Below are 53608 nucleotides of genomic sequence, written 5' to 3'. Positions count from 1 at the left end.
CTTAGGGCGAATGCCAGGCCAATGTCCGGGGAAAAGAGACAGTGCCTTTAATTCCTATCCAGTGTCTCCCTCACAGTTTTTGTGAGGGAGTTTTTTTGGAATGTTGCATCAATAACTCTGAAACAGGAGGGTAAATGCGGATTTTCATAAAAGCATGGGTAATTGCTTCGACCTTTTACACGATATTTGACGTGGCAAGGCGTTTATGCAACCTCTATCCAGATGAAACAAATCTCATCATGGTAGCGGGAATATTTTTCAATATTGCAATAAACAACCTCCTCCTTGACATGTTTTTTAGGGACGAGTAATCCAGATTACTTTACGGCAGAGCGAATGTTCCTGCCCTTTTAATAAGGTGACAGCCATGAATAATCATGCCATTAGCAGTTCTGATTTTCCGACCATTGATGAGATTAAATATGTAAGTTTAGTCGAGAGAAAAATCAGCTGTGTGGTATACACAGGTATGATACCTCTCATATTCCTTGTTAATCCCAAACGAATTGACCTGCGCGCCATACCGATAGCCTCGGGTTATGGCATGATTTTCTTTCGCCCTGGCGCTGAGGGGGAGGTGCAAAAAATCAGCAATATATTCGACGACTTTGACCGCAATTACGCTAACTTTCAGGCGGCAGGTTGGCACGGGGTCGACGAGAAGTCATCCAGTGATAAATCGAACGATACGAGTACTCTGCAGAAGTGTGCTGGCTTTTCTGTCCCCACTGGTATCGATCCTCATGAAGGCATTGAATACGCACTGATGCAAAAGAAGCTGAAGAACGTGGCACTCTTCGAGCACTTCATTCCTGTCGAATTCATCACAGACCCGTTAGGTCTGGAAATGAAATATATCGATTACAAGGAGGGAATGGGCCGAATTTATTATCTTCCTGGCTTTGAGATTAGCGCCCTTGAGCTCAAAAAAGAGCTCAGTAAAGCCATAGCCCCTTATGATGAGCATCACATCAGACTGGTCGGCCGCCTGCTGGGCTATCAGCATACTGATATTGAGCAGTTTCTTGCACTTTTGCGTAAAAGAGATGACTTTTACGCCTGATAGCTCTTCAGATTAAGCGGCAGGCTTCCCCGGTTTACCGGCAATAGCATTGAGATGACAGGCATTATGAAAAGTGAATTTCCAGAATGCCTGTATTTTGAAAATGCTGACTCTTGCGTTTAACCGGTATCTGATTGACAGTAGAAGAGCAACGGAACCTTTACTTTAACCGCTCATCCGGCATGCGCCATTTAAGCAGGCGCTGCAGTGCAGTCTCACCTTACATCAACTCGCACACACTTTTAAGCCGTCGCTCAGTTTTTCATAAAGAGGGGTCACATTCTTTCTCAATTTTGACGGAACTTCTGAAATTATAAATTAAAAATAATCATTGCCATAAATTTAACAAGCCACCTGAAAAGATGGCCTTCAATGAATAACGTTCTTAATTAATGTCCATCTTACTAACTTCTTGCCACAAATGATCTTTAGATGTATTCATCTCCTTCATGATCAAAGCCATTCTGTGCCTTTCTGAATTAACTGGTTTATAAATATAACCTTCATCTCCATTTATTCTTTCAATGACATTATTTTTTAACATCAAATCAACTATCAATATAATTGCTTTCTTTTCTTTCTGATTTTTGAACCCTTTAATGAAAGATCTTTCCTTTCTTCCACGACCATACTGGAAATAAACCCTCCTTATGCAAGAGAGTAAAGCCATTTGGTGCGTCCCGAAGCCTAATGATTTTATTTTGGATGTAGTGTTAACAGAGCTAAACTGACTAACCCTACAACTAACAAAGTAACCAGGAAGCGCAGAAGCGTCTGATACTCCTGAGACGATATTTATTTCACAATTGTCAATTAGCAAACTTCCCTTCGGCTCAACAAAGCAATCGCTAATATCTACAGATTCGATTATACAGGAATTAATATTTAAATTACCTAGCGGAATATTACTTAAGTCTACCTTCTCAATGAAGCAATCTTTAATCTGAATATTTCTGAAGTCAACTGCTTCATTACTATCCCCCTCAAAAAGAAATGCACAAAGCAAATCAGCAGCCGCTTGAGAGTTGGTTTTTGACCAATATGATATCTTGCTAACGATTTTGTTTGGCTCACTTATATTAATTTTATAAAAGAATAGCCGTTGACCAAACTCTCTTAAGGGATTTATCCAGTTAGATTTTTTTATTATTTCATCAGATTCATAATGTGAAACCATGTATTCAGCTCTTAACCCATCGAGCATATACATATCTATAAATTGATAATCAGAACTATCGTTTCCAACACGTCCGAAAGATGGTAGGCGAGAAAGCATAATTGCCGATTCATCAGTAACCGTTCTTCCCGTAATGCTATTGAATATAACGCTCAGCTCATTATTACTTATTGGCCCAAAGTCATTATTTTTAGTCCTGGTAAGATTTGCCAACTCAATTAAAACCTGTTTAATTATCGTCGAATCTAAAATAGCCTTGTTGATATTTGCCTCTCTATGACAAATAAAATCCAACAAACTATCCCAAAATTCATATTCATTGTCGTCGGAGAGTAAAGATAACTTCTCTGATATACTTGCAATCATTTGAAATATCAAAGGTTTCCAAGGAGCCCACGGTGGAATGACTAAACCCGGGCATCCAATGTTTTGCATATATTCCTTCATTTCATCTTCGCTGAATTGATCTTTGCATTTAATGTATATCGTATCCCTCTCATTTAACCCTAGAAAAGAAAACATCTCAGAATCACTATTGAAATAGTTCTCTCTTCCCGTTATAAGTAATCCACCTTGAACATTTGTTATTAAGTCCCTTACTCCCGTTAAAGCATCTTGCTTAGCTTTACTAAGCTTGCTTGGTTCGTTGCTCCAGTTTTGAGAACCAATTTCATCAAAACCATCGAGCATAAATATAGATTTTTTGAATGTTAAAAGCTTTACAGAATTGTTTACAATTTCCGGCGGGAAAGATAGATCTTCAAAATGCCTTCTTACAATTTCGTTCGCTCTCTTAAGGCTCCAGTTTTCTCTTAAGTTGATAACAAAACAATAAGAGGGATCAACTTTTTTAGAGTAAATATCAAAAATTTCGCTCAGACACCTGCTTTTCCCTGAACCAAAACTCCCTGTCAATATTACCTTAGATCCTTTGTCCAAAAGTGATTTTATATCGCTTATTTTAAGTTCCTTTTCTGTTTTCGCCTCCACATATCTAACAGGAACATATGGATTATTATCTAATTCCCCTGTCCAAGGATCAATTGCGCTACCAATATTCTTTTGTTTTCGAGTGAAAACATAGTTTTTGTAGTCCAAAAACTTTCTTTCGAACTCATCTAAAGTTAACAGTTCTATTTTAGCGTCTAAAGCAGTCCCTTTCATCAAATCTGTTGGTTCTTTCTCTAATATCAACAGACATTTGACAAATGCTCCTTCAGAAGATTTCCTTAACCTTAAAGCAGTGAGTTTATTGATATCTGCCCTTACTTTTTCGAGCGTATGATTTTTTGTAACCTCAATACAAACATAAAGATCCTCCTCAATTTTAGTAAAGCAGTCGAATTGCATCCCGCTTATATTTATTGAGCTTGACTCCCTGTTGTAAATTAGTCTTGAGAATTGTTTCACTCTATTTTCTAAATCTGACCAATTCATTTTATCACCTTTTAGAAACACTTCACTTTAAAATAGATTAAAACACACAGTAGATAATTATTAGGGAATTTAGAAAGGCATTTCATTCATGCCCAACGAAAGCATCAATGTTATTATCAATAATACATAACAGCTCTCACTCTAACGAAATACAGATTAAAGTGTATTTATTTTTGTTTGTTCAACCAAAGAAAACAAATCTTGGGCACACTGTTTTGCTGCCTCTTCATTCGATATCATGTATTCTTCATGAAGCACATTTTTGAAACGAATTTTTATAACACCGTACGTAACCCAAGGGATTGGGTAATTATCATTAAAGCGTCTATCTGGGCCACCATTTTTGTTCGCGTATCGCCACGTATTACCCTCAACTTTGCTGTCCGCTGGAACGTCTTCAATTTCAGCAAATCTCGTACAAGTGTATTCTAATTCTACGTCAGAAATTGAAACTACTGCGAATCGGGATTCATTCTCTATTAGCAGAAAACCAGGAAATATATAAATGTCTCCCCCGTTGCGGTTTTCCATGTGAGGGACCATTTTGAACTTATCATGGTCGGAAACCGGAAGGCAGTTTGGCCGCCCCATGCTGAATCGCACTTCTTCACGTGAAACTTCTTTACCCGCTTGGGTGCGCTGCTTTAACTTATCGGTGTCTCTGTATGAGAGAATGTCCCAAATCTTAGCGCTTCGTAAAGCCGAACCGAATGAATGGCTGAACGCGCGGTAACGCGCAAGTATTTTTTCATCACCTCCCCAGTCAAACATGACGCCCGTGCTTTCCAGCTCAGCCTTTCCGTTCTCAATATTTTCTGAAGTGAGGCGTACTTTATCTCGAAGTATGGACAGCTTTTTGCGAAAGAGGCTTCGCAGAATGATTATGCTGTAGAGTCTGGTCTGCTTTTCTAGCTTCTCTTTTTGTTCTCTTAATATAATCAGTGCACTGGATATCTCTTGCCGTGTTCTTTCTGCCTGATTGATCATATCCGCAAGGTCTGCCATTCCTATTTCACTAATGGTTTCAATGTCTGCGCTGACTACAGGGATAGTTGAAAGGTCAATATCTTCTAAAGAAGGCGATGGAGTATATTTGGATTCTAAAGGCAAGGTCGTATGGATTGAAGTGGGCCGAGAACCTGTTTTTTTTCCACCAATTTTATGGCTGTATGATATCCCAGCACCTGGGATACCGACCGTCACTCTTGCTCCGTTCCCCCCCCCAAAGTTGAGTGTTGCACCTGGAACGCCTGCAGACCAGCTTGTACCAGCCGACGAAACGTTGAGATATAGACCCGGTACGATTTTAAGGCGCCTCTTGAAACGTAATCCCATACCCCCTCCTTAACATTAGGAATAATCCTAACATATATTTTTGCTAAAGAAAGGAAGCTGAACTACTAGAAATGAGAGTTGATATTCAATTACATTCTGAACGGCTCTAGATAAATGGCGATTTGCAAGTATAAGCAAATCGCAATTAACAGCTTGAAAATTAGCCAAACCATGGCTTTTATATCATGCACTTGACATTGTGCCACCATCACGTCGCGGCACTTTGCTCACCCTGCACTGCCGCCTTTTGGCAAGCCGCTGAGCCAGTTTTAGGTCCCACTGTGCTTGTCTGAATATTTTCCCTTACGAGCACCAGATGAGCTGTGTCACTTTGGCCATGAGGAGTTCCTTTTCGACTTGATTAGCGCCTTCAAGTGCGACACGTGATTCAGGGCTCTCTCGTTACTGGCTGGCACGTACAGTTTTTCTACCTGAGGGCGAGGTGGCGGAACCAAATCACCAGACCGGATGCGTGTAGCCATCTTACGCAATTCACTGCGACATTTCAGGCGTAGCTCCTGCTCTGTCAGCCCTTGAGCGCGCATCGCGCTGTACAGGCCGGTAACCATCCAGAAGCAGGCGCTGTTCTTCCACGGGTAGGCTTCGGGTGTTTTGTACAGTCCGCGGCGGGCGCGGTATTTCATCACCATGTCGTAGAGTTCGTCTTCGTCCGGCAACCCCGCAGTGCTGTATTCGCCCTTGCGGCACCACTTGATAAACTCACCCGGTGAGGGCCAGAAGGGTGAGCAGCTGGCGCACGAATGACAGCTGCTGTTTCGCTGTGGCCTCATTTCCCAGTTGTGTCGGATTTCATTCAGTAATTCATATAGATAGTAATTAGCATTACAATCAATATTTATTGCTGAACAAGTTTTAAATCTGGGCTACGACGACCGGTGCTGGTTCCTCCGCCTTCGATTACAGAAACTTTGAACAAAAGATTCGCCAACTCATCAATGGGAATAGATAGAAGGTTACTCAACTGATTTAAATCAATATTATCTGATTTCAGAACAGATAAAAGTTTATCGATAATTAGCGAACGTTCCCGAGCAATACCGTTAATCTCTGATTTACGCAATCCTTTCTTCGTGGCTTCTACCATAAGAGTCCGGTATTGCCATTCAGTTAACATCCCAATATTTTTCATTCTTACAATAAGCGCAACAGCGGATACGCGCCAATTTTCCTTGATAGATATAATCCCATCAAGTGTCGGAAACGGTATCTTTATAGCGAGAACTGTCCGTCTTGGCATAAGAAATGCTGATGCAAAGCTATCCGCTTCATCCTCCAAATTTTTACCCTGTGGGGAACCATGGCGATGTAAAATTAAATGTCCAAGTTCATGAGCCGCATCAAAACGACTACGCTCACCACTTTTTTGAGTATTCAGAAAAATATAGGGAGTATCATTTTTCCAAAAAGAGAAAGCATCAACATCAAGCGTATTTTCTGATAGTGAGAATACTCGAACACCGTTTGCTTCAAGTAAATGGATTAGATTGTCTATACTTTTAACCCCTAAGCCCCATCTTTCACGTACAGTTTCTGCGGCTGCCTCAGGTTCATAACCTCTTAAATTGGGGAGATTACATTCTGGTAGGTTAAACGACTCTTCAAAAAACGAGTTAACCAATACCCCCAAGCTGCCAGCTGCTTCTGCCGCATGCTGATCAGCTGCCTTCATGCTTTTTAATGAACGAAAGGATACCGTTGATGGATCGACGAATTCAACATCGCTTCCACACAAAAAACCAATCGGATAACCTAAAGTATCTGCCAGTAACTCAATGGTTTGCTGCGTTGGAGTAAACAAGCCATCAGCCTTTTCGTACTCGGCAACTGACTTAGATGACAACCCTGAGGCCGAAGCTAAAGAGCTATATGTCATCTTTCTTCTTAACCTGGCGACTTTAAGTCTGTCCGGATTCAGTTGCATGTTTTGCATAAAAATCATTTCCGCGAAACGACAATGTCAATCTCTTCATTAAACTCTTTCTCTGGCGTCTCAATGGCAGCGCTGAATGGTACAGCAGGCAAAATGATCCTTTCGCTCCAGGAGGAAATTTTATTATGCCCGTTAAAACCGCTCATAGCGCTTGGTTTAGAAAGTTCACAACGAACCTCTTGAACACCAAAATCGAAATAATAAAGGAAAACAAATGTCTTTGTTGAATCTATTGAAATACGAGTAGAACATTCCGGTTCTTCACTTTCTTGCTCTTCATCATCGTCAAACAAGCCAAGATTGCGAGAAATAACATTCTCAGTGGCGCTTCCTTTTGCATTTTTAGTCTTAGGAAAACCTTCAATGATACCGGTATCCTTATTACCACTTGTAGCGATGATACTGAGTCCTAACTCAGAGTTAATGGTATACTCCAGGCCACTGTCAAAAGTGTAGTTCCACCCTTTTAACCCTGATGAAAGCACGCTTTCACGGAAAGCAGCAACTACCTCTTCCCAGGCTCGCGTCATCGCACATGTTCGAGGATGTAAAGGCGAGCTGCGGCGACTTTCATAAATGGCGCGAGAGATTGCGAAAGTGAAATCTTCAACCGATAATCCCATCGATTTCAGCTTGGCTACCGAGTTTTGATCTTCATAAATTTTTTGCAATAACATATCACCTCCTTATTCACTTCCGATAATTACACCTCAAATGAGGGGGTAAAACAAGAAGTGGAAAGCAAAAAAATTGCTCATTACATGAGCATAAGTGAAATTACTATTAAAAATCAATGAGTAAATTGTAATGCTGGAGAGCAACTGCAATCTTCACTTAGCCCGTGCTTCAAACAAGCGGCAAAAAGATTTCATTGGCAACCAGTACGGCGAAAGAGTTTCCTGTTCCTATAGAGCGACGACTTCTGGCGTGATTAGAACCCCATAAAGGCAAAAGGTGGTCATTTCCGCCAGGAGCCGGGTGACGGGGAACATGGAGTGGTTGTTGTGTTTGAGGGACGGTGGCGTATCTAGCGTCAATCAACCCGACAGTGCTTCTTAGTTGTGACCTCATTGCCCGGCTGCGTCTGATGACATCCTACTTTCCAGTTCTCTTAGGCATTTGGTTCAAGGCCTGAAAATCATGCCTTACCGCTGGACCTGAAGTAGCGATCGGGTTGCTGATACTGAAAACTGCTTTGTACCAGAAGCAGCTATTGCATAGAGGTATGCGAGCGTCGCTTTTCTAGGCTGTCTACTGGGCGTGCTCTGGTAGCTTATTAAGCTTAATGCCTGCCTCTGCTGCAATCTGAATCAGGTCTGAGGATGAACGAACCAGATACATAATTAACCATACGTGTGAGACTAAGAGCGTTATAAATCATGCTATTAATAAAACGGTCACATCAACTTTCCTGACGGCCAACTTGCAATTCAGTGCCAGAAGATCGATTTTTGCCGGACACCGCCTGATATTTCAGCCATTCTTCTGCAGGAACCTTTAGTTTAAGAAAAAATTGAGGTAGCGTTATAGAGCAGTGAGCGATTGACTAACCCAACTTGCTGCTTTATGAGCATATGGAGATCAGATTGAGCTACAGCGCTGATGAATTTTCTTTCATTCTGGCCGTTATTGGAAAGGCAGTCGCGGATACGCTTGAATCTGAAGGGCATCTGGCGTTGCCGCAGTTGATGGAGAAACTTCGTCTTATAGAACAACAGGCTGAGGATGAGGCTGTACGTGGGGCCTGTCAGGAAGCTCTGAATATACTGATGCAAAAACTGCACTGAGTTATTCCCGAAAAAAGCGCGGCGGGATTGAAACGTGTATCGTGACAATCTGTTGGCCAGAAATGGCGCAGCAATAGCAAGCCCCGGGTTTACCACTGCTGCCAGAAAAATGACCTGAAGAAAGCGGTTCAACGCACCTGCGCAGAGCCCAGCCTTTTGACCGCGAGTGATACTGCGGCTTCATGCGCCTCGCTCTGAGCCTCTCCAGCTAGCTGTTTGATTTTTTCAATCATGCTGTGACGAGATAGGTCTTTTCCTTCATTGATCAACGCCAGTAAAGCTTCACCAAGAAGAATATTACTGTAATGCACTACTTCGGGTGATTCCATAAATAACCATTTTTTGGTGCGACGCGGAATCTCGCCGGGTAATACTGGCATACATAAAGCTCAGTACCGTTGGCATCTGATAAAAGCAATATAGAAGCCTGTTTCAAGTATGCTTAAGCTGACCCTATACCTTTATTGCAGGAATGTACAGCTATTAAAAATGCGCAGTCGAGACTGACAAATCCGATGGCTTCGCTTGATCGGTTTTGTCTAACCGTAAAGCGATTTCTGACGACTGATGCATAACAATTTTACAATTAAACGGACCGGAAAACAGAAAACATAAATATTTTTTCTGCCTGAGATGAAACCCGAAGGCGACAAATTCTTCACCTGCGATGGTGCTAATATTCCTGTAGGCGTACAGCCACCTGCGTGTTCAGGCAGTCAAAAAAATCAAGAAAATTGCTGCTTGAACCACGCGGCATATCAATGTAAATGTCTGTTTTAAAAAAATATGTCATAAAAACAGTCTAGTGAAACCTCTCTGTTCAGGTGTTAACTATGGATATTCTTTTTAGCGAGTCTCCTCCTGAGCATCCAGCAGTTCATTATCTCATTGGCGGCCATCTTCTATGTTGTCCTTATACCTTATGTCCGGCATACTGAATATAGCGCCTGTCGGCGCGGTACATCTTCCTTTATGAGAGTTGTTCTGCACCCGCGTCGTCTGGCCTCAGATAAATTACCGTTTTCAAGAGCTTTATCTAAAACAATTTAAGCGAAACATACTTTTTGCAGCCTTTGAGCTTAATTAATTTTATTCTCTGCAATCAGACATTTCCCCGTCTGATGCAGGTAGGATTTATGCGTTGGCTTACAGTGGACTCATGGCAACATGACGCCCTGTTATTTTCCTCCACTTCTGACTTCCTATAATCACATAGCCTGTATCAGGTATTGCGTTAACGTCACGCTGTAGCGCTCTGTTCCGCTTACATCACCGTCCTTTTAGCAGGCGCTGAGCCAGTTTCAGGCCCCAGAGTGCATGTTCGAAATGTTTGTCTTCCAGACGCCAGAATGCGCTGAATTCAGCAATCTGGGTGGAGTAACTCCCTGTCGCCTTGATCTGAACTGAATAAATCGGCATCAATAATCGTGTCATATGCCTCGTGAGCCAGCATGCTGATTGCATGCAGTCGATTTTCATATCCCTCGGGTGCCGCCGCCTGCTTTTCAGCCAGGGTGATAATGGCCAGCATCAGCTGACGGGCCTGCTCTGAGTGCGACGGCGCCGGGATGAGCTGTGTCATTTTGGCCATGCGGAACTCCTTTTCGACCTGATTAGCGCTTTCATGCGCGCAACGTGGCCCTGCGCCGTCTCGGTGCTGGCCGGCACGTAAAGCTTTTCCAGTTGCACACGCGGTGCCGGGATTGGCTCGCCAGACCGGATGCGCGCGGCCATTTTCCGTAGCTCGCCACGACACTTCACACGCAGTTCCTGCTCTGTCAGTCCCTGCGCGCGCATTGTGCTGTACAGGCCTGTGACCATCCAGTAATTCGCGTTAGTCTGCCAGGGATATTTTTCAGGAGTTTCATACAGGCCCCGTCGGGCGCAATATTTCATCACCATGTCGTAGAGCTCGTCTTCATCCGGCAAGCCGACAGCACTGTAATCGTCTCGTTTGCACCACTGGATAAACTCACCCGGTGAGGGCCAGAACGGTGAGCCGCTGGCGCGAGCGCGTTTCATCCCCGCCGACAGCTGCTGCTTCGAAGTGATGCCGTTCTCCACAAACGCCGCAATCCACTGCCGTTTCGCTGCGGCTTCGTCACGCGGGTTTTTCAGGGCCATGCTGACTGACGCAGGGAACAGCTGCCTGAGGTTGCTGAACAGAACATCCACCAGCTGTTCAACGGTTTTGTGCACGCCCCCCTCTGCTGATCGAGATGCGCATCCAGCAACGTATGGACGTGCGCTCGAATCCCGGTTGTATGTGGCTGACAAGGAATTGTTCACAGGAAATTATTCTCCCATTCGCTGAGGTCGTTCCAGTGAGGGGCTGGTGGACTCACCTGCCCGGCTCCGCGGAGTACGGCCTGTTTGTTCTGGTAGCTGAGCTTCTGGCTGGCCGTGATAAACCAGTTCCTGGGCCGCTCATGTGAAAACTCGATGTCGAGTTTCTGCAGCTCGTAGAGCAAATCGACGCTCGAGTAGAGCTTCTGCCACGATGCAAAGTCTGCGTGGTTCAGTTTCACAACGTTGCCTTCGAAAGCGTAGCGAGAAAGCCCTGTTTTCGTCGCGCACGTCGCGTTAGCGGCGGGTGTTATGTTTTTAGATTCTATGACTGGTTCTAATGACTGATTCTGTGACCCGTTTTTGGGTACATTCAAACACCCGTTTTTGGGTACATTCAAACACCCGTTTTTGGGTACATTCCCGTTTTTGGGAACATTCCCGTTTTTGGGAACATTACCGTTTTTGGGTTCATTACCTCTGACTGAATTACCCCGTTTTCGGGTAAATTCAAAATCGAGATTTAGCTGCAGAACCCGGACCCGTTTTGTGGGACCTTTACGCTCACCAGTGTCTGTGATCAGGCCTTCGCTGATCATTTGATTGATCCATTTACCGATCGTTTTCTTGTCGAGGCCTGTGTCGTTAACCAGCCTCATCGTGCTTGGATAACAGCGGTGAAATTCGTCGGCCCGGTCTGCCAGGGAAAGGAGAAGAAGTTTTTGTGAAGCCTTAAGGTCAAGGCTCCAGACCCATTCTGTTGCTGCACGGCTCATTTACTCTGTTCCTCCAAAGTAATCGAATCCCGCATGGACATTCAGGTAACTGAGATCGACGTTATGGAACACGCCGTTACTGGTGTGCTCATTGGCAGCACTCCAGACAAGCAGTAGTGATGTGGTCGTAACGCAGCGCGTTACGTTATGCGTCAGCAGCACAGAACGTTGTCCACTGACAGATACGTCAAAACCGGCGCTACCATCCGCCGGTTTCTCCAGCAGCGCAGCGATTTCATTCACCTTAGGATGCGGCTTTAGTGAGGTACGCATCTTGATCCAATTGTCTGACATAACGACATCTCTTCGGGCCAATAATAACTAGACCAATACTGATGCGAGAGGCATCATTGATATGAATGGATGGCAGGATCTGTGCGGGGTGCAGGAGGAAATACATCATCTAACTCTACTTGAGCACCAAACTCTTTCAATGCACTAACCAACATCCTGCACATCTCCAAATCAGGTTTTCGGCGCTTATTTTCATAGTGCCCAATGGCGCCCTGACTGCACCCAACTTTTTGGGCAAGAAGGGTTTGCGACACATTGATAGTTTTTCTGATTTTCCTGAGGTGACACATTGAGAATCTCCTACAGTAAGAAGAGAGACCATATAATACAAATCGTACTTATACCGAGCAAGAGGATAATACATTTTGTGTGTTGTGACTATTAATACGCTTCGTAATAATCTGCGTATGAACTTTACATGGAATCAACTGGCGAAAGCCAGGATGAAGCAGATAGGCCTGACTCAGGAAAGGCTTGCTGAGGCTCTGGGTAAAACCCAAGGCGCGATCGGCCATTGGCTAAATGGACGCCGCGAGCCAAGCATTGAAGATATAGCTGCGATGATGAAAGTCTTGGGACTAAAGGAACTGGTTCTTAGCTCCAATGGGATGGTGATTTTCCCAGATGAATCGCTTATAAACGTATCAGATCGTTCTCCTCTCGGGGAGGTAAAGAGCTTTCCGGTTATAAGCTGGGTAAGTGCAGGTAATTGGTCGGACGCTTGCGAACCCTATAACTTAGATGAAGTTCAGGAATGGACACAAACCACAGCTAAAGCAAGCCCAAATAGCTTTTGGCTAACCGTCAAAGGCGATTCAATGACTGCCACGACAGGGTTGAGCATACCTGAAGGGATGAAGATACTGGTAGATCCTGCTGTAGAAGTAACAAATGGAAGGCTGGTCGTTGCTAAGCTTGACTCTGAAAATGAAGCTACCTTCAAAAAGTACGTCGTTGACGCTGGACAGCAGTATCTCAAACCTCTCAATCCCAGCTATCACATGATTCCCATTGATGATAAGTGCCGAATCATAGGTGTGGTTATCGAAGCGAAGCTCGAGGGATTATGACCTCTGCGGTGGGGGTACCCCATACAAAAACCGCACCGTATCTTCGCTAAGCTTTGCCTTCTCCATCTCCTTTGTCGCATCCTATTCTCTACCTGCAACCAATACGTTTAGTACTCACTTTCATTTTTAGCACGATTTGTATTGACCACGGTTAATACAATTTGTATTTTTAACTTGTACATGACGATTTGCAACGCAATCAAGCTCTTTAACAATGAGCGGGAAGCTCTACGGCAGGTGCCGAGAACGCACCAAACCTCAGGTTACTGAGTGCATTGTTGCGACTGTGTAGCCAGTAACGTAACGGGGGGATGTATGGCAAATATCAGCTACGGCAGATCTGTTAAACCTGTGGTGAAAGACAACGCCAGAACACGCCGACATGTGCGCCGCATGGTTGAGGCGATTGAGTGTCGCAAGATTGAAGAGATGCTGGCTGCAGAGCTGGGATGGGAGCCGCCGGTACGGACTGCTGAATTCAGCCGGGCAGAAAACCATTGCAGGCGAGTAGTAAGCGATCGCGTCAGTATGGCTGTGGAGACGGAAACGGAGTACCACAAGCAAATTCAGGCGGCCGCGGCGAAGTACGTTGAACACCGGATGAAGAGTAAATACCTGAAGGTCGCTAACGAAGCCGGACGCCAGATTCGTGCAGTACAGAGGCCACACAAAAAAAGCATACCGCTTATCTAATCTCTTCCATTCCAGCTTTTGCGTCGACAGGTCAGATGAAGCTGGTACAGATTGCTGACTTCAACCTGTCTTTCACAGCGGGAACAGACAGCGCCATGGAGAGGTGAACTGAAACTGGCGAGCTCCACATACAGGGCACCGAAACTTAACGCGGCCCATGAGGAGACTCCTTTTAAATTTTTAGTTAGTGATAGCTGACCCTGGCCCCTTCTCAGCGCCGTTTTTTTCATGCCCGACCTGTCAATAGCCTGTCTACTGAGCGGTTTTTTTTGTGCCCACACCCATATCGTGCTGTATTTTGAGCAAAAAGTGAACACTGGTATCTTTCGGTTATGAAAGCTTTATGGTGGTTTAGCCAGCTTATCTGACATTCTGGATTTCCCTTTCCCCTGGAACGAATTCATGCCCGTGTAACGCGGACTTTTTTGTGTTGGTAAATTAAAGCCAGCCTAATCAATTACTTAATTTTTTAATAATAAAGACCGGCTGCTATTATGAATATATTAGTCAGATAAATCGTGTGTCATGGGTGGGATTTTAATAACCTCGCTATCTACCACGTTGCCCGTCTCCTCTCCTCGAGTAGCGGGCTTTTTTGTGCTGGAAAATCTATTTTTGCAATCATGACGAGTAAAATAACTACGCCTTCTTTTTTAACAGCGCAGCGGCACCAGCCTATGCTTATAGAGCACATCTGCTGTGTGTGATGGCTTTCCCCCATTGGAAACTGTGTCTAGTTGCCCGCTGATTGCGGGCTTTTTTATAAAAAAACGGATCGGCGAAGTAAATCAACCGCTTACGCTTGCATAGTGAAGCGTGGTTGTTACTATGAGTAGACCAGCCAGATAAATCGTGTGTCATGGGTGGGATTCTAAAAACCTCGCTATCTACCACGTTGCCCGTCATCTCTCCTCGAGTGACGGGCTTTTTTGTGCCTGACGATCTCCCTCCTCAAGATAAATCACTATCAATAGCGGCCAGAAGTACCTTAAAAGTAAATACCTGAAGGTCGCTAACGAAGCCGGACGTCAGATTCGAGCAGTACAGAGGCCATGCAAAAAAAGCGTACCGCTTATCTAATCTCTTTCATTCCAGCTTTTGCGTCGGCAGGCCAGATGAAGCTGATACAGGTTGCTGGCTTTAACCTGTTTTCCACAGCGGGAGCAGACAGCGCCATGAGGTGTCTTTTTGTCTTTACCGTTAGAGGTGAACTGAAACTGGCGAGCTCCACATTCAGGGCACCGAAACTTAACCCGGCCCATGAGGAGACTCCGTTTAAATTTTTAGTTAGTGATGGCTAACCCTGGCACCTTTCTCAGATTTAGCCAGAAAATAGTTGAAACAGCCGCATATGCGGCTTTTTTTTCGTCCAGAACCGGAGAACACCATGCGTAAAAACACTCCCTCAAAAGTCCTGACCCAGAAAGAAATGCAGTGCCTCGCCCTTGTTCATGTGCAGGCGTATGTGGGTGCCTGCCACTGTCAGAGCCGCAGCGATGTGCTTCTGGCATTGGCGCACTGGCAGAACGTGGGCGATGAGGTCGCTGATTTCATCAGAACGACACGCATCGTCGTCGTCAATGAATATGGCGCCCATGAGTTTTGAAACGTCGTTACGTTAACCCCGCCCGACAGGGCATTCATCTGACCCGGAGGTCACTATGCAAAACCGTGAAGTTGCAGAAAACGTCATCGACACACTTTTCGATGTGGCTGAAAAACTGTATGCATCAATGGACATGACTGATGCCTGCTCACATGAAGGAAAAATCAGCAAAGAAGAGGCTGACGCTTATCGTACGGCCCTGATGAATTTACTGGAAGAGATGGATCATGCCATCGTCAGCCCGATTTTCAGTATTCATCCTGACCTGCGTCCCACCTGCTGCTGCACCGACTCTGAAGAGGATGAGGCAGACCTGCAACCGTGAAGCTTTCAATGACAATCCTGAATCCAACCGCCCGCTGTGGCGGTTTTTTTATGTCTGAAGGAGGTCTCTGTGGTGATTCAGATCGATGATGGTCGGTACACCTTTACCGCCAGCGTATTAAACCGAAGCCGGCAGTTTGTCAGCTTCAGCGAGGGTATTGCCTGGGTGTTTGTGCAGAAGCTGGCCGCTGCCTGCGCCGCTGAGATGAGGCATCCTTAATGTCCAAGCCTCATGTACCCGACAGGATAACCCGGCGCGCACAGCAGCAGATCAGAGAGTGGCGCGCAGGGCATATTCACGCGAGACGAACCAGGCGTGACGGGTACCTGACACTGCGCGTTACCCCGCACTGGCGCCTGCTTTCACGAGACAACGGTCAGCACTGGAAATTACTCAGCCATGCCGACTACAACAACCAGATTTAATCTCCCAGCCTGACAGAGGAACATTTCCCATGATGCAGTCACACATCAGGGGCGATGCCGCTTTTGCTCGCCCTTTTAACGCCATCCGCAATATCGAGTTTGCACCGGAAAATATCGTCACCGGCGCCAGCTTTTCATCCCAGCCGCCGCCGGCCCTTCCACCCCAGCCACCGCTGCCGCTGTTACAGATTGCCTTTGACCATGTTGTCGAAATTTTGCTTCAGGAGGGACAGCCATGATCTGTTTCTCCCGCACAGGACTACGCCAGGAACAGCGGGACGCTGAGGCTGCAGAGGATGAAATGGAGGCGCTGCGGGAGGAGCTTGCATCGCTTTTTCCCGAAAAGCTCCATCAGTTTGCCTCCCCTTACCTGCCGTCAGGCATTGTCTGCACGTTTTACAGCAAAGACGCTGAGGAGGCTTACGCCCGGCTGGTGGACAGACTGATCAATGCTGAGCTGAACGCCATCCGCCATCTGAAAGCCATGAGGTGGATGCCCTGACATGCCGCCTGCTCACGCCGGCCGAAGCGTTCAGGGCCGGCGTGGGTGATACAAAAAGGAGAAAAAAATAAAATCCCCTGCTTACGCCCAGCGCGTCAGTCAGTATTCCCTTATTGCTTCTGACGCAGCGCGGGTTGAAAGAGACGGTAACTACGCGCTTGCCGCAAAAATGTGGAAGAAAGCGGCCGGTTGCGCCTGCCGGGCAGTCAATCAGAACTGGGCAGAAAAACGTGCCGGTTTCTGTCAGACCATGGATGAACGACTCCTGGCGATTGCTTCAGGACATGAGGTTTCGTCTTGTGCAAAAGAAGACGGCGATGAACAGCATCCCTGATGCAGGCGCCCCTCAGTCATCATGGATGACGACGCCACGTTACCGGTTTTGCCGGCCGCACCGGGCATACTCATCCGCCTGGCTGGCAGCCCGTAAGTCATTCCCCTCTCCCTGCGCGACGACTGCTGGTCATAACAGACGCTCTCTGACGTCAGCCTCGTCCTGCGTCCGTCCCCGCGCAGGGTTCTGATTGAATTTGCCCGGAACGCCTCATGAACAATCATTCTGACCACCCCAGAAATCGCCCGGTATTACGGACGCTTGTCTGGATTTTTACGATTTCTGCGATCGCCGGGGCCGGACTAACAGCAGGCTCGCTTGCCCTGTCCGCCCTGGTGATCGTTGTGGCTTATCTTGCCGGCATTCCCGGCTAACGCATTTTCAGGAGACACCATGAAAATCATCTGTCAGCAGGACAGTAAACAGGCCTCTCTGATCCTGACGGCCTCATTGTTCCGCCTCCCGCGCCTGGTCCGGGTGGTCAGTGCCGCACTCAGCGTTGTGCCCGGTGCGGTGGTGGAAACGACGGGGATATTCCGTCTGCGCACGACGATTACGGGCCCGGCCTCCTTCATGAACGAGGCGCTGGCGGCAGCCCTCTCTGCGCTGTACCCCTCTTCACGATATACCGCATCCCGCTGAAGAAGAGAGTCAACGCCAGGCTCAGCCAGGAGCTGAAGATGTTTCCGGCTGCGCCTGGCCGATCATGAACAGCCTGAGCAGGCTTAATCCCAGGAGAAAAATAATGGAACTTCGTGATGATTCACTTATTGACATGAAATTCATGGTGCGCGACTCTGGCTTTACCGATCGCTACTTCTACAAACAAATCCAGCAGGGCAGGCTGCCGCCGCCCCGAAAATTTGGCCGCGCGTCCCGGTGGGAATACCAGGAATACCAGCGCTGGAAGGCCTCATTTCCCCGAAAATCAGACGCATGAGTGTACTGCTTTTTTATTGTGGGCATAACTGTGGGCATAATCCGTTTTATGAACCCAAAAAAGGCTTATCTGTCAGAAAACTGGATAACAGATATGATGTCTGCAGGGGTAACGCTCATACTCAGAGAGCACTCGAGCATGCGAGTTCAGGGCGTTCAGCAGCCAGAACAGCGACACGTCAGCGACTGCAAAATCGGCCATCCTGTCGTTGCTTTCCCGACGCATAGACATCAGACGCTGACGGCGAGAGCGCAACTGGCGGTTTAGCAGTGCCAGGCGCTCACACAGATTGCGACTTGCCGAGAACAGCGCCATCGGTGGGATAAAGTCCGGATCCTGATGCCAGCCTCCCTGCCCGTCCTGTAACAGGCGGGTAATGGCGCAAGTATCCCAGGCATCGTTGTCTTCATGTCCGAAACGGAATGCCAGATTTAAGCGGGCCACCGCCATCGACTCATCTTCCTGACCGAAGCGATCGGCGATCGTTTCCCAGGCTTCCCGATAGCGCAGCGGGCGCTCTGCAGGTACCGCGTTTGTCTGCACATTCACGATCCCGGCCTGCATCACCGGTAACGCCACATACACTGTCACCGGAGTATTGCCAGCAGAAGCCGGCACCTCGATTTCACGTGGCTCCGGAGGCAGGTCACTGAATCGAGTATCAACCAGCGTGTCATCTGGCAACCAGAGACGAAGTAATTGCGCCTGCACGCGGCCGGAGGCCAGCATCGCGTCATCCAGTTCAACCCGACCAACGCCCCAGGGGAAAGCATTTCCGCGGGCGGCAATACCGGCCCGGGAAAATGCATCCCATTCAGACTGCTGCTGGAACTGCTGAGGGGCCAGAAGCGCCCCTTCATTCCATAAAGGACGATGAATTTTCATCCCTGATTTCCCCTCGCCTTAGGATTTCGCTTTCGGCATCTGGGAAACCAGCGACAGGTTGACGTCCATCCCTTCCACCTGAAAATGCGGCACGGCGTAGAGCTTCACGCGGAAGAAGCCTGGATTATCTTCAATGTCTTCCACCACCACTTTGGCATCACGCAGCGGATGCGACGCCTGCAGCTCGTCGCCCGGGTCGGTCATCTCGGTGACCAGTCCACGCACCCAGGTATTAAGTTCCAGCTCCAGCAGACGACGATCTTTGGTGGTGCCGATGTTTTCACGCTGGATAAGCTTCAGATAGTGCGCGATACGCGACAGCAGAAAGATGTAGGGCAGACGCGCGTTGATACGGCTGTTGGCGGTGGCATCGGCGGTGTCGTAGATCGCAGGCTTCTGGGTAGAGTTTGCCGAGAAGAAGCAGGCGTAGTCGCGATTTTTGTAATAGGAAAGCGGGATAAAGCCGAGGTTGGCGAACTCAAACTCGCGGGTTTCCGGGATCATTACCTCTGACGGGATCTTCACCTGATTGCCGGTGCCGAGATCGTAGAGATGAATCGGCAGATCCTGCACCGCGCCGCCCGCCTGTGGGCCGCGGATCTGCACGCACCAGCCGTTGTTGATAAAGCTGCGCACCATATTAGCGGCGAACGCAAACGAGGCGTTGGTCCACAGGTATTTATCGTGATCCGGGCCTTTTACCTCTTCGACGTAGTTGAAGCTGCGCACCGGCACAGTGTCCGGACCATAAGGCAGTCGGCCCAGCACGCGCGGCATCACCAGGCCGATATAGCGCGAATCGTCAGTTTCACGGAACGATTTCCATTTAATGTATTCGGCGCGGTCGAAGTAATTGCCGATATCCTTGATGGCCGCTACCTCCTCCATCGACGCCTTCAGGAAAAAACGCGGGCCAGCGGAGCCGATAAATGGCATATGCGCCGCGGCGGACACCTTAGAGATATTGCGCAGCAGCGCCACGTCCTGCGCGGATGCGTCAAATTCATATGCGGAGATCAGCGCCCCAATGGGTCGCCGCCAGGGGTGTCATACTCGGCGACATAGGTCTGCAGATAGAGACCGCTCTGGATGATTTCCGGGCTGTCTTCAAAGTCGCAGCGCAGATCCTCTTTGGAGAGATCGAGCAGTTCGATTTTTACGTTCTGACGAAAATCGGTTTTATCCACCAGCGACTTGACGCCGCGCCACAGCGACTCCACCGCCTGAAAAGCTTCATGATGCATCACCGCATCAAGCTGACGGCTAATTTGATGGTCAAGCGCAGCGATATGGTGGTCAATCAGGGTTTTATCGAGCTTCTCGACTTTTGCGCCCGCCTTGGTCAAACACTCCAGAAAGACCTGCATGCCAGCGGTCAGCCGCTCGTCGGCGGTCGCGTCCGACATCGCCTGCGCATCCTGCCAGATGTCCAGCGCGCTCAGTTCGGCAACCGGGCGCAAATTTATTTTTCTAAACAGGGAGGCGTAGACGCCATCAGTTTCGCGGCTCTCCAGCACCAGGCTTTCGTTTCCAGTTCTGTTATCATTTTGAACGGTCATAAGCATTCCTTTTAATCCATTAAAACGTTGCTGACGTTAAGCCTTTGGTGCCAGCGCCGATAATTCGCTGCGCAATTCCGCGCTCAGCGCCGGGTCGAGCAAAATTTTTTCCAGCTCTTTACGGAAAGCCTGGTTATCCAGTAAATTCGCCTTTAAGTCGCGCAGAAGATTACGCATTGCCAGCATGGCCTTAAGCTGGGGAATTTGACGCGCCACCTGCCCCGGCGTGAAATCGTTCATATCACGGAAAGTCAGGCTGATATTTTCCTCGCTACCGTCACCGGTAAGCGTATTCTTTATGGTGAGATCGACTTTTGGGGAATATTCAGAAAGGACGCTGTTAAAATTATTTTTATTAACGTTTATTTTTCTTCGCTCTGATAAGGGCGCGGTTTCCTGGCCATGGCTAAAATCGCCAGCAACCAGTAATTTCAGCGGTAGCTCCGTTTTTTTAGTTGCTCCGCCAGTGTGGAGATCCAGCTTAAGGTTAATACGTGCTTTAGGTACTTCACTCTGGAAACTGTCAGCCATTACTCTGTCCCTCGTTTAATCGCTGCGTAATATTTCAGGCGAAATAATAAGGCAATAAAATACCAGGAATCAAATAATGATTAGCTCATTCACCAGTCGAAAAATTCTTAATTATTTTATGATGTAAGTTAATAAATAGTTATTTCTACAGGCAGTTTAACCTGCTGCTTTTTAGATAACACCTGGAGCTATTCACCAAAAAAAAGAGCGGGAATAAAAATCCGCTCTTTAATTTATCACGCATTGATATAAATCAAAATCGATACCCAAAAAGAGATACCTGCCGTTTTAGCCGCGCATCGTTAATTCAGCGCCCAATTCAGAGGGAATGAATGCGATCGTTTCATAATCACTTGCTCGCCATATTCATTTGGTATGGCGTGTTAATTTTTCCTTTCGAAATCTTATTGGACAAAACCTGTAATCCGCTGAAAGGCTGACTCACGCTGTTGGCTTATTAACACCCTTTTCGGTTCGTTCTTTTTTAGCTGGCTGATGCATAAAGCATGTTAATGAGCGCACGGCCTTATGCGCCTCGCTGGCCGTTGCGGTAAGCCGAAGGTGAAACGCCATGGATCTGCCTGAAGCGGTTGCTGAAATGACTGGGCGAATGAAACCCGCAGCTAAAAGCGATAGTGGTCAGTGAAAGCGAGGCATCCGCCAGCATCTGCTGCGCGCGCTGCATGCGACGCCGCATCACATACTGGTGCGGCGCTTCGCCCGTCGAATGGCGAAACATGCGCGCGAAGTGAAACTCGCTGAGCGACGCTTCATCGCTCAGCTGCGCCAGCGTCAGCGGCCGATCGAGATGCGCGTCGATAAAGGCCAGCAGGCGGCGCAGCACCGCAGGCGCCAGTCCGCCCCGCGCCTGAGGCGCGCGCCAGCCCACGTCGCTGTAGCGCTGCAGCAGATGGGTCAGCAGCAGGGTTGAGGCGCTGCTCAGCATCAGCTGATTAGCGGGCTGCTGCCAGTCGCAGCTGAGCAGAAAATGGCGATAGAGCTGAGTAATACGATCGTCGCTGGCGAAGACTTTTTCGTGCAGCTGAAGGTGCGCCGGGCTGCGATCCCACGTCTCTTCCGCCAGCTGGCGCAGATGTGCTTCGGAGCAGTAGAGATGGACGAATGAGAGATCGGAACGCAGATCCCAGGTGGACTCGACGCCAGCAGGCATCAGGCAGAAGCGATCCGGGCCGCCGCCGTTACGCCAGCCATAGGGGGTTTTATGCCAGGTATCGTAGCCGTCGGCGATATAGAGGCTAAGGGTGTGATGGTTGCTGAGATTGGTCACCCGATCGCCGCTGTTAAACCAGTGTGCCAGCTGCGTGCCGTCGCTGAGCCGGGCGTGGTGACGCAGCTGGGCTTTATGGCGTTGCAGCATTTCGAAAGTCTGGTAAGTCGGGGCGTTCACGGGCGTTCTCCTGCTAACAGGCCTCCAGTGTATGAAGAGTGGGCTGAAGAGAACAGCCTTATCCATCGTGACGGATAAAAAAGCGCAAGAATTTGCAAGTGCGCCGCAAGCAGTTGCAAGCCGCCTGCCGCTTTTCCGGTAATACTGCGGCCTGAACTCAAGGAGGCGCGCAATGAATCTCGCTTTATACCTTTCCGTGGTGCTGATCTGGGGCACCACCTGGATCGCCATTTACGCCCAGCAGGCGGCGAGCGGCGGCAGCATTGGCGCGGCGGTGTTCTGGCGTTTTATTATGGCATCGCTGGTGATGCTGGTTGCGCTTAAGGCCATGAGGCGTTTGCGAGCGCTGACGGCGCGCGATCATCTCTTTTGCCTGCTGCAGGGCTGCTGCGTATTCGGCTTTAATTTTCTCTGTTTTTATCACGCCGCGGCCTGGATCAACAGCGGGCTGGAGTCGGTAATCTTTTCGATGGCGGTGCTCTATAACGCGCTTAACGGCTGGCTCTTCTTCCGGCAGCGCCCTTCCCTGCGGCTGCTGCCGGCCGCCGTGCTTGGCGCTGGTGGAATGGTGGCCCTTTTCTGGCGCGATCTGCACGGCAGCGAAGCGTCTGTCCAGCTGTTATGGGGTATTGGGCTGAGCGCGCTGGGCACGCTGGGGTTTTCGCTGGGCAATATGATCAGCCTGCGCCACCAGCGTTTACAGCGCGATGTATTAACGACCAACAGCTATGCGATGCTCTACGGCGCGCTGGCAATGGCGCTGCTTACGCTGCTGCAGGGCGAATCGCTGCGGCCCGTCTGGAGCGGGCAATGGCTGGGCGCGGTGGCATATCTGGCGATGTTCGGATCGGTAATCGGCTTCGGCGCCTACTTCACCCTGGTTGGCCGCATCGGTGCCAGTCAGGCCGCCTATAGCACGCTGCTGTTTCCGCTGGTGGCGCTGGGGCTGTCAACGTTGTATGAGGGTTATCAGTGGCATGCGGAAGGCCTGATGGGAATAATCATGATTCTGGCGGGCAATCTGGTGATGTTTGTGCGCCTGCCAGCCTGGCGCAGGCGCGTTCCGGGCTAAAGCAAAGAGCGGGCATCATGCCCGCTTTGCTGAGCGTCATGCCCGTCGCTGCACAGGGGTAAGCTGATGAGGGCGATTGATCGCTTTGCGCGCTATCCAGTAGAGAAGCACGCGCTCATCGTCACTGTCCCGGTCGGCCATGGAGAGCAGTTTTAACGCCAGTGTCGATTTGGTCACAGGCTGCTGCTCATCGCTGAGTTCAATCACTGCCTGACCGATGATGCAGCGGACTTCGTCCTCGCAACTAAGGGATTCATATGCTCGGTCTTTCATATTTCCTCCTGTAAAGTGAGCTTTAAGCCTGGCAAATATTCTGCCGCTTTGCTTGCAAAAGCCGCGCAGAGACACATTTGGTTACGCCGAGTAACTCATTATTATTCAGTTGCTGAATTGCACACAGGTTAGCGAAGCGGATTCGCTGCCGTTCATACCCTCAGAGCGGCATTTCATGACGCGTTTCCTCCCGTTCATGCCTTTTCTCGTCACGCGCGCGTAGCCCCGTTCTAATCTGGCGCTAGTGTCCAGAACCCCGGACGGGAGAGAAAAATCATGAATCAGACATCATCCTACCAACGCACCCGCTGGCTTACCCTGGTCGGCACGGTAATCACCCAGTTCGCGCTGGGTTCGGTCTATACCTGGAGCCTGTTCAACGGGCAGCTGTCATCAAAACTCGACGCGACGGTCAGTCAGGTCGCCTTCTCATTCGGGCTGCTGAGCCTTGGACTGGCGGTCGCTTCGTCGCTGGCGGGCAAGCTGCAGGAGCGATTCGGCGTACGGCGCGTCGCTATCGGTGCGGGCCTGCTGATGGCGGCCGGCTTCTGGCTGACAGCCCATGCCGACAATCTGATGATGCTGTACCTCAGCGCTGGCGTGATGGTCGGGCTGGCGGACGGCGCGGGCTATCTGATGACCCTGTCGAACTGCGTGAAGTGGTTCCCCGAGCGCAAAGGCGTGATCTCCGCCTGCGCCATCGGCGCGTATGGTCTGGGCAGCCTGGGCTTCAAATTTATCTGCGGCGCGCTACTGGGTGCTGTTGGTCTGGAACAGACCTTCATTATCTGGGGGCTGGCGGCAATGGGCATGATTATTCTCGGCGCGCTGCTGATGCGTGACGCGCCGGTTCAGCGCGCGGCAGGGCAAACCGCGCAGCAGGCGCGCGACTATACGCTGGCGCAGGCGGTGCGTCTGCCACAGTACTGGATGCTGGCGCTGATGTTTTTGACCGCCTGCATGAGCGGTCTCTATGTAATCGGCGTAGCGAAAGATATCGGCGAAGGGCTGGTGCATCTCAGCGCACAAACCGCAGCCAGCGCGGTGACGGTCATCGCCATCGCCAACCTGAGCGGCCGTCTGGTGCTCGGCGTGCTCTCCGACAAGATGGCGCGTATCCGGGTCATCTCACTGGCGCAGATAGTTTCGCTGGCGGGCATGGCTATTTTGCTGTTTACCCGCATGAATGAGACCACCTTTTTTATTTCGCTCGCCTGCGTCGCCTTCAGCTTCGGCGGCACCATTACCGTCTTCCCGTCGCTGGTCAGCGATTTCTTCGGCCTCAATAACCTGACAAAAAACTACGGGCTGCTTTATCTGGGCTTCGGCATCGGCAGCGTGCTCGGCTCGCTGATCGCCTCCCTGTTTGGCGGCTTTACCGTAACCTTTAGCCTGATTATGACGCTGCTGGTGATGTCGCTGCTGCTGTCGCTGACGATCCGCCTGCCTCAGCGCGAGCCGCTGGCAGATCAGGTGCTGCAGCGGAGTTGAGCCGCAGTGCGGGCGTCATGGCGCGGCGAAAACCGCCGTTATGGCGCCCGCGCCTTTACGCATTAAGTGATGACCTGCGCGTTATCCCGGAAACAGCGGCTCCGCAATGCCCGCCACCTCCACCTCTACCGTCAGAATATCCCCTGACTGCGGATAGCGCGCCAGCTCCTCTGCGGTGCGGTCCTCGCGCGAGCTGGTGATATAGAGCGTTTTCAGGTCAGGACCACCAAAGGCAACCATGGTCGGCCAGCGCACCGGCAGCGCAATCTCATCGACGATTTGCGCGCTGACAGGGTCGATACGCACGATGCGCCCGCCGTCGAACTGCGCCGACCAGTAAAAGCCTTCGCTGTCGACCGCCGCGCCGTCTGGCAAACCGCCTGCGGCGTCGAACTGGCGGAAAATTTCCCGCGCGCCCGGCTCGCCGTTTGCATCGAGCGGATAGCGATAGAGCACCTCGTTCGGCGTATCGCTGTGGTACATCCAGCGGCGGTCGGGCGAAAAGGCAACGCCGTTGGAGATCCTGATATCCCGCGCTTTCACCTCCAGCTCCAGCGAGGGGGTGACGCGGCACAGCAGCGCGCCGTTCTTATCCTGCGGCTCCCACAGGCTGCCGCACCAGAAATTACCCCAGGGATCGACCCGCCCGTCGTTAAAGCGGCTTTTCGCCGCCTCGCCCGGGTTATCGGCAATTTTACGCTGCGGTCTGCCCTGCTCATCCAGCAGCCAGACACCGCTGCGCAGCGCCGCAATCAGCCCGCCCTGCTCGCGCAGGCCGATACAGCCGACCTCTTCCTGCTGCGGAAAGCTCTCCAGCGCGCCACTGCGCGGATCGAAGCGGTGAATGGCGGGTGCCAGGATATCCACGCACCACAGTACCTGCTCACGCGCTGACCAGGTAGGGCATTCGGCCAGCTCAGCCTGCAACGCCAGAACATTTTTTACTTCAGGCTTCATCATCGCTCCTTTTTATTTTGTATCAGCATACTTTAGCCTGAACTGGCGCCAGCGCGTAAAAACGCGCGCTTGCTTTTCGGAATTATCTTGCCGATAATCGTTTTTATTCAGCCTGTTCTGATGGGCTTATTTAATGCTTTTCTGGTGAACCGCGGCGCTGAAATATTCCGTAATATCTCTCTAAATAACTCTACATTCACTGCATCATCACTCCACTATTCCAGCGTAATGTCATACCTGTCGGAAAAGAGGAGAACTTTCTGTGAAAAAAATCGTTAAAGTTGCCACCGTTTTTGCCGTTATCTCTATGCTGAGCGGGTGCATTATCGACAGAGGTCATGGCGGCGGCTGGCATCACGGCGGCGGGCATGGCTGGCATCATCACCGCTAAGGGCAAAGATTTCACACAGCATAAAATAAAAAAAGGGCGGGATATTACCCGCCCAGTTTACGATTAATAAATTTTAGCTTTTCAGCGCGTAGTTACACTGGAACCAGCTGGTTTTCAGTCCTGGAATATGACTCTCCTTCGGCGTTAGCGCTTCTACTTTATCAAATCCTTTCTTGCTGCAATAATTCGCCAGATCCAGCTCCATCGCATCTCTGTTCAATTTTTGCGGATCGTAACGATACTGTACGGTATTTGCGCTGGGATCTTCATCTATGCGTTCAAAGCCCCCGGGTTTGCTGACGCTACAGGCGGTCAGCAATAATAGCGCGGCTGCGCCAACGATAATGGATTTCATTTTTTCATTCTTCCTTTCATTACTGCTGCAGTTTACGTTGCCGCGCTGACGCCAGCTATCGGAAAACTGCTTAACCTGAAGCTACAAAAACAAGGTTTTGCCGATTGTTTTGATACAACCAAACGGCTATGCCAATCAACAGAAGGGTGAGATGATGCTTTCAGACAAAACAGCGTCTGCACCACACCAGGTCATTCCCAGGAAAACAGGCAGTTTGATTTTATTAAGCCCGTGCTAAGCGGGCTTTTTTTCGCCCGTCAGCCAGTGAGAGCCACCATTCTACGCAACAGATTCGCGGCCTGTTTGTCCGGCAATGCGAGGATGGCGCTGTAGAGATCAATGGACATCGCGCACATAGAGGAGCGATCGACCGCGGTATCGGCGGGCATATTGAGCTGCTGCAGCTTGTCGCCCCACTTCTTATAGAGCGCCGCCACGATGCGCTGCAAATCCTGCTGCGCCTGAGGCTGATCCACCGGCAAATCGGCGCCGCGACTCGACAGCAGGAGCTGCTCCATTGCCGCCGCGTCCTGCGCGTTAAGCGCCGGCGACAGCGTTTTCGCCAGATTGACCCCGCCGCTCACCTGCGGATAAAGAAAGCGGAAACAGAGCTGTGGATCGCGCTGGCCCAGCGCCTGCATTGCCTTAACCGACGCGCGGATATAGTTAACCACCGCCGCATCCGGCGCACGCATCAGCCGCTGATTAATCAGGTCGGCCAGCCAGCCGCGCAGCTCGCCCGTCGCCTGCTGAGGCGGTTCGCCTGAACGCAGCTTGAGCTGTAGCTCCTGCACCAGCAGCTGCCACAGTGCTGGCTCCTGCGTTTGCAGTACGCGGTAGCCCGGCGTTTGCGCCAGATAATCCACCGCCGCCTGACGCTGGGCAGCGTGCTGCTGCTGCGGCTTTAGCCAGCTGAACCAGAGCAGATTCGCCAGCAGCAGCGGCAGCAGGAAAAGCACAACGCCCTGCCAGGCGCGCAGCCGGGTGGTTTTGATCAGAACGACAATGATTAGCGCCAGCAGCGCGAAGGCGGCCAGCGTGACGATCCACAGCGAGGTCATGCGAGGTTGCTCAATCCTTACGAACGTCGATTAATACCGGGCAGTGGGCGCGCTCGATCACCGCCGCGCTCACCGAGCCCTTCAGCAGGCGGTTAAAAGAGGAGAGATGGCGACGCCCCATAATGATCATCTGCGCGTTAAGCTGCTGCGACTGGGCGACGATGGTGTCCGCTGCTTCGCCCGCGACGATCAGCCCGCGCGCGTCGATCCCGGCGCGCAGCAGCGGCGCCAGCGCATGGCGCACCACCAGCTCGGCAGTGTTCTGCTCATCCTGCGCGGCGGCAAAATCTTCTGGATCTTCACCAGCGGCGATGTCGATCGGCTGGTTGCAGGAGGCGTAGGCGGGATCGACGCAGCAGAGCACCACAACCTGCGCCTTGTGCGCCAGCGCTTCCTCTATCGTCGTGGCGATCACCTTCTGGGCAACTGGCGAATTATCAACGGCCATCAGCAATGTTTTCATCAATGTTTATCCTTCAACAGCGGCAGTTTTGCCAATTTCGCGTATCAGCGCCTCTTTGCATCTGAGCATCTCTTCGCGGAACACCGCTTCGTTTTTCTGAAAACGCGACGTGGGCACCAGCAGAGAGACAGAGAAACGGCCGAACAGCGTATCCAGCGCCACCGCCATGGTGGAGATACCTTCAAGGGTTTCACCGCGATCGTAGGAGATGCCGGTTTTACGCACCTCATGAATCAGCGTCATCAGCTGCGGCAGCGTTTTGACGGTTTTATCCGTGAGCTCGCGCCAGGCTTCGCCCACTATCAGGCGCACGTCGTCGTCGCACTCCAGCGCCAGCAGCGCGCGGCCGCCAGAGGTGCTATAGAGCGGCAGGTTCAGCCCCATGCGCGGCACCACGCGCAGTTCGCGCGACGCCACCACATGGTGAATGATCGTCAGCTGCGTGCCGCTGGCACGCGACAGCGAAACCGTTTCATTGGTCGCCGCGCAGAGCGCTTCCAGCTTGGGTCGCATCAGATCGACGACGTCGGTATGCACGCTGGAGATCAGTTTCAGCAGCGCCGGGCCAAGCCGCAACCCGCCTGCGCCGCTGCTGCGCACCAGCTGGGCGTTGTCGAGGGCAGCGACAATGCGCTGCACCGTGGAGCGCGGCAGATCCACCGCCTGCGCGATTTCGCCCAGGCTCATACCGCCGGGATGCTCTCCCAGCGCGTTAAGAATTTTTGCCGCGCGGGCGATCACCTGGATACCGCCCGATTTTTCATCCTCGCGGCTGGATGGAAGTTTTGCCATGAGTCGTCCTTTTCAGCTGCCCTACTCTACCGCGAAAAAGGCACAATTTACAGCATGTACCACATTGCAATACAGCATATCGAAATGTAAGATCGCAGCCTGTATCACATCGCAATACACTGCATCATAATAATGAGAAACCTGCTATGAACGCTCAGCCTGCCGCTGCGCCGACGCCGCACCCTTTTACGCTTCGCCTGGCGCTGGGCCTGGTCGGCGTGCTTATTGCCGCGCTGACCTCGGGCCTTAACGACCGCGTCACCGATATCGCGCTGGCGGATATTCGCGCCGCCATCGGCGTCAGCTATGACCAGGGCAGCTGGATCGTCTCGGCCTACCAGGCTGCCGAAGTGGCGGCGATGATGATCGCGCCCTGGTTTGCCGTTACCTTCTCGCTGCGCCGCTTTTCGCTGACGGTATCGACCGGCTTTATGCTGTGCGGCATTCTGCTGCCGCTGGCGCCTTCGCCCGGCAGCTTTATCGCCCTGCGCGTGCTGCAGGGGCTATTCGGCGGCGCGCTGCCGCCGATGCTGATGACGGTGGCGCTGCGCTTCCTGCCGCCGCCGCTTAAGCTCTACGGGCTGGGCGGCTACGCGCTCACGGCCACCTTCGGGCCCAATATGGCCGCCTCGCTGGCGGCGTTCTGGACCGACGACGTCAGCTGGATGTTTGTCTTCTGGCAGGTAGTGCCGCTGATGCTGATCGCCATGCTGCTGTTTGGCTGGGGCCTGCCGCAGGATCCGCTGCGCCTCGAGCGCGTTAAGCAGATCGACCTGTTCGGCATGCTCACCGGATGCAGCGGCATGGCGCTGCTGGTGCTGGCCCTCACCCAGGGCGAACGGCTGGACTGGTTCGCGTCGCCGCTGATCGCCGCCATGCTGCTGGCCGCCGCACCGCTGCTGCTGGTGTTTCTGATCAACGAATGGTTTCATCCACTGCCGCTGTTTCGGCTGCAGATGCTGTCGCGCCGCAATCTGACGCACGGCCTGCTGGCGCTGGCGACCGTGCTGATCGTCTCGCTCTCCGGCTCAGCGCTGCCCTCCGCCTATTTCGCTCAGGTAGAGGGCTTCCGCACCCTGCAGTTCGCGCCGCTGGCGTTAACCGTCGGCCTGCCGCAGCTGCTGATCGCGCCGCTGGTCGCCGCGCTGCTGAATATCCGCTGGATCGACTGCCGCTGGGTGCTGGCGGCGGGCGTCGCCCTGCTGATGACGGCCTGTTTGCTCGGTGCGCAGATCACCAGCGACTGGGCGCGCCAGAACTTCTGGACGCTGCAAATGTTGCAGGCGTTCGGACAGCCGATGGTGATCCTGCCGATTCTGATGAGCGCCACCAGCGTGGTGGCGCCGCCGGAAGGCCCTTTCGCCTCGGCGATGTTTAATACCGTGCGCGGCTTCTCCAGCGTCGCGGCCTCGGTGCTGGTGGAGGTTTTCCTTAGCCACCGCGAGAAGATCCACTCCAACATTTTGCTGGACCAGGCCGCCAGTCGCCCCTGGCTGATGAGCGCGCCGAGCAGTGCCGACGCCAGCGCCAGCCATCCGCTGCTGATGGATGGCAGCGTCAGCAGCAGCGAAAACCTGAGCGGCTTCACTACGCTGGTGCGCCATCAGGCCACCGTGCTCGGTCTGAGCGACAGCTGGCTGCTGCTGATCGCCTTCGCCGCGCTGCTATTACTGCTGACGGCCTGGCTGCCAAAGCGCGTCTGGCCGCCGCAAACCCTGATTCAACCTGCCTCTTCGACCTCGAGAAAATAAGATTATGCGTGCTTTAGTAATGAGAAAAACCGTGCTGCTGAGCCTGTTGTTGCTGGTGTTGCTGGCCATCGCGTTTTTTATCTGGTCAGCCATGACCGGCAACGATCACCGCACCAACGACGCTTACGTCAACGCCGACTACACGCTGGTGGCGCCGAAAGTGTCAGGCTATATCGCCGAGGTGAAGGTGCAGGATAACCAGCAGGTGAAAGCGGGCGACGTGCTGGCGACGCTGGACGACCGCGATTATCGCGTGGCGCTGGAGAGCGCCGAGGCGGATCTGCAGGTCAGCGAGGCGAAACTACTCAGCAGCCAGGCACAGCTGGAGCAGCAGCAGTCGGCCATCGAGCAGTCAAAAGCGACCCTGGCGGCCAGCCAGGCGACCGCGCAGTATGCCGGTCAGAACGCCGATCGCTATAACCGCCTGTATAAAAGCGGCATTGTTGCCGCCGACGACCAGCAGAAGGCCAGCTCGACCCAACGCTCCGCCGCGGCGGCGGTGCGTCAGAGCCAGGCGGCGGTGGTTTCCGCAACAAAAGAGATCGGCGTGCTGCAGGCGGCGGTGCGTCAGGCGCGGGCGGACGTGGCTGCGGCGCAGGCCAGCGTGGACCAGGCGCGCCTGAACCTCTCCTATACGCGCATCGTTGCGCCGGTGGATGGTATGGTGGGCCAGCGCACGGCGCGCGTCGGTGCCTACGCCACCGCCGGGACACGGCTGCTGGCGGTGGTGCCGCTGCAGCAGACGTATGTGACAGCGAACTATCTTGAGACGCAGCTCAGCGACGTGCATCCCGGACAGCGGGTGCAGATCGCCGTTGATGCGCTACCAGGCAAGCGTTTCACCGGCCATGTCGACAGCATCGCCCCCGCAACCGGCGCGACGTTTTCAGCGATTTCACCCGATAATGCGACAGGTAACTATACTAAGGTCGTCCAGCGTCTTCCGGTTAAAATCGTGCTGGATACGGACCAGCCTGACCTGTCGCAGCTGCGGGTTGGTATGTCGGCGATCCCGGAGATTGAAGTAGAGTAAAATGTGATGAAGCTCTCACACTGGTGCTATTTATTTTAGGATCAATTACGCGTAAATTAGCGCTCGATCCTGTTCTGAGCTACTCAGAACGACCTGAGAAAATGCCTGAGGCGATGATAACCTGATGCGTTTTTCTCATTCTGTTCGCGTTGCGCTGGCCTGGGATCGCTATCGTGTAACCGCTCAGAGGAGTTGTTTGTGAAATACGCCTTGATGGGAATCTCTTTCTTTGCGCTGCTTTGGCTTGGCACATTTGTGCTGATGCTGTAGCGCCAGTCAGGGGGCGACAGCGCTGTCGCCCCGCTTCGTTTTACTCTGCTTCTTCTGTCGCTTTTACGCTGCCCGGCAAGATGCCGTCGGCGCGAAACATCCCTTTAATGCCCCGCACCGCCTGCCGAATGCGATCGCTGTTCTCAATGAGCGCAAAACGCACATGGGTATCGCCATAGTCGCCGAAGCCGATGCCTGGCGACACGCATACCTTCGCCTCCTGCAGCAGCTTTTTGGCGAACTCCAGCGAGCCGAGCGCGGCGTAGCGATCGGGGATTTTCGCCCAGACATACATCGAGGCTTTGGGGTTATCTACCATCCAGCCCGCCTCATGCAGCCCTTTTACCAGCACGTCGCGGCGACGCTTGTACTGTTCGGCGATATCGCGCACGCACTGCTGATCGCCCTCCAGCGCGGCGATGGCGGCTACCTGCAGCGGCGTAAAGGTGCCATAGTCATGGTAGCTTTTGATGCGCGCCAGCGCGGCGACCAGCTCTTTATTGCCCACCATAAAACCGATGCGCCAGCCCGCCATGTTGTAGCTTTTCGACAGCGTGAAAAACTCCACCGCCACGTCGCGCGCGCCGGGCACCTGCATAATCGAAGGCGCTTTCCAGCCGTCGTAGACGATATCGGCATAGGCGAGATCGTGCACCACCAGCACGTTATACTGTTTCGCCAGCGCGATAACTCGCTCAAAGAAGTCCAGCTCGACGCACTGCGCGGTGGGGTTCGACGGAAAGCCGAGGATCATCATTTTCGGCTTCGGATAGCTTTCGCGGATCGCCCGCTCCAGCTCCGCGAAGAAATCGACGCCCGCCACCAGCGGCACTGAACGCACCTGCGCGCCGGCGATCACCGCGCCGTAGATATGAATGGGATAGCTGGGGTTCGGCACCAGCACCGTATCGCCGTGGTCGAGCGTCGCCAGCATCAGGTGCGCCAGCCCCTCTTTCGATCCGATAGTGACGATAGCTTCAGATTCAGGATCGATCTCGACCTGATAGCGCTCGGCGTACCAGCGTGAAATGGCGCGGCGCAGGCGCGGAATGCCGCGCGAGGTGGAGTAGCCGTGCGTGTCCTCACGCTGCGCCACCTGACACAGTTTTTCCACGATATGCGGGGGCGTAGGGCCGTCAGGATTCCCCATCGAGAGGTCGATGATATCTTCGCCGCGCCGACGCGCAGCCATCTTCAACTCAGCGGTAATGTTAAACACATAGGGGGGAAGGCGATCGATACGCGAGAAACGACGGGGTGTGCTGTTGTCAGCCATAGTGTCCTCTTGAATACGTAAGCGCCCGGACCGTCCGAGCGACGCAGGTCACTGCCGTGACCGAAAAAAGACCTTAACGCGGCGATCGCGCGCTTGTCGAGAGGAGAATAAAATTTTTTTAATCCGCGGGATTCAGGCGACCAAAAACCCAATCGTTCACCCATTCGCCATTTAGCAGATAATTATCCCGCAAAGTCCCCTCCAGCACATAGCCATTCTTCTCCAGAATGCGCCGCGACGCCACATTTCCTTCTACCACCATCGCCTTGAGCTTGTGGAAACCCGCGCTCAGCAGAAAGTCGCTCAGTCCAGCCAGCGCTTCGCTGCCGTAGCCCTGGCCGCAGAAGCGGTGCAGCAGCATATAGCCGACCTCCGCCTGGCGATAAGGCTGCCATTCCGGGCTGCAGCCGAACAGGCCGATCGGCTCGCCGCTATCGCGCAGGCGCGCCACCACGCAAAGCATATGAAAACTGCTGACCTGCCAGGGCGCGAGGCGTTCATTGAAGCGCTGGCGCAAATCCGCCTCGTCAGGAATTTCGCTGACCCAGGTCATGGTGGCCGCGTCTTCATGCACGGCGCGAAACAGCAGCCAGTCTTCAGGCTTAAGGGTGGTGAGGGTAAGACGCGGCGTGATTAACTGCATGAAAGTGCTCCCGGTGCAGATAGCCACAAAGGCTGTCTGAATAAAAACCACTATCGGCTCACCCGCCAGCGGCGAATGAAAAATCTTCCCTGTTTTACTACTCAGGTTTCCCCTTTTTACCATTTCAGCCGTGAAAATTGATCCACAACATGAAGGGAGCGCTCACTCTTTTTGCAGACTGGCGCATCGCGATCACATTTTTTATCATAGCCCTCTCTCTGTTATGACCTGAAGGCTGGCTGTGATCTCTCACTTTGATATGCTGTTGGCGGTGTTTGACCGCGCTGCCCTGATGCTGATCTGCCTCTTCTTCCTGACCCGCACCCCGCTTTTCCGCCAGCTGCTGCAAAAAGATGAACATGCACCGCTGGAGAAAGCCGCCGTCATCGCCATTTTCTCGCTGTTTGCGCTTTTCAGCACCTGGTCGGGCATTCACGTTGACGGCTCGCTGCTAAACGTGCGGGTGATTGCGGTGATGGCCGGCGGCATCCTGTTTGGCCCCTGGGTCGGCATCACTACCGGCGTTATCGCCGGGCTGCACCGTTTTCTGATCGATATTCACGGCGTTACCTCGGTGCCCTGCCTGATCACCAGCATTATTGCAGGCTGCGTGGCTGGCGCCATCAACCGCCGCGTGCCCAAAGCACAGCGCTGGCGCGTCGGCATTATCGGCGGCATGCTGTGCGAAAGCCTCACTATGCTGCTGATCGTGCTGTGGGCGAAGCCGATGTCGCTTGGCCTGGCGATTGTGTCGGAGATTGCGCTGCCGATGATCCTCGGCGCGTCGAGCATCGGCCTGATTGTGCTGCTGGTGCAGAGCGTCGAGGGTGAAAAAGAGGCGATTGCGGCGCGACAGGCCAAGCTGGCGCTGGAGATCGCCAATAAAACCCTGCCGCTGTTCCGCGACGTCAACAGCGACTCGCTGCGCCGCATCTGCACCATTATCTGTGACGATATCAATGCCGACGCCGTCGCCATTACCAACAAGACCCATATTCTCGCCTACGTCGGCTACGGCGAGCAGAACTACCAGAATGGCGACGATGGCATTAGCCCCACTACCGCGCAGGCGATGACCACCGGGAAAATTATTATCAAAAATAATGATGAAGCGCATCGCACCCGTGATATTCACTCGATGATCGTTATTCCGCTGCGCGAGCAAGGCAAAGTGACCGGCACCCTGAAGATTTACTACCGCCGCGCGCACCGCATCACCGGCTCGCTAAAAGAGATGGCGATCGGCCTGTCGCAGCTGATCTCGACGCAGTTGGAGGTGTCGCGCGCCGAGCAGCTGCGCGAAATGGCGAATAAAGCGGAACTGCGCGCTCTGCAGAGCAAAATTAATCCCCATTTTTTGTTTAATGCGCTGAACGCCATCAACTCCTCTATCCGGCTTAATCCCGATACCGCGCGCCAGCTGGTGATTAATCTTTCCCGCTATCTGCGCTACAACCTTGAACTTAACGACGACGAGACCATCGATATCAAACGTGAGCTGTGGCAGGTAAAAGATTATATCGCCATCGAGCAGGCGCGCTTTGGCGACAAGCTGTCGATGATCTACGACATTGACGACGATCTTCACTTTTCGCTGCCCAGTCTGCTGATCCAGCCGCTGGTGGAGAATGCCATCGTACACGGCATTCAACCCTGTCGCGGCAAAGGCGTGGTGACGCTGAGCGTTAAGGCGTGCGGCGATCGGGTGCGTATCGCCGTGCGCGACACCGGGCCGGGCATCAGCGATGAGGTCATGCGCCGCGTGGCGAATAATGAGATGCCAGGCAATAAAATTGGCCTGCTGAATGTGCACCACCGCGTCAAACTGCTGACCGGCCAGGGGCTCGACATTACCCGGCTGCAGCCCGGCACCGAAATCGCCTTTACCCTGAGCAAGAGCGGAGAGTGGCTAACCGCGTCGCCGCCTGCCGTCGTGGAGAGCGTGCCATGAAAGCCATTATTGTCGAAGATGAATTTCTGGCGCAGCAGGAGCTGAGCTGGATGATCCAGCAGCACAGCAAGATTGAGATCGAGGCCTGTTTCGATGACGGCCTGGAGGTGCTGAAATATTTGCAGCAGCATCGGGTCGACGTCATTTTTCTCGATATCAACATCCCGTCGCTGGACGGCATGCTGCTGGCGCAGAATATTCACCAGTTCGCACAGCGGCCCCTGATTGTGTTTATCACCGCCTGGAAAGATCATGCGGTTGAGGCTTTTGAGCTGGAAGCCTTTGACTACATCCTCAAGCCCTATCATGAAGCGCGCATCGTCACCATGCTTAACAAGCTGGAGGCGGCCGGTCAGCAGCAGAGCGTTGCCCAGATACCGGTTGACCACAGCCCGCAGACGGTCAACCTGGTGAAGGATGAGCGCATCATCGTGACCGATATTGATGATATCTATTACGTGGAGGCGCATGAGAAGCTGACGTTCGTCTATACGCGGCGCGAGGCCTATGTGATGTCGATGAGCATCAGCGAATTTTGCGCCCGTTTGCCGGAGCAGCGCTTTTTCCGCTGTCATCGCTCTTACTGCGTCAACCTGAGCAAAATCTCTGAGATAGAACCCTGGTTTAATAACACCTACCTGCTGAAGCTGCGCGATCTGGCGTTTCAGGTGCCGGTCAGCCGCAGCAAAGTAAAACGCTTTCGCGAGCTGATGCACCTGTAGGCCACTCTCCGCGCCAGCATAAAAAAACGGCCCGGGGGCCGTTTTTGAAAGGATCTACAGAATACGCCCCAGCGTCTGTCGCAGATGCGCGCCTGCGCCCAGCAGGCCAGGCTGATCGTGGGTGATCATATAGACCGGGATGCGGGAGACGTAGTCGCGGAAGCGCCCTTTATCCTCAAAGGCGGCGCGGAAGCCAGAGGCCTTAAAGAACTCCAGGAAGCGCGGCACGATGCCGCCAGCGATATAGACGCCGCCGAAGGTGCCGAGATTCAGCGCCAGATTGCCGCCGAAACGTCCCATAATCACGCAGAACAGCGACAGTGCGCGACGGCAGTCGGTGCAGCTATCAGCAAGCGCGCGTTCGGAGACATCCTTCGGCTTGAGGTTTTCCGGCACGCGGTTGTCCGCCTTCACGATAGCGCGGTAGAGGTTCACCAGACCGGCGCCGGACAGCACGCGCTCGGCGGAAACGTGGCCCAGCTCGGCGCGCAGCACTTCCAGAATCAAATCTTCCTCATCGCTGTTGGCGGCGAAGTCGACGTGGCCGCCCTCGCCCGGCAGGCTCACCCAGCGACGGTCAACGTGCACCAGATGGCTGACGCCCAGTCCGGTGCCGGCGCCGTAAATCGCGATGGGCTTATCCTTCACCGGCTCCCCGCCGCCGAACTGAATGACATGCTCAGCCGTCAGCATCGGGATCGCCATGGAAACGGCGGTGAAATCGTTGATGATTTCAAGATGATCGAAGCCAAGGCTGGCTTTCATTTTGCTGGTGGAAAAAGCCCAGTCATGGTTGGTCATTTCGACCCAGTCTTCCGTGATAGGGCAAGCAATGGCGATGCAGCCGTCTTTAACGTTCTGTAGCTGCTCGCCAAGATAGTGGCGGATGACGGCTTCGAGGCTGTCATAATCTGAAGTCGAGAATGTTTGGGCCTGGGAGATGCTGCCGGTTTCCACCTCACACAGGGCGAGTCGGGCATTGGTGCCGCCGACGTCGCCGACCAGGGCATAAGTTGTCATTCTTTTGTTGCTCCGCTTGGGGTCCCTAAGATGCAGGACACTATAAAAGTCTGCCGGTAAAACAACAACGCTCGCCGCGACAAAAGAGGAGCGTTGAAGGTGGTGAGCACAGCCTACCCGTCCGGCAAGCCGCTTGACAGCGGCAACACTCCGAATCTTACCCTCCGTTGCGTTGCGCGAGGCAAGCCGTCACCTTATGCAGCAGCGGCGGCAGATCGTCCTTAGGCATCACGACCTCGACCAGCGTCAGGTAGTCGGGCGCCTGCAGACGCGTCATGACCTCATCCAGCTGCACGCATTCGGTGACGCGCCAGCTCTGCGCCTGCCCGTGCAGACAAAGCGCCTGCGGCAGCGCGGTCCAGTTCCACTGCGCGATATCATTATAACGCTGCGTTGCGCCGTGGATGGCGCGCTCCACCGTATAGCCCTCGTTGTTCAGCAGGAAAATAACTGGCGTTTGCCCGTCGCGCAGCATCGATCCCAGCTCCTGAATCGTCAGCTGCGCCGAGCCGTCGCCGGTAATCAGGATCACCCGCTGCGCAGGCGCGGCAGTCTGCGCGCCGAAGGCTGCCGGAAGAGTATAGCCAATGGAGCCCCAGAGCGGCTGCACCACCAGCTGCGCGCCGGGCGGCAAGCGCAGCGCCGCCGCGCCGAAAGCGGCGGTGCCCTGATCGGCGAGAATGATGTCGCCCGGCTGGAGAAAGCGCTGCATCGCCTGCCAGAAAGCGCTCTGGCTGATTTCGGCGCCAGCGTCCGCCGTCTCGACCGGCTGCATCTGCGGCGCCAGCGCCCAGCCCTCGCTATAGCGCGCAAACAGCGCCTCCAGCTCATTTAGCGCATCCGCCATGTTAAGCGGCGCAAAGCGTTCTCCGGCAACGCTGGCGGCGAACGGCTGTAGATCGATCAGCTGCGTGGCGGCGAAATTTTGGCTAAAGCCCGCCGTCAGGGTGTCGGTGAAGCGCACGCCGACGCAGAGTGTGACATCGGTCTGCTCAATCAGCTCGCAGATACCGGGCTCGCTGCCCGCTGCGGCGTAAGTGCCGACGTAGCCCGGCTGGCGCTCGTCCAGCACGCCTTTGCCCATCAGCAGCGTGGCGCAGGGAATGGCGCGCAGCCGACGCAGCCGCGCCAGCGCCGCCTGCTGCCGCCAGCGCGCGGCGAGAAAATCAGCCAGCAGCGCCACGCGCCGTGCCGGCTGCAGCAGCCGTTCGGCGGCGGCGCGAAACGCCAGGCGCGCTTGCTCGCTGGAGCCCGGCGCGGCGTCGAGCGGCGCGGCGGGCGGTGCCACCTCAGCCTCCGCGACATCGACCGCCATCATCAGGTAGCCCGGACGCTGTTCGCGCATCGCCGTGGCTAACACCCGATCAATTTCCGCCGTGGCGTTGCCCGCGCTGAGCTGCGCTGTTGCTGCGCTGACCTCGCCCGCCATGCGCAGAAAGTGACGGAAGTCGCCGTCGCCCAGCGTATGGTGCACGCAGTCGCCGCGCTTTTGCGCCCCGCTGGCGGGCGCGCCCACGATATGGATCACCGGCAAATACTCGGCGAAACTGCCGGCCGTGCCGTTGATGGCGCTCAGTTCGCCGACGCCGAAGGTGGTCAACAACGCCGCCGCGCCGCGACAGCGCGCATAGCCGTCCGCCGCATAGGCCGCGTTGAGTTCGTTGGCGCAGCCGACCCAGCCGATATCCCGATGGGCGATCACGCGATCGAGAAACTGCAGGTTATAGTCGCCCGGCACGCCAAACAGATGGCCAACGCCGATCTCCTGAAGGCGCGCCAGCAGATAATCTCCTACGGTAAAGCGTTGCATATGCCACTCCTTTCACCCGTGTCTGGTTTGAGTATCCGCTATGCTGCGAAAGCGGCGAGAAAGCAGCGCAATCAGCTGAACAAAAAAGTGGCAACCGGGCGTTACGATGGGGGATTATTCTGTAAGTATGCGATCTGCGCTCCATTGTGACTGTGTGTAAACGTATACACTGCTATCCTTGCGCTTGAAAATTCTTCCCTTTGACAGGAAAGCCGTATGACCTACCTTCCGCACCCCGGTCGTTATCAGCAGATGGAATATCGCCGCAGCGGCCGCAGTGGGCTCAAGCTGCCCGCAATTTCGCTTGGCCTGTGGCATAACTTTGGCGACAACACGCGCGTTGATAACAGCCGCGAGCTGCTGCGCCACGCGTTTGATCGCGGCATTACCCATTTTGATCTGGCAAACAACTACGGCCCGCCGCCGGGCTCGGCGGAAGAGAACTTTGGCCGCATCCTGCGCGAGGACTTTCGCCCCTTTCGCGACGAGCTGGTGATCTCCACTAAAGCGGGCTACACCATGTGGGACGGTCCGTACGGCGACTGGGGCTCGCGCAAATACCTTATCTCCAGCCTCGATCAGAGCCTCAAGCGTATGGGGCTGGAGTATGTGGACATCTTCTATCACCACCGTCCGGATCCAGAAACGCCGCTGGAAGAGACCATGCGCGCGCTGGATCAGGTGGTGCGCCAGGGTAAAGCGCTCTATGCCGCACTCTCCAACTATCCGGCGGATCGCGCGGCGGAAGCGATCGCCATCCTGCGCGACCTAGGCACGCCCTGCCTGATCCATCAGCCGCGCTATTCAATGTTTGAACGCGGCCCGGAAAACGGCCTGCTGGAAACGCTGGGCGACAACGGCGTCGGCTGCATCGCCTTCTCTCCGCTGGCGGGCGGCGTACTGACCGACCGCTATCTGCAGGGCATTCCCGACGATTCGCGCGTGGCAAGCGGCAGCAAGTTCCTGCGTGAAGATCAGCTGACCGACGAGAAGATGGAGAAAGTGCGCAGGCTGAATGAGATTGCGCAGCAGCGCGGCCAGAAGCTGGCGCAGATGGCGCTGGCGTGGACGCTGCGCGACGCGCGCGTGACCTCCGTGCTGATTGGCGCAAGCAAAACCGCGCAAATTGACGACGCGGTGGAGATGCTGGCCAATCGCCACTTTACCATCGCCGAGCTCTCCGCTATTGAAGGCGTGCTGATTTAATCTTTGCCCGCCCGGCCGGCGCGCCGGGCATTTCTGCGAACAGAATTGTCCCAATCCCCTTTTTCTTCCGATTTTCCTCACAATTGTCAGCGACACTCAACCTGCCACACAAGCAATGCGCGGGCATCACGCCTGCACCGCAGCGGCGCTGTCGCTGATAAGGAGAATAAGATGAAATTTGCTGTTTTTGCTGCTTTGCTGACCTGCCTGTCGCCTCTGGCGATCCATAGCGCTCAGGCTGACGGCGCCTCTATTCGCCTGGCGCCGGGCGTAACGCTACATCTGGGAGACCAGGATCGCCGCGGCTACTACTGGGACGGCGGCCGCTGGCGCGAGCCGCGCTGGTGGCACAACCGCTATCAGTACAACAACCATCGCTGGTGGCGTCATGAAGAGTGGCGCCGTCATCAGCAGTGGGAGCGCGAACGACGCTGGCATGAGCGCGAACGTCGCCACCACTGGCGCGAGGCGCAGCGCTATCACGACCGCCACGATCGTCACCATCACTGATGACGCGGCGCTATGGCTAAAGGCCGCTGCGCGAAACGGCGCGCAAAGCGGCCTTTACTCCGCGAACAGTCGACGTCCGATTTGCCGCGCCGTTTCCAGGTGCGCCTCTGGCGAATCGGCGTCAGGCAGCAGGATCAGCTCCGACGTCTTCACCGCTGCGCCAACATAGTCGAAAATGCCCTCGTCAATCTGCGTGCGCATCGCGGCATAGTAGCCGCGCCGCGCATAGGTGCGCAGATTCGCCCCGCCTATTCCCAGCAGGTGCACCTTCAGGCGGCCCATTTTTTTATCGATTTTGCCGTCGGGCGTCTCCTGATATGCCCAGCCGTGGGTAAAGACGCGATCGATCCAGCCTTTCAGCACGCCGGGAAATGACCACCAGTAAACGGGATACACCAGCACCAGCGCGTCAGCGCCGTCGATGCGTTTTTGCTCGGCCAGCACATCGGCGGGCGGTGCGGCCTCACTGCGAAACAGCGCCAGATCGGCGGCGGCGTAGCGCGGGTCGAAGCCCTCTGCTATCAGGTCGGCGATTTCAAACGTGTGTGGCGCGCCAATCGCGCGGGTTAACGTGCGCGCGACGGCGTGGGTAAAAGAATCTTGATCGGGATGGACGACCACTACCAGTGCATGCATATCCTGACTCCTGTAAGAGGAGAGAAAAAGGCTGCCTATCGAGAGTAGATGAGTCAGGGCGGGCTGTTAAGGCGGTGGCACGGGAGGTTAAAAATGAAGCGGGCCCGGGAGAGATCGGGCCCTTTTCCGCAGCCCTTACAGGCCGAAGATTTCGCCACCCAGCAAACAGGCGTTGAGCGCCACCACCAGTACCACGATGGCGCGACCGGCGTTCTGCATCAGGCGCGAATTGACCATCTCGCCCATAATCTCGCGATTGCCGGTAAAGGAGAGCAGCGGCACCAGCGCCAGCGCAATGCCGAAGCTCAGCAGCACCTGGCTCATAACCAGAATGCGCGTCGGATCCAGGCCCGCCATAATCACGATAAATGAAGGCAGCATAGTGACCAGACGGCGTACCCAGAGCGGAATATGAAAGCGGATAAAGCCCTGCATCACCACCTGGCCAGCCAGAGTGCCCACTACGGTAGAGGAGAGGCCGGCTGCGACCAGGCTCAGGCCGAATACCGTCGCCGCCGCATGGCCAAGCAGCGGCGTCAGCGTCAGGTAGGCCTGATCCAGCTCGGCAATGCCGCTGTGACCGCTGAAGTGGAACGCGGCGGCGGCGGTCGCCATCATCGCCAGATTGACAAAGCCGGCGATGGTCATGGCGATGGCCACATCCAGCTTGGTAGAGGAGTAGCGCTGGCTTTTGTTGCCGCTTTCGCCGCCCTGCGTCAGCGCCGAGTGAAGATAAATGACGTGCGGCATAATGGTCGCGCCCAGCACGCCCGCTGCCAGGAAAACCGCCTCGGAGGTCGGCAGCGACGGCAGCGCCATGCCGGTCACCAGTTCGCTGACCTTCGGCTGTGAAAAGAAAAGCTCGACGATATAGGCCGCCGCCACGAACAGCAGCAGGCTGCCGATCACCAGCTCCAGCGGCTTCTGGCCGCGGCTTTGCAGCATCAGGATCAGAAAGGTCGCCACGCCGGTCAACACCGCGCCCTGCAGCAGCGAAATGCCGAGCAGCAGCTTAAAGCCGAGCGCCGCGCCGATAAATTCCGCCAGATCGGTCGCCATGGCGATGATTTCCGCCTGCACCCAGTAGAACCAGACCGCCGGACGCGGAAAGCGATCGCGAATATGCTCAGCCAGATTTTTACCGGTGGCGATACCGAGCTTGGCGGACATCAGCTGTATGACCATCGCCATGATATTGGCCCAGACCACCACCCACAGCAGCTTATAGCCATAGGCTGCGCCCGCCTGAATATTGGTGGCGAAGTTGCCTGGATCGATATAGCCGATGGCGGCGATAAAGGCCGGGCCCAGCAGCGCGAGCTTGATTTTTCGGACTCCGCGAGCGGCGCGCTCGGCGGTACGGCTCTCAAACATATTTCTCTACCTGTCTGAACGCGTGTTGACCATGGCAGCTTATGGCCTGATCGCGGCAAGTGAAATGTGGTTATCGTTATCGGTGTGATAGATGATGCTATAAAGTATAGCCATTGCTATACCTTGCGGTAAAGCGAGCCTTGCTAAAAAATGTGCAATGTCTCCCACTCTACGCCTCGAACATATTATAGACAATGAATTTGTGGATATTTGAGGTGAACATTTTGTGAACAGGCTGTGACTGGTGAGAGTTTTCTGAGAAAAGGGGTGATAGCGAATCCTTATAATGTGGATTTGATCTCGTTTTTAAGTAACGCGTTACATAGAATACGCAGCAAATTACAACCCTCCTCAAATCTGGAGCAAGCATGTCCCATATTTTGCACTTCCTTTTAGCACTGGTGGTGGTAGGCGTGCTGGCGTTACTCGTCAGCCACGACCGTAAAAGTATTCGTATTCGCTACATTGTCCAGCTTCTGGTCATTGAAGTGCTGCTGGCGTGGTTCTTCCTCAACTCCGAGGCGGGCCTCGGATTTGTAAAGGGCTTTGCCGGTCTGTTCGATCATCTGCTTAAGTATGCGGGCGAAGGCACTAACTTTGTATTCGGCAACATGAATGACAAAGGCCTCGCCTTCTTCTTCCTGAACGTGCTCTGCCCGATTGTCTTTATCTCTGCGCTGATCGGCATTCTGCAGCATTTCCGCATTCTGCCTTGGGTGATCCGCGGCATCGGCACCGTGCTCTCTAAAATTAACGGCATGGGCAAACTGGAATCCTTTAACGCCGTCAGCTCTCTGATTCTGGGACAGTCAGAAAACTTTATCGCCTATAAGGATATCCTCGGCAAAATGTCGCAGCGCCGCATGTACACCATGGCCGCGACCGCGATGTCGACCGTTTCCATGTCGATCGTCGGTGCCTATATGACCATGCTGCAGCCGAAGTATGTGGTCGCCGCGCTGGTGCTTAACATGTTCAGCACCTTTATCGTGCTGTCGCTGATCAACCCTTACCGCGTCGACAGCGAAGAGGATCTCCAGCTGCAGGATATCCATAAAGGCCAGAGCTTCTTTGAAATGCTGGGCGAGTATATCCTCGCGGGCTTCCGCGTGGCGATTATCGTCGCGGCGATGCTGATCGGCTTTATCGCGCTGATTTCCGGCCTGAACGCGCTGTTCGATGTTATCTTCGGCATCAGCTTCCAGGGCGTGCTGGGCTACGTCTTCTATCCGTTCGCCTGGGTGATGGGCGTGCCGGCTCACGAAGCGCTGCAGGTCGGTAGCATTATGGCCACCAAGCTGGTTTCCAACGAGTTCGTCGCGATGATGGATCTGCAGAAGCTGGCGGGCCAGATTTCGCCGCACTCAGAAGGCATCCTGTCGGTGTTCCTGGTCTCGTTCGCCAACTTCTCCTCTATCGGCATCGTCGCTGGCGCCATCAAGGGCCTGAACGAAGAGCAGGGCAACGTGGTCTCGCGCTTCGGCCTGAAGCTGCTTTACGGTTCGACGCTGGTCAGCGTGCTCTCCGCCGCGATTGCCGGTCTGGTGCTGGCGTTCTGATAAGAAGGGCGAGACGGGTTCTCGCCCTTATTCTTAATTATTCCTGCTTGATATAACGCCTGCCGCGCCGCCTCAGCCGCGCGGCACCGCCCTTCCCCGATTCCCGCAAATCCTTTGCACAATATTGAATTTCATCTCATGCCCGTCGCCCCGTAGTTTTTTCATTACTCAACATCGGGAGAAGCGCATGAGCATTCAATTTCTGGGCATGATCGGCCATCGTCTGGCCTCTGAAATCATTCCGGCCAGCGGGCCGTTATTCGATAAACACTATATTGCCGATTTCGCCCGCGCCCACGAAGAGGCGGGATTCGATCGGATTCTGGTGGGCTACTGGTCCGATCAACCAGACGGATTTTTAGTGACGGCGCACGCCGCCGCCAACACCTCGCGCATCAAATTTTTGCTGGCGCACCGTCCCGGCTTTGTCTCGCCGACGCTGGCGGCGCGCAAGCTGGCGTCGCTCGATCACCTGACTGACGGACGACTGGCGGTGCATATCATCAGCGGCGGCAGCGACAGCGAACAGCGCCGCGACGGTGATTTCCTCAACAAGGCGGAACGCTATGCGCGCACCGACGAATTTCTCGACGTGCTGAACAAGAGCCTGACCTCGGCGGAAGCCTGGGACCACAACGGCGAGTTTTACCAGGCCGAGCAGGCTTTTTCCGCTATCAAGCCGCTGCAGAGCAGGCTGCCGGTCTACTTCGGCGGCTCGTCGCCGGAGGCAATCGAAGTTGCCGCGCGTCACGCCGACGTCTTCGCGCTGTGGGGCGAGCCGCTGCAGGGCGCGGCGGAAACTGTACAAACCGTGCGCGCCGCCGCCGCGAAAAAGGGGCGCGACATCAAATTCAATATCTCCTTCCGCCCGATTATCGGCAAGACGGAGAAAGAGGCCTGGGAGCGCGCGGAACATATTTATCAAACGGCGCAGAAGCAGCTGGCCGAGTCGGGCTACACCTTCGGCCTGCCGAAACCACAGAGCGTCGGCGCGCAGCGCCTGCTGGCGGCGGCTAACGCAGGCGACCGCCACGATAAAGTGTTGTGGACCGGCGTCGCGAAGCTGGTAAGCGGCGGCTACAACTCCACTGCGCTGGTGGGCACGGCGGATCAGGTCTCCGACGCGCTGCTGGATTACTACAACCTGGGCATCGACAGCGTGCTGATCCGCGGCTTCGATCCGCTGAACGACGCGATTGAGTACGGCCGCGAACTGCTGCCGCTGACGCGCGAAAAAGTCGCCGCGCTGACGCGCGTTAAGAGGAGCGCCTGATGCGTCTCGCCGTCCTGTTTGCCGGTGTCGCGCTGGCGCTGAGTCTTAACGCCGCTTTTGCTGCTGAAAAAGTGACGCTGCGCCTCGGCGATGTCAAAGGGGATCGCTTCGCCTCGCTGAAAGCTTCCGGCGAGCTCGATAATCTGCCTTACGATCTGAAGCTCACCGCCTTCGATTCTGGCGCGCCGGTGCAGGAGGCGCTGAATGCGGGGGCGCTGGACGTCGGCTTTACCGGCGATCTGCCCTTTCTCTTCGTCTATGCCGCAGGCGCGCCGGTTAAAGCGGTCGGCGCCTGGCAGAACAATCCCGACAGCATCGCGCTGCTGACGCGTCCTGACGCCGGCATCAACAGCCTGAAAGATCTGAAAGGCAAGCAGATCGCCGTCAACCGCGGCGGCTGGGGACACTATCTGCTTCTTGGCCTGCTGGAACGCGCCGGACTGAAACCCAGCGAGGTGACGCTGCGCTTCCTCGGCCCGGTGGATGGCCGCGCGGCGCTGACCTCCGGCGCAGTTTCCGCCTGGGCGCCGTGGGAGCCCTATATCGCCACCTCAACCCAGATCGATGGCACGGTACGCGTGCCGCAGGGCGGCGGCAGCGGCATTATGTCAGGCTACTCCTATGCGCTGGCGCGCAAAGAGGCGCTGGCCGATCCCGAGAAGCGCAAGGCTATCGCCGATCTGCTGACGCGGCTGGCGAAGGCGCAGGTGTGGGCGGCGCAGCATCCGCAGCCGTTCGCCCAGGTGCTGGGCAAAACGCTAAATATGCCAACCGCCATCACCAGCAGCTGGATTGCCGACGCGCGCATTCGCCCGCTGGTGTTCGATCCCTCGCTTATCGCTACGCTGCAGAAATCCGCCGACTTTTTCCATCGCTATCAGGTGCTGCCGAAGGCGGTCGACGTCAGCGACGCCTTCGATTTCAGCCTGGCGAGCGGCGCCAATCAGGTAGCGCGGCACTATCAGGAGAACAAATCGTGAGCGACCTTAACCACCAGCGGCTGCGTGACTTTGTGGCGCAGCTCGCCGCGCTGCTTGAACAGCAGCCGGACGAGGCGACTATTCTGGCACGCGGCAGCGAGCTGCTGCGCCCGCTGCTGCAGCACGACGACTGGCTGGATGATACGTTTGCCCAGCCGCATCCGCAGCACTATCAGCAGTATCTGCTCCATGCCGACGCGCAGCAGCGCTTTTCGGTAGTGAGCTTTGTCTGGGGGCCTGGCCAGCAGACGCCGGTGCACGATCATCGCGTCTGGGGGCTAATCGGCATGCTGCGCGGCGCGGAAGTGTCGCAGGGCTTCAAAATGGAAAATGGCGCACTGGCGGCAGACGGCGCGCCGGTTCGTCTGGAACCTGGCGAGATTGACGCGGTCTCGCCGCGCGTCGGCGACATCCATCGCGTCAGCAACGCCTTCGACGATCGCGTCTCTGTCAGCATTCACGTCTACGGCGCCAATATCGGCGCGGTCAAACGGGCGGTTTATCGCGAAGACGGCAGCGAAAAACCGTTTATCTCCGGCTACAGCAATCGCTACTTGCCTGACACAGGGAATCCTTTACATGGCTAAAACTTTTCCTCTGCGCGACGCCGCAGAGATTCAGCAGGCGCTGCGCCAGCAGCAGGAAGTGGCGCTGGTAGACGTACGCGACGAGGCGCGCTATGCGCAGGGGCATCCGCTGTTCGCGGTAAACATTCCGCTCTCGAAGCTGGAGCTGGAGTGGCTGGATCGCCTTCCTCGCCACGATACGGCGATTACGCTTTACGACAACGGCGAAGGGCTGGCGCAGACGGCGGCGGAGCGCGCGGCGGCCTGGGGCTACACCAATATCACGCTGCTGAAAGATGATCTGACCGGCTGGAAGGCGGCGGGCGGCGAGCTGTTTATCGATGTGAATTCGCCGAGCAAGGCGTTTGGCGAGCTGGTGGAACACCACAATCATACGCCGTCGCTGGCGGCCGAAGAGGTCGATGCGCTGCTGCGCGACAACGCCGATGTGGTGGTGCTCGACGCGCGCCGCTTTGACGAATACCACACTATGTCGATTCCAGGCGGCATTAGCGTGCCAGGCGGCGAACTGGTGCTGCGCGTGCGCGATATCGCGCCCTCTCCCGCTACTACGGTGATCGTCAACTGCGCAGGCCGCACGCGCAGCATTATCGGCACCCAGTCGCTGGTCAACGCGGGTATCCGCAATCCCGTCTACGCGCTGCGCAACGGCACCATTGGCTGGACGCTGGCCGGTCTGGCGCTTGAGCAGCAGCAGAGCCGCCGCTACGGCGTCGTCAGCGAAACCGCGCAGCGTCATGCGGCGGCGCAGGCGCGTCAGGTGGCGGATCGCGCTGGAGTGGCGCGCATCGACGCCTCAACGCTGGCGCGCTGGCGGCAGGAGACGCGCACAACCTATCTGTTCGACGTGCGCGACGCCGACGAGTACGCCGCCGGGCATCTGCCGGGCAGTCGTCACGTGCCGGGCGGACAACTGGTGCAGGAGACCGATCACTACGCCAGCGTACGCGGCGCGCGTATCGTGCTGACTGACAGCGACGGGGTGCGCGCCAGCATGACGGCCTCCTGGCTGGCGCAAATGGGCTGGGAAGTCGCCGTGCTGGAGGGGCTGCAACCACAGGATTTCAGCGCCACTGGCGACTGGACGGCGCAGGTGCCGGCAGCGCCTGTGGCCGGGACGATCTCTCCGCAGCAGCTGAACGACTGGATAAAGCAGGGCGATACTCAGGTGCTGGATTTCACCACGCGCGCCAACCACGTTAAAAGCCATATACCCGGCGCCGCCTGGCTGCTGCGCTCGACGCTGCAACAACAGGGCAAGGCGGCGCTGCCGGCAGCCGAACGCTATGTCCTGACCTGCGGCAGCAGCCTGCTGGCGGGCTATGCGGTGGAACAGGTGGCGGCGCTGACCGGTAAGCCGGTCTTTGTGCTGGCAGGCGGCAATGCCGCCTGGCGCGGCGCCGGGCTGCCGACCGACGCTGGCGAAGAGGCGCTGCTCTCCCCCGCCATCGATCGCTATCGCCGTCCCTATGAAGGCACCGATATCGAACCGGCGGTGATGCAGGCCTATCTTGACTGGGAATATGGTCTGGTGGCGCAGCTGGATCGCGACGGCACACATGGCTTTCGCGTGCTGCGGCCGGAGAAACAGAGCGTAACGGCGTAACTCAACAGGGCGGCAGCGATGTCGCTCTTTTTTGTGCGCAGCGGTGCTTGCGTAAGCGTTGTAGATATTTTGAGGAGCTGCCTGAGAGATCAGGACGAAGAAAATGGTGGAGATAAGCGGGATCGAACCGCTGACCTCTTGCATGCCATGCAAGCGCTCTCCCAGCTGAGCTATACCCCCACATCTGGAATTGTTTTTTCAGTGCCAAATCGTTGGGATGCGATTTGGTGGAGCTAAGCGGGATCGAACCGCTGACCTCCTGCATGCCATGCAGGCGCTCTCCCAGCTGAGCTATAGCCCCGAACCGAAAAAACCGTCGGATGTTCTCGACGGACGGCATAATATGAAACCGCCCTCAGGGTGTCAACGGCAAAATCGAAAAGTGCGTTTGATCGCTGAAAAAGGCGGCAAATCCCAAATCGTAGTGTTTTCAGCCGCTTTTATTCAGCACCTAAAAAGCGGTCAACCTGTGTGGCGTCACGGCTCATTTTTTTCTGCTGCGCCAGGTTAAATTACGGTTACACAGCCTTTAGGATTTTTCTTGTTTTCCGTTAAAAGCCGTGTAAAACTTAGCCCGCTAATTAAGTGGTCATCGCTGCCCACCCTTTATTACAACACCATCCCTGTCACAACCATCAATAATATTAGAGATACTATGTCGCTGCATTCACCTAAAGAGATCGCTCAACTGGCGATTCAGGCTGGCGTCACTAAAAGCCGCGCCTCCATTCCGACATTATTAATTCTTGGCTTCATGGCTGGTGCCTTTATCGCTACCGGCTTCCTGCTTGACCTGCACGTGATTAACTCGCTGCCAGCGGACTGGGGCTCGTTTGGCGGCCTGCTCGGCGCAGCCGTCTTCCCGGTGGGCTTGATCCTGACCGTACTGGCAGGCGGCGAACTGCTGACCGGCAATATGATGACGATGCCGGTCGCCTGGTTTGCGCGTCGCATCAGCGGGTTCGCCGTGCTGCGCAACTGGTTCTGGGTCACTATCGCCAACTTTATCGGCAGCCTGGCCATCGCCTGGTTCTTCGGCCATATGCTCGGCATGACGGAAGGCGACTACCTGAAGAAGACCGTCGCCATCGCCAGTGCGAAAGTGCACGCCGACTTCCTGCACGCCTTTATCTCCGGCATCGGCTGCAACTGGCTGGTTTGCCTGGCGGTATGGCTCGCTTTCGCCAGTAAAGATGTAGTAGGGAAAATCTTCGGCATGTGGTTCCCGGTGATGGCCTTTGTCGCCATTGGCTTCCAGCACGTCGTCGCCAACATGTTTATTGTGCCTGCGGCTATTTTCGCCGGTCAGCTGAGCTGGGCAGAGTATCTGCCGAATTTCGTGGCCGTATTCCTGGGCAACGGCGTCGGCGGCGCAGTATTCGTCGGCCTCGCCTACTTCCTGGCTTTCCGTCCATCCGCTGAAGCGGTAGGCACGGCGCAGCCATGATCTGCCGGGTGCTTTTTGCCCTGGAGCAGAAAGCACCCATTCCGGTAACTTTCACGCTTAACGAATTGTTGTAATATGCACGGGTAATCATCAAACAGGGATTGTGCCGTGATAAAGGAATGGCTTACGCCACAAGAGCTGGCGAACGCAACCGGCTACAGCCGGCAAACCATTAATAAATGGATTAAACGCGAAAACTGGACGACTCGCGCCAGGCCCGGCGTTCAGGGCGGCAAAGCGCGACTGATCTACATTGATGAGCGTGTCGCGGCTTTTATCGACGCGACAAAACACCTTAACGAACCGCGCCTCTCTTATCTCCCCCAGCAGCAAAATCTGACGCAGCTGCTTTTACACTCTGTGCAGCAAATGACGCCCAAAGAGCAGGCGCAGCTTAATGCTTTTCTCTTGCGTGAAGGCGTTAAAGGCCTGCTGGCCTGTTTAGACACAAATGAAAAGACGTAACCGCTGGATAATCGATATGACTTGCCACAGGGTGACTTTCACGCGTTACGATTTCCTGTAATATGTAGAGCTAATGTATTGAACAGGGACAGCATCGTGAAAAAGGAATGGTTAACCCCCGAAGAGCTCGCGAACGAAACAGGTTATAGTCGGCAGACGGTGAATAAATGGATCAAGCGTGAAAACTGGACCACTACGCCGAAGCCCGGCGTACAGGGCGGTAAGGCGCGATTGATTCATATCGATGAGCGGGTAAAAAGCTTTATTCAGTCCATGCGTAACCTGAACGAGCCGAACGCGCCCTACGCTGCACAACAAAACTCGTTACCTGCGTTACTATTAAGTTCTGTACAGCAAATGACGCAGAATGAGCAGGATCTTCTTGCCGCGATGATTTTGCGCGAAGGGATAAAAGGCGTGCTGCAGCGGCTGGGCATTAGCGAAGAATAAAAAAACCGGAAGCATCGCGCTTCCGGTTTTTGTTTGTCAGGCCTGCGCTTCGCGTTCAGCGATGTAAGCCAGCGCTTTCTCAATACGCGCCACGCTACGGCGCTGTCCGATGGCTTCGACGGTAACGTCCAGGCCTGGGGATTGACCACCGCCGGTCACGGCGACGCGCAGCGGCATGCCAACCTTGCCCATTCCCACTTCCAGCTCATCCGCCGTGCTCTGAATCGCATGGTGAACGTTTTCTGCGGTCCAGTCGGTAATAGCGGCCAGTTTGTCGCGCACCACTTCCAGCGGCTGGCGTGCCACGGGGCGCAGATGTTTTTTCGCCGCGTCGGCATCGAACGCGTCGAACTCTTCATAGAAGTAACGGCAGGAAGCCGCCATCTCTTTCAGTGTTTTGCAGCGTTCGCCCAGCAGCGTGACCAGCTTCGCCAGTTCCGGACCGGTGCGGGTGTCGATATTCTGCTGTTCAATGTGCCACTGCAGATGGGTCGCCACGTATTCCGGCGCCATGCTGTTGATATAGTGGTGGTTGAGCCACTGCAGCTTTTCAGTGTTGAACGCGCTGGCGGATTTGCTCACCGCGTCGAGCGTAAACAGCTCTTTCATCTCCGGGATAGAGAAGATCTCCTGATCGCCATGGGACCAGCCCAGACGCACCAGGTAGTTGAGCAATGCTTCCGGCAGATAGCCGTCGTCGCGATACTGCATCACGCCGACCGCGCCGTGCCGCTTGGAGAGCTTTTTGCCGTCGTCGCCCAGGATCATAGAAACGTGGGCGTAGACCGGCACCTGCGCGCCGATCGCTTCCAGGATATTAATCTGACGCGGCGTGTTGTTGATGTGGTCTTCGCCGCGAATGACATGGGTAATCCCCATATCCCAGTCGTCAACAACGACGCAGAAGTTGTAGGTCGGCGAACCGTCGGTACGGCGGATAATCAGATCGTCCAGCTCCTGGTTGCTGAACTCGATCGGGCCGCGGATCTGGTCGTCAAAGATGACCGATCCTTCCTGCGGGTTGCGAAAGCGTACCACGCAGGGCTCATCCGCCGCATGATGGTCATGGCTGTCGCGGCAGCGGCCGTCATAACGCGGCTTTTCACCATTGGCCATCTGGGTTTCGCGCAGCTGTTCAAGACGCTCTTTTGAGCAGTAGCATTTATAGGCGGTGCCCGCTTCCAGCATCTCGTCGATGACGGCGTTGTAGCGGTCGAAGCGTTTGGTCTGATAGTACGGGCCTTCATCCCAGTCCAGGTTGAGCCAGTTCATGCCGTCCATAATAGCTTCGATGGCTTCCGGCGTTGAGCGCTCGAGATCGGTGTCTTCGATGCGCAGCACGAATTCGCCCTGGTGGTGGCGAGCGAAGAGCCAGGAGTAAAGCGCGGTACGTGCGCCGCCGACATGCAGGTAGCCGGTCGGGCTGGGCGCGAAGCGAGTTTTGATTTTCATTCAGCAGTGCCTTAAATGCGCAGGTTTTATGTCTGGATGACAAAAAACGGGTTAGACGCGAAAAACCGTGCGCACATTCTAGCACCTGGCGTTGAATCCTCAATGACCGTGCATTCACGCAAAGGCGTTAAGCCGTGGTTTTCTGCTAATAAAACCAGCATATTGGCTAAAAGCAGCGCGTGATGTCTAATTTTGAAGCGAACGCGCATTTTAGTTTTAAAAAGCGTTGACTCACTTCGAAGGATCCCTATAATGCGACTCCACACAGCGGGGGTGATTAGCTCAGTTGGTAGAGCATCTCCCTTACAAGGAGGGGGTCGGCGGTTCGAGCCCGTCATCACCCACCAC

General features: G+C 54.6%; 59 protein-coding genes, 3 tRNA genes and 2 pseudogenes. 33 read left to right on the top strand and 31 right to left on the bottom strand.

Annotated elements, in window-relative coordinates; translation table 11 throughout:
- Positions 1-367: 367 nt before the first annotated feature.
- Positions 368-1063, top strand: coding sequence for a hypothetical protein (locus ACR6A7_RS19770; RefSeq protein WP_434126969.1), 696 nt, complete (start codon positions 368-370; stop codon positions 1061-1063).
- A gap of 385 nt (positions 1064-1448) precedes the next feature.
- On the opposite strand, the gene ACR6A7_RS19765 is transcribed toward ACR6A7_RS19770, so the two are convergent.
- From ACR6A7_RS19765 to ACR6A7_RS19745, 5 genes are all read right to left on the bottom strand, one after another.
- Positions 1449-3677, bottom strand: a complete 2229-nt coding sequence (locus tag ACR6A7_RS19765) for an NACHT domain-containing protein (protein ID WP_434126968.1) — start codon at positions 3675-3677, stop codon at positions 1449-1451.
- Between the two features lie 156 nt (positions 3678-3833).
- Positions 3834-5012 carry a DUF4236 domain-containing protein gene (locus ACR6A7_RS19760; RefSeq protein WP_434126967.1) on the bottom strand — a complete coding sequence of 393 codons (1179 nt, stop codon included), beginning with the start codon at positions 5010-5012 and terminating at the stop codon, positions 3834-3836.
- A 326-nt stretch (positions 5013-5338) separates the two neighbouring features.
- Positions 5339-5803: a replication protein P gene (locus tag ACR6A7_RS19755; RefSeq protein WP_434126966.1), complete on the bottom strand. Its 465-nt coding sequence runs from the start codon at positions 5801-5803 to the stop codon at positions 5339-5341.
- A 65-nt stretch (positions 5804-5868) separates the two neighbouring features.
- On the bottom strand, positions 5869-6963 hold the full coding sequence (locus ACR6A7_RS19750; RefSeq protein ID WP_434126965.1) for an ImmA/IrrE family metallo-endopeptidase: 1095 nt from the start codon (positions 6961-6963) through the stop codon (positions 5869-5871).
- A gap of 5 nt (positions 6964-6968) precedes the next feature.
- Positions 6969-7640, bottom strand: coding sequence for a hypothetical protein (locus ACR6A7_RS19745; protein ID WP_434126964.1), 672 nt, complete (start codon positions 7638-7640; stop codon positions 6969-6971).
- A 909-nt stretch (positions 7641-8549) separates the two neighbouring features.
- Between ACR6A7_RS19745 and ACR6A7_RS19740 the strand changes: the two genes are divergently transcribed.
- Positions 8550-8750, top strand: a complete 201-nt coding sequence (locus tag ACR6A7_RS19740) for a hypothetical protein (RefSeq protein WP_434126963.1) — start codon at positions 8550-8552, stop codon at positions 8748-8750.
- 128 nt (positions 8751-8878) lie between these two features.
- Here ACR6A7_RS19740 and ACR6A7_RS19735 read toward each other — a convergent pair whose 3' ends face one another.
- The 6 genes from ACR6A7_RS19735 to ACR6A7_RS19710 form a co-directional block, all read right to left on the bottom strand.
- Entirely contained in the window at positions 8879-9130 is a 252-nt protein-coding gene (locus ACR6A7_RS19735; protein ID WP_434126962.1) for a hypothetical protein, read from the bottom strand.
- Positions 9131-10110: 980 nt separating this feature from the next.
- The gene (locus ACR6A7_RS19730) at positions 10111-10341 is read right to left on the bottom strand and encodes a hypothetical protein (protein ID WP_434126961.1); all 231 of its coding nucleotides are present in this window, start codon (positions 10339-10341) and stop codon (positions 10111-10113) included.
- Positions 10329-10949, bottom strand: a complete 621-nt coding sequence (locus ACR6A7_RS19725) for a replication protein P (RefSeq protein WP_434126960.1) — start codon at positions 10947-10949, stop codon at positions 10329-10331. Before ACR6A7_RS19725 ends, ACR6A7_RS19730 begins: the two co-directional genes overlap by 13 nt.
- Positions 10950-11035: 86 nt before the next feature.
- The gene (locus ACR6A7_RS19720; protein ID WP_434126959.1) at positions 11036-11812 is read right to left on the bottom strand and encodes a helix-turn-helix domain-containing protein; all 777 of its coding nucleotides are present in this window, start codon (positions 11810-11812) and stop codon (positions 11036-11038) included.
- Entirely contained in the window at positions 11813-12106 is a 294-nt protein-coding gene (locus ACR6A7_RS19715) for a hypothetical protein (protein ID WP_434126958.1), read from the bottom strand. It lies immediately after the preceding gene.
- A gap of 53 nt (positions 12107-12159) precedes the next feature.
- The gene (locus ACR6A7_RS19710) at positions 12160-12396 is read right to left on the bottom strand and encodes a helix-turn-helix domain-containing protein (RefSeq protein WP_434126957.1); all 237 of its coding nucleotides are present in this window, start codon (positions 12394-12396) and stop codon (positions 12160-12162) included.
- 117 nt (positions 12397-12513) lie between these two features.
- Between ACR6A7_RS19710 and ACR6A7_RS19705 the strand changes: the two genes are divergently transcribed.
- Both ACR6A7_RS19705 and ACR6A7_RS19700 read left to right on the top strand, forming a co-directional pair.
- On the top strand, positions 12514-13176 hold the full coding sequence (locus tag ACR6A7_RS19705) for a LexA family protein (protein ID WP_434126956.1): 663 nt from the start codon (positions 12514-12516) through the stop codon (positions 13174-13176).
- 315 nt (positions 13177-13491) lie between these two features.
- Positions 13492-13869 carry a hypothetical protein gene (locus ACR6A7_RS19700; RefSeq protein ID WP_434126955.1) on the top strand — a complete coding sequence of 126 codons (378 nt, stop codon included), beginning with the start codon at positions 13492-13494 and terminating at the stop codon, positions 13867-13869.
- Positions 13870-14945: 1076 nt separating this feature from the next.
- Here the strand turns inward: ACR6A7_RS19700 and ACR6A7_RS19695 are convergent.
- The gene (locus ACR6A7_RS19695; protein WP_434126954.1) at positions 14946-15131 is read right to left on the bottom strand and encodes an ECs_2282 family putative zinc-binding protein; all 186 of its coding nucleotides are present in this window, start codon (positions 15129-15131) and stop codon (positions 14946-14948) included.
- Positions 15132-15256: 125 nt separating this feature from the next.
- Between ACR6A7_RS19695 and ACR6A7_RS19690 the strand changes: the two genes are divergently transcribed.
- From ACR6A7_RS19690 to ACR6A7_RS19645, 10 genes are all read left to right on the top strand, one after another.
- Positions 15257-15475, top strand: coding sequence for a hypothetical protein (locus ACR6A7_RS19690; RefSeq protein ID WP_434126953.1), 219 nt, complete (start codon positions 15257-15259; stop codon positions 15473-15475).
- Positions 15476-15530: 55 nt separating this feature from the next.
- The gene (locus tag ACR6A7_RS19685) at positions 15531-15800 is read left to right on the top strand and encodes a hypothetical protein (protein WP_434126952.1); all 270 of its coding nucleotides are present in this window, start codon (positions 15531-15533) and stop codon (positions 15798-15800) included.
- A gap of 69 nt (positions 15801-15869) precedes the next feature.
- Positions 15870-16019 carry a hypothetical protein gene (locus ACR6A7_RS19680; RefSeq protein ID WP_434126951.1) on the top strand — a complete coding sequence of 50 codons (150 nt, stop codon included), beginning with the start codon at positions 15870-15872 and terminating at the stop codon, positions 16017-16019.
- Positions 16019-16225 (top strand): ParE family toxin-like protein, encoded by a 207-nt coding sequence (locus tag ACR6A7_RS19675; protein WP_434126950.1) that lies wholly within the window; start codon positions 16019-16021, stop codon positions 16223-16225. Before ACR6A7_RS19680 ends, ACR6A7_RS19675 begins: the two co-directional genes overlap by 1 nt.
- Before the next feature lie 29 nt (positions 16226-16254).
- Complete coding sequence (locus tag ACR6A7_RS19670) at positions 16255-16464, top strand: hypothetical protein (RefSeq protein WP_103794248.1); 210 nt, start codon at positions 16255-16257, stop codon at positions 16462-16464.
- A complete protein-coding gene (locus tag ACR6A7_RS19665) occupies positions 16461-16727 on the top strand; it encodes a hypothetical protein (protein WP_434126949.1) in 267 nt (88 codons plus the stop codon). The genes ACR6A7_RS19670 and ACR6A7_RS19665 overlap by 4 nt, the downstream gene beginning before the upstream one ends.
- Before the next feature lie 67 nt (positions 16728-16794).
- Positions 16795-17061, top strand: coding sequence for an ANR family transcriptional regulator (locus ACR6A7_RS19660; RefSeq protein WP_434126979.1), 267 nt, complete (start codon positions 16795-16797; stop codon positions 17059-17061).
- A 212-nt stretch (positions 17062-17273) separates the two neighbouring features.
- On the top strand, positions 17274-17435 hold the full coding sequence (locus tag ACR6A7_RS19655; RefSeq protein WP_434126948.1) for a hypothetical protein: 162 nt from the start codon (positions 17274-17276) through the stop codon (positions 17433-17435).
- 19 nt (positions 17436-17454) lie between these two features.
- Positions 17455-17703, top strand: a complete 249-nt coding sequence (locus ACR6A7_RS19650; protein WP_434126947.1) for a hypothetical protein — start codon at positions 17455-17457, stop codon at positions 17701-17703.
- Between the two features lie 103 nt (positions 17704-17806).
- Positions 17807-18001, top strand: a complete 195-nt coding sequence (locus ACR6A7_RS19645) for a helix-turn-helix transcriptional regulator (RefSeq protein WP_434126946.1) — start codon at positions 17807-17809, stop codon at positions 17999-18001.
- A gap of 96 nt (positions 18002-18097) precedes the next feature.
- Here ACR6A7_RS19645 and tssK read toward each other — a convergent pair.
- The 4 genes and pseudogenes from tssK to ACR6A7_RS19625 all read right to left on the bottom strand — a co-directional run.
- Positions 18098-18886, bottom strand: a pseudogene (gene tssK / locus ACR6A7_RS19640) (type VI secretion system baseplate subunit TssK); the annotation flags it as partial.
- A gap of 18 nt (positions 18887-18904) precedes the next feature.
- A pseudogene (gene tssC / locus ACR6A7_RS19635) lies at positions 18905-20451 on the bottom strand (type VI secretion system contractile sheath large subunit).
- Positions 20452-20481: 30 nt separating this feature from the next.
- The gene (gene tssB / locus ACR6A7_RS19630; RefSeq protein WP_434126945.1) at positions 20482-20976 is read right to left on the bottom strand and encodes a type VI secretion system contractile sheath small subunit; all 495 of its coding nucleotides are present in this window, start codon (positions 20974-20976) and stop codon (positions 20482-20484) included.
- 526 nt (positions 20977-21502) lie between these two features.
- Entirely contained in the window at positions 21503-22354 is an 852-nt protein-coding gene (locus ACR6A7_RS19625) for a helix-turn-helix domain-containing protein (protein ID WP_434126978.1), read from the bottom strand.
- A gap of 202 nt (positions 22355-22556) precedes the next feature.
- On the opposite strand from ACR6A7_RS19625, the gene ACR6A7_RS19620 reads away from it, so the two are divergent.
- Positions 22557-23456: a DMT family transporter gene (locus ACR6A7_RS19620; RefSeq protein ID WP_434126944.1), complete on the top strand. Its 900-nt coding sequence runs from the start codon at positions 22557-22559 to the stop codon at positions 23454-23456.
- A gap of 36 nt (positions 23457-23492) precedes the next feature.
- Here ACR6A7_RS19620 and ACR6A7_RS19615 read toward each other — a convergent pair whose 3' ends face one another.
- A complete protein-coding gene (locus ACR6A7_RS19615; protein WP_434126943.1) occupies positions 23493-23729 on the bottom strand; it encodes a hypothetical protein in 237 nt (78 codons plus the stop codon).
- A 276-nt stretch (positions 23730-24005) separates the two neighbouring features.
- Between ACR6A7_RS19615 and ACR6A7_RS19610 the strand changes: the two genes are divergently transcribed.
- Complete coding sequence (locus tag ACR6A7_RS19610) at positions 24006-25220, top strand: L-lactate MFS transporter (RefSeq protein ID WP_434126942.1); 1215 nt, start codon at positions 24006-24008, stop codon at positions 25218-25220.
- Between the two features lie 81 nt (positions 25221-25301).
- Here the strand turns inward: ACR6A7_RS19610 and ACR6A7_RS19605 are convergent, their stop codons facing one another.
- Entirely contained in the window at positions 25302-26177 is an 876-nt protein-coding gene (locus ACR6A7_RS19605; protein ID WP_434126941.1) for an SMP-30/gluconolactonase/LRE family protein, read from the bottom strand.
- 262 nt (positions 26178-26439) lie between these two features.
- On the opposite strand from ACR6A7_RS19605, the gene ACR6A7_RS19600 reads away from it, so the two are divergent.
- The gene (locus ACR6A7_RS19600) at positions 26440-26568 is read left to right on the top strand and encodes a hypothetical protein (RefSeq protein WP_255351578.1); all 129 of its coding nucleotides are present in this window, start codon (positions 26440-26442) and stop codon (positions 26566-26568) included.
- A gap of 73 nt (positions 26569-26641) precedes the next feature.
- On the opposite strand, the gene ACR6A7_RS19595 is transcribed toward ACR6A7_RS19600, so the two are convergent.
- The 4 genes from ACR6A7_RS19595 to ACR6A7_RS19580 form a co-directional block, all read right to left on the bottom strand.
- Positions 26642-26923 carry a hypothetical protein gene (locus ACR6A7_RS19595; RefSeq protein ID WP_434126940.1) on the bottom strand — a complete coding sequence of 94 codons (282 nt, stop codon included), beginning with the start codon at positions 26921-26923 and terminating at the stop codon, positions 26642-26644.
- 257 nt (positions 26924-27180) lie between these two features.
- Positions 27181-27984: a hypothetical protein gene (locus ACR6A7_RS19590; RefSeq protein ID WP_434126939.1), complete on the bottom strand. Its 804-nt coding sequence runs from the start codon at positions 27982-27984 to the stop codon at positions 27181-27183.
- Between the two features lie 10 nt (positions 27985-27994).
- Entirely contained in the window at positions 27995-28447 is a 453-nt protein-coding gene (locus ACR6A7_RS19585; protein ID WP_434126938.1) for a universal stress protein, read from the bottom strand.
- Positions 28448-28453: 6 nt separating this feature from the next.
- Entirely contained in the window at positions 28454-29239 is a 786-nt protein-coding gene (locus tag ACR6A7_RS19580; protein ID WP_434126937.1) for an IclR family transcriptional regulator, read from the bottom strand.
- Positions 29240-29385: 146 nt separating this feature from the next.
- On the opposite strand from ACR6A7_RS19580, the gene ACR6A7_RS19575 reads away from it, so the two are divergent.
- The 3 genes from ACR6A7_RS19575 to ypdK all read left to right on the top strand — a co-directional run bounded on the left by ACR6A7_RS19575 (position 29386) and on the right by ypdK (position 32293).
- A complete protein-coding gene (locus ACR6A7_RS19575) occupies positions 29386-30990 on the top strand; it encodes an MFS transporter (protein ID WP_434126936.1) in 1605 nt (534 codons plus the stop codon).
- Between the two features lie 4 nt (positions 30991-30994).
- Entirely contained in the window at positions 30995-32023 is a 1029-nt protein-coding gene (locus ACR6A7_RS19570; protein ID WP_434126935.1) for an HlyD family secretion protein, read from the top strand.
- A gap of 198 nt (positions 32024-32221) precedes the next feature.
- Positions 32222-32293 carry a membrane protein YpdK gene (gene ypdK, locus ACR6A7_RS19565; protein WP_102990980.1) on the top strand — a complete coding sequence of 24 codons (72 nt, stop codon included), beginning with the start codon at positions 32222-32224 and terminating at the stop codon, positions 32291-32293.
- A 40-nt stretch (positions 32294-32333) separates the two neighbouring features.
- On the opposite strand, the gene alaC is transcribed toward ypdK, so the two are convergent.
- Entirely contained in the window at positions 32334-33569 is a 1236-nt protein-coding gene (gene alaC / locus ACR6A7_RS19560; protein ID WP_434126934.1) for an alanine transaminase, read from the bottom strand.
- A 118-nt stretch (positions 33570-33687) separates the two neighbouring features.
- Complete coding sequence (locus ACR6A7_RS19555) at positions 33688-34212, bottom strand: GNAT family N-acetyltransferase (protein WP_434126933.1); 525 nt, start codon at positions 34210-34212, stop codon at positions 33688-33690.
- 259 nt (positions 34213-34471) lie between these two features.
- On the opposite strand from ACR6A7_RS19555, the gene ACR6A7_RS19550 reads away from it, so the two are divergent.
- On the top strand, positions 34472-36163 hold the full coding sequence (locus tag ACR6A7_RS19550; RefSeq protein WP_434126977.1) for a LytS/YhcK type 5TM receptor domain-containing protein: 1692 nt from the start codon (positions 34472-34474) through the stop codon (positions 36161-36163).
- Positions 36160-36885, top strand: a complete 726-nt coding sequence (locus tag ACR6A7_RS19545) for a LytR/AlgR family response regulator transcription factor (RefSeq protein WP_434126932.1) — start codon at positions 36160-36162, stop codon at positions 36883-36885. The genes ACR6A7_RS19550 and ACR6A7_RS19545 overlap by 4 nt, the downstream gene beginning before the upstream one ends.
- Before the next feature lie 54 nt (positions 36886-36939).
- Here ACR6A7_RS19545 and glk read toward each other — a convergent pair whose 3' ends face one another.
- Positions 36940-37905: a glucokinase gene (glk, locus tag ACR6A7_RS19540; protein ID WP_434126931.1), complete on the bottom strand. Its 966-nt coding sequence runs from the start codon at positions 37903-37905 to the stop codon at positions 36940-36942.
- A 157-nt stretch (positions 37906-38062) separates the two neighbouring features.
- The gene (locus ACR6A7_RS19535) at positions 38063-39715 is read right to left on the bottom strand and encodes a thiamine pyrophosphate-binding protein (protein ID WP_434126930.1); all 1653 of its coding nucleotides are present in this window, start codon (positions 39713-39715) and stop codon (positions 38063-38065) included.
- Between the two features lie 216 nt (positions 39716-39931).
- Here ACR6A7_RS19535 and mgrA point away from each other — a divergent pair, with 216 nt between their 5' ends.
- Together mgrA and ACR6A7_RS19525 are read left to right on the top strand one after the other, a co-directional pair.
- A complete protein-coding gene (gene mgrA / locus ACR6A7_RS19530) occupies positions 39932-40921 on the top strand; it encodes an L-glyceraldehyde 3-phosphate reductase (protein ID WP_434126929.1) in 990 nt (329 codons plus the stop codon).
- 171 nt (positions 40922-41092) lie between these two features.
- Complete coding sequence (locus tag ACR6A7_RS19525) at positions 41093-41431, top strand: DUF2502 domain-containing protein (RefSeq protein ID WP_434126928.1); 339 nt, start codon at positions 41093-41095, stop codon at positions 41429-41431.
- A gap of 54 nt (positions 41432-41485) precedes the next feature.
- On the opposite strand, the gene ACR6A7_RS19520 is transcribed toward ACR6A7_RS19525, so the two are convergent.
- Entirely contained in the window at positions 41486-42067 is a 582-nt protein-coding gene (locus ACR6A7_RS19520; RefSeq protein ID WP_434126927.1) for an NAD(P)H-dependent oxidoreductase, read from the bottom strand.
- Between the two features lie 135 nt (positions 42068-42202).
- Positions 42203-43441 (bottom strand): Nramp family divalent metal transporter, encoded by a 1239-nt coding sequence (locus tag ACR6A7_RS19515; protein ID WP_434126926.1) that lies wholly within the window; start codon positions 43439-43441, stop codon positions 42203-42205.
- A gap of 368 nt (positions 43442-43809) precedes the next feature.
- Between ACR6A7_RS19515 and ACR6A7_RS19510 the strand changes: the two genes are divergently transcribed.
- The 5 genes from ACR6A7_RS19510 (at position 43810) to ACR6A7_RS19490 (ending at position 49446) form a co-directional block, all read left to right on the top strand.
- On the top strand, positions 43810-45000 hold the full coding sequence (locus ACR6A7_RS19510) for a NupC/NupG family nucleoside CNT transporter (protein WP_033753659.1): 1191 nt from the start codon (positions 43810-43812) through the stop codon (positions 44998-45000).
- Positions 45001-45187: 187 nt separating this feature from the next.
- On the top strand, positions 45188-46273 hold the full coding sequence (locus tag ACR6A7_RS19505; protein WP_434126925.1) for an LLM class flavin-dependent oxidoreductase: 1086 nt from the start codon (positions 45188-45190) through the stop codon (positions 46271-46273).
- Positions 46273-47253, top strand: coding sequence for an ABC transporter substrate-binding protein (locus ACR6A7_RS19500; RefSeq protein ID WP_434126924.1), 981 nt, complete (start codon positions 46273-46275; stop codon positions 47251-47253). The genes ACR6A7_RS19505 and ACR6A7_RS19500 overlap by 1 nt, the downstream gene beginning before the upstream one ends.
- Entirely contained in the window at positions 47250-47840 is a 591-nt protein-coding gene (locus ACR6A7_RS19495) for a cysteine dioxygenase family protein (RefSeq protein ID WP_434126923.1), read from the top strand. Before ACR6A7_RS19500 ends, ACR6A7_RS19495 begins: the two co-directional genes overlap by 4 nt.
- A complete protein-coding gene (locus tag ACR6A7_RS19490) occupies positions 47833-49446 on the top strand; it encodes a rhodanese homology domain-containing protein (protein ID WP_434126922.1) in 1614 nt (537 codons plus the stop codon). Before ACR6A7_RS19495 ends, ACR6A7_RS19490 begins: the two co-directional genes overlap by 8 nt.
- Positions 49447-49550: 104 nt before the next feature.
- Here ACR6A7_RS19490 and ACR6A7_RS19485 read toward each other — a convergent pair.
- Together ACR6A7_RS19485 and ACR6A7_RS19480 are read right to left on the bottom strand one after the other, a co-directional pair.
- Positions 49551-49626: transfer RNA gene (locus tag ACR6A7_RS19485), tRNA-Ala, on the bottom strand.
- A 45-nt stretch (positions 49627-49671) separates the two neighbouring features.
- Positions 49672-49747: transfer RNA gene (locus ACR6A7_RS19480), tRNA-Ala, on the bottom strand.
- A gap of 354 nt (positions 49748-50101) precedes the next feature.
- On the opposite strand from ACR6A7_RS19480, the gene ACR6A7_RS19475 reads away from it, so the two are divergent.
- The 3 genes from ACR6A7_RS19475 (at position 50102) to ACR6A7_RS19465 (ending at position 51808) form a co-directional block, all read left to right on the top strand.
- Complete coding sequence (locus ACR6A7_RS19475) at positions 50102-50893, top strand: formate/nitrite transporter family protein (RefSeq protein ID WP_434126921.1); 792 nt, start codon at positions 50102-50104, stop codon at positions 50891-50893.
- Between the two features lie 108 nt (positions 50894-51001).
- Positions 51002-51358, top strand: coding sequence for a YfeC-like transcriptional regulator (locus tag ACR6A7_RS19470; RefSeq protein ID WP_434126920.1), 357 nt, complete (start codon positions 51002-51004; stop codon positions 51356-51358).
- 96 nt (positions 51359-51454) lie between these two features.
- Entirely contained in the window at positions 51455-51808 is a 354-nt protein-coding gene (locus tag ACR6A7_RS19465; protein ID WP_434126919.1) for a YfeC-like transcriptional regulator, read from the top strand.
- 36 nt (positions 51809-51844) lie between these two features.
- On the opposite strand, the gene gltX is transcribed toward ACR6A7_RS19465, so the two are convergent.
- Positions 51845-53260, bottom strand: a complete 1416-nt coding sequence (gltX, locus tag ACR6A7_RS19460) for a glutamate--tRNA ligase (protein ID WP_434126918.1) — start codon at positions 53258-53260, stop codon at positions 51845-51847.
- Positions 53261-53531: 271 nt separating this feature from the next.
- On the opposite strand from gltX, the gene ACR6A7_RS19455 reads away from it, so the two are divergent.
- Positions 53532-53607, top strand: a tRNA-Val gene (locus ACR6A7_RS19455).
- The last annotated feature ends 1 nt before the right edge of the window (position 53608 follow it).

This window comes from Pantoea phyllosphaerae, assembly GCF_051025595.1.
Lineage (GTDB): Bacteria > Pseudomonadota > Gammaproteobacteria > Enterobacterales > Enterobacteriaceae > Pantoea.
This window is presented reverse-complemented; position numbering and strand designations above follow the sequence as displayed.

Bases quoted from the DNA above. Each gene is read 5' to 3' on its own strand.
- ACR6A7_RS19770 (WP_434126969.1), top strand. From the start codon at position 368: ATGAATAATCATGCCATTAGCAGTTCTGATTTTCCGACCATTGATGAG.
- ACR6A7_RS19765 (WP_434126968.1), bottom strand. From the start codon at position 3,677: ATGAATTGGTCAGATTTAGAAAATAGAGTGAAACAATTCTCAAGACTA.
- ACR6A7_RS19760 (WP_434126967.1), bottom strand. From the start codon at position 5,012: ATGGGATTACGTTTCAAGAGGCGCCTTAAAATCGTACCGGGTCTATAT.
- ACR6A7_RS19755 (WP_434126966.1), bottom strand. From the start codon at position 5,803: ATGAGGCCACAGCGAAACAGCAGCTGTCATTCGTGCGCCAGCTGCTCA.
- ACR6A7_RS19750 (WP_434126965.1), bottom strand. From the start codon at position 6,963: ATGCAAAACATGCAACTGAATCCGGACAGACTTAAAGTCGCCAGGTTA.
- ACR6A7_RS19745 (WP_434126964.1), bottom strand. From the start codon at position 7,640: ATGTTATTGCAAAAAATTTATGAAGATCAAAACTCGGTAGCCAAGCTG.
- ACR6A7_RS19735 (WP_434126962.1), bottom strand. From the start codon at position 9,130: ATGCCAGTATTACCCGGCGAGATTCCGCGTCGCACCAAAAAATGGTTA.
- ACR6A7_RS19730 (WP_434126961.1), bottom strand. From the start codon at position 10,341: ATGGCCAAAATGACACAGCTCATCCCGGCGCCGTCGCACTCAGAGCAG.
- ACR6A7_RS19720 (WP_434126959.1), bottom strand. From the start codon at position 11,812: ATGAGCCGTGCAGCAACAGAATGGGTCTGGAGCCTTGACCTTAAGGCT.
- ACR6A7_RS19715 (WP_434126958.1), bottom strand. From the start codon at position 12,106: ATGTCAGACAATTGGATCAAGATGCGTACCTCACTAAAGCCGCATCCT.
- ACR6A7_RS19710 (WP_434126957.1), bottom strand. From the start codon at position 12,396: ATGTGTCACCTCAGGAAAATCAGAAAAACTATCAATGTGTCGCAAACC.
- ACR6A7_RS19705 (WP_434126956.1), top strand. From the start codon at position 12,514: ATGAACTTTACATGGAATCAACTGGCGAAAGCCAGGATGAAGCAGATA.
- ACR6A7_RS19700 (WP_434126955.1), top strand. From the start codon at position 13,492: ATGGCAAATATCAGCTACGGCAGATCTGTTAAACCTGTGGTGAAAGAC.
- ACR6A7_RS19695 (WP_434126954.1), bottom strand. From the start codon at position 15,131: ATGGGCCGGGTTAAGTTTCGGTGCCCTGAATGTGGAGCTCGCCAGTTT.
- ACR6A7_RS19690 (WP_434126953.1), top strand. From the start codon at position 15,257: ATGCGTAAAAACACTCCCTCAAAAGTCCTGACCCAGAAAGAAATGCAG.
- ACR6A7_RS19685 (WP_434126952.1), top strand. From the start codon at position 15,531: ATGCAAAACCGTGAAGTTGCAGAAAACGTCATCGACACACTTTTCGAT.
- ACR6A7_RS19675 (WP_434126950.1), top strand. From the start codon at position 16,019: ATGTCCAAGCCTCATGTACCCGACAGGATAACCCGGCGCGCACAGCAG.
- ACR6A7_RS19670 (WP_103794248.1), top strand. From the start codon at position 16,255: ATGATGCAGTCACACATCAGGGGCGATGCCGCTTTTGCTCGCCCTTTT.
- ACR6A7_RS19665 (WP_434126949.1), top strand. From the start codon at position 16,461: ATGATCTGTTTCTCCCGCACAGGACTACGCCAGGAACAGCGGGACGCT.
- ACR6A7_RS19655 (WP_434126948.1), top strand. From the start codon at position 17,274: ATGAACAATCATTCTGACCACCCCAGAAATCGCCCGGTATTACGGACG.
- ACR6A7_RS19650 (WP_434126947.1), top strand. From the start codon at position 17,455: ATGAAAATCATCTGTCAGCAGGACAGTAAACAGGCCTCTCTGATCCTG.
- ACR6A7_RS19645 (WP_434126946.1), top strand. From the start codon at position 17,807: ATGGAACTTCGTGATGATTCACTTATTGACATGAAATTCATGGTGCGC.
- tssB (WP_434126945.1), bottom strand. From the start codon at position 20,976: ATGGCTGACAGTTTCCAGAGTGAAGTACCTAAAGCACGTATTAACCTT.
- ACR6A7_RS19625 (WP_434126978.1), bottom strand. From the start codon at position 22,354: ATGCTGCAACGCCATAAAGCCCAGCTGCGTCACCACGCCCGGCTCAGC.
- ACR6A7_RS19620 (WP_434126944.1), top strand. From the start codon at position 22,557: ATGAATCTCGCTTTATACCTTTCCGTGGTGCTGATCTGGGGCACCACC.
- ACR6A7_RS19615 (WP_434126943.1), bottom strand. From the start codon at position 23,729: ATGAAAGACCGAGCATATGAATCCCTTAGTTGCGAGGACGAAGTCCGC.
- ACR6A7_RS19610 (WP_434126942.1), top strand. From the start codon at position 24,006: ATGAATCAGACATCATCCTACCAACGCACCCGCTGGCTTACCCTGGTC.
- ACR6A7_RS19605 (WP_434126941.1), bottom strand. From the start codon at position 26,177: ATGAAGCCTGAAGTAAAAAATGTTCTGGCGTTGCAGGCTGAGCTGGCC.
- ACR6A7_RS19595 (WP_434126940.1), bottom strand. From the start codon at position 26,923: ATGAAATCCATTATCGTTGGCGCAGCCGCGCTATTATTGCTGACCGCC.
- ACR6A7_RS19590 (WP_434126939.1), bottom strand. From the start codon at position 27,984: ATGACCTCGCTGTGGATCGTCACGCTGGCCGCCTTCGCGCTGCTGGCG.
- ACR6A7_RS19585 (WP_434126938.1), bottom strand. From the start codon at position 28,447: ATGAAAACATTGCTGATGGCCGTTGATAATTCGCCAGTTGCCCAGAAG.
- ACR6A7_RS19580 (WP_434126937.1), bottom strand. From the start codon at position 29,239: ATGGCAAAACTTCCATCCAGCCGCGAGGATGAAAAATCGGGCGGTATC.
- ACR6A7_RS19575 (WP_434126936.1), top strand. From the start codon at position 29,386: ATGAACGCTCAGCCTGCCGCTGCGCCGACGCCGCACCCTTTTACGCTT.
- ACR6A7_RS19570 (WP_434126935.1), top strand. From the start codon at position 30,995: ATGCGTGCTTTAGTAATGAGAAAAACCGTGCTGCTGAGCCTGTTGTTG.
- alaC (WP_434126934.1), bottom strand. From the start codon at position 33,569: ATGGCTGACAACAGCACACCCCGTCGTTTCTCGCGTATCGATCGCCTT.
- ACR6A7_RS19555 (WP_434126933.1), bottom strand. From the start codon at position 34,212: ATGCAGTTAATCACGCCGCGTCTTACCCTCACCACCCTTAAGCCTGAA.
- ACR6A7_RS19550 (WP_434126977.1), top strand. From the start codon at position 34,472: ATGCTGTTGGCGGTGTTTGACCGCGCTGCCCTGATGCTGATCTGCCTC.
- ACR6A7_RS19545 (WP_434126932.1), top strand. From the start codon at position 36,160: ATGAAAGCCATTATTGTCGAAGATGAATTTCTGGCGCAGCAGGAGCTG.
- glk (WP_434126931.1), bottom strand. From the start codon at position 37,905: ATGACAACTTATGCCCTGGTCGGCGACGTCGGCGGCACCAATGCCCGA.
- ACR6A7_RS19535 (WP_434126930.1), bottom strand. From the start codon at position 39,715: ATGCAACGCTTTACCGTAGGAGATTATCTGCTGGCGCGCCTTCAGGAG.
- mgrA (WP_434126929.1), top strand. From the start codon at position 39,932: ATGACCTACCTTCCGCACCCCGGTCGTTATCAGCAGATGGAATATCGC.
- ACR6A7_RS19525 (WP_434126928.1), top strand. From the start codon at position 41,093: ATGAAATTTGCTGTTTTTGCTGCTTTGCTGACCTGCCTGTCGCCTCTG.
- ACR6A7_RS19520 (WP_434126927.1), bottom strand. From the start codon at position 42,067: ATGCATGCACTGGTAGTGGTCGTCCATCCCGATCAAGATTCTTTTACC.
- ACR6A7_RS19515 (WP_434126926.1), bottom strand. From the start codon at position 43,441: ATGTTTGAGAGCCGTACCGCCGAGCGCGCCGCTCGCGGAGTCCGAAAA.
- ACR6A7_RS19510 (WP_033753659.1), top strand. From the start codon at position 43,810: ATGTCCCATATTTTGCACTTCCTTTTAGCACTGGTGGTGGTAGGCGTG.
- ACR6A7_RS19505 (WP_434126925.1), top strand. From the start codon at position 45,188: ATGAGCATTCAATTTCTGGGCATGATCGGCCATCGTCTGGCCTCTGAA.
- ACR6A7_RS19500 (WP_434126924.1), top strand. From the start codon at position 46,273: ATGCGTCTCGCCGTCCTGTTTGCCGGTGTCGCGCTGGCGCTGAGTCTT.
- ACR6A7_RS19490 (WP_434126922.1), top strand. From the start codon at position 47,833: ATGGCTAAAACTTTTCCTCTGCGCGACGCCGCAGAGATTCAGCAGGCG.
- ACR6A7_RS19475 (WP_434126921.1), top strand. From the start codon at position 50,102: ATGTCGCTGCATTCACCTAAAGAGATCGCTCAACTGGCGATTCAGGCT.
- gltX (WP_434126918.1), bottom strand. From the start codon at position 53,260: ATGAAAATCAAAACTCGCTTCGCGCCCAGCCCGACCGGCTACCTGCAT.